This is a genomic window from uncultured Thiohalocapsa sp. (assembly GCF_913063425.1).
Classification (GTDB): Bacteria; Pseudomonadota; Gammaproteobacteria; order Chromatiales; family Chromatiaceae; genus Thiohalocapsa.
The window spans coordinates 57,672-103,835 of the sequence record NZ_CAJXYK010000016.1; the positions used below are offsets into that span (position 1 = coordinate 57,672).

The window sequence follows — 46,164 nt, forward strand, 5'->3', positions numbered from 1 at the left end:
GGGCGATGGTCAGGGTGTCGGACATTGGGAAGTACGGAGCACGGAGCACGGAGTACGGGGCAAGACCGCCCGCCTCCGAGAATCCGGGACGGTCTTCAGGAATGGACGCGACGGATCACGGCACCGAGCGCTGAGAATTTCTCTTCGATGTGATCGTAGCCGCGGTCGATGTGGTAGATGCGGTCCACCAGGGTGTCGCCCTCCGCCACGAGGCCAGACAGTACCAGGCTCGCGGATGCACGCAAGTCGGTGGCCATCACCGGCGCCGCCGTCAGCCGGTCCACGCCGCGGCAGATGGCGGTGTTGCCCTCGATGCGGATGTCGGCGCCCATGCGCTGCATCTCCAGCACATGCATGAAGCGGTTCTCGAACACGGTCTCGGTGATGATGCCGGCGCCCTCGGCGATGCTGTTCAGGGCGCAGAACTGCGCCTGCATGTCCGTCGGGAAAGCCGGATGCGGGGCGGTGTGGATGTCCACGGCGCGCGGGCGGCGGCCGGCCATGTCCACCTCGATCCAGTTCTCGCCCGTGGTCACCGTCGCACCGCATTCGCGCAGCTTGCCGAGCACGGCCTCCAGCAGGTCGGCGCGGGTCTCGCGCACGCGCACCCGCCCGCCGGTCATGGCCGCCGCCACCAGATAGGTGCCTGTTTCGATACGGTCCGGCAGGACGCTGTACTCACAGCCGGTGAGGCGCTCGACGCCGTCGATGACGATGGTGTCGGTACCCGCGCCCTGGATGCGCGCGCCCATCTTGTTCAGGAAGCGCGCCAGATCCTCCACCTCGGGCTCGCGGGCGGCGTTCTCCAGAATGGTGCGCCCGTCCGCCAGGGCGGCCGCCATCATCAGGTTTTCGGTGCCGGTGACGGTGACGATGTCCATGCAGTAGCGCGCCCCACGCAGCCGCTCGGCCCGGGCGCGCACATAGCCGTTCTCGACCACGATGTCTGCGCCCATGGCGCGCATGCCGTCGATGTGCAGATTCACAGGGCGCGCACCGATGGCACAGCCGCCGGGCAGAGACACCTGTGCGTCCCCGAAGCGCGCGAGCAGCGGCCCCAGCACCAGAATGGAGGCGCGCATGGTCTTCACCAGGTCATAGGGCGCCTCATGGTGCGTGACCTCGGTGGTGTCCACATGAATCCGCATGCGCTCGTCCACCGTGAGGTGCGCCCCCATGCGCCCGAGGAGCTCCATGGTGGTGGTGATGTCGCGCAGGTGCGGGACATTGCTCAGCAGGCACTCTCCCGCGCCCGCCAGCAGGGTCGCCGCCATGATCGGCAGCGCGGCGTTCTTGGCACCGGACGCACGGACCTCGCCGTCGAGGCGGTTACCGCCGGTGATCAGGAGCTTATCCATGTCGGCTTTGTCAGGGGGCGCTCTGTCAGCTTCCCGCGCTCGTGACCATCGGCGGCGGCGCCGGCGCGCTGCGCCGCGGCGGGTCGCCCAGGCCGAGCAGCGCCTGCACATTGCCCAGGGCCGCGAGGCTGAGCATGGGCCGCGGGACGTTGTGCAGCACCAGCGTGGCGCCATCGGCTTGCAGCCTGGCCCGCCAATCCAACAGCAGCGCCACACCCGCGCTGCTCGGCTGGCTCACGCCGGCAAGATCCAGCTCGGCGCGACCACCCTCACCTGCCGCCGGCAGCGCCGCCGCCAGCTCGGCGACAGCGGCCAGCGTCAGGGCACCGTCCAGTCGCCAGCGCCCGGCGTCCACCCGGGTCAGCCGGGCGGCTGGGCTCGTGTCGTCCGCGCGCAGCACGCTAGGCACCGGCGGCCTTGGCTTCCAGCTCCCGAATCAGCCCCTCGATCCCGGAACGGCTGATGGTGGCGCGGAACTGCCCACGATAGCTGGAGATCATGCTGACGTTGTCGATGACCAGGTCATAGACCTTCCAGCGACCGCTTTCCTTGTGCATACGGTAGTCGATGGGGATGGGTGGTCCGCCGGTGCCGGTGACCTCGGTGGGCACCACCACGGTGCCGTCCCGGGTGCCGGGCCGGGCGGGCTTGTAGCTCACCTGCTCGCCCGCGTAACTGGCGAGCGACTTGGCGTAGGTGCTGATCAGAAGGGCGCGGAACGCCGCCACCAGCTGGCTGCGCTGGGCGGCGGTGGCGTTGCGCCAGTCCCGGCCCACGGCGGAGCGGGTGATCAGCTCGAAGTCGAAATGCGGCGCCAGCTTGTTGCCCACCAGATCGTAGATGGCGGACGGATTGCCGTCGAGCTCCGAGCGCCGGCTCTTGAGCGTGCGCAGGGTGTCCTCGGCGGTGCGGCGCACCAGGGCTTCTGCATCCGCGTCCGCTGCCGCCAGCGGCGGCAGCGCCGCCAGCAGGATCAGCATCCAGGTGGCCGCCAGTGCCGCAGCACCCCGAGGCCGCCGCGGCTGAAGCGACCACGCACCGGCGGCGCTGCGCCGGCGCGCGGACTGCGCCCGCCCCACCAATTGCACGCCCAGCACGGCCAGGCCGCGCCCTGAGCGACCAGCCCCGATGATCCCGATGCTCATTCCGAGCCCCCCTGTGCCTGATTGAAGAGAAACTGGCCGATCATCCGCTCCAGCACCAGCGCCGACTGCGTGTGCTCGATTTGATCGCCGTCGCCGAGAAAGTCCGGGCTGCCGCCCGGGTCCAGCGCGACGTACTGCTCGCCCAGCAGGCCCGCCGTGTAAATGTTGGCGAAGGTGTCGGTGGGCAGCTGATCGTATGCGGCGTCGATGCGCAGCGTCACCACCGCCTGGTAGGCCACTTCGTCGAAGGCGATGGACTCCACGCGGCCGAGCCGCACGCCGGCCATGCTCACCGGCGCGCGCACCTTGAGGCTGCCGATGTTATCGAAGCGTGCGATGAGCGCGTAGCCCTCACCGTTGCCGGCGGCGCTCAGGTTGCTGACCTGCATGGCGAGGAAAAACAGCGCCACGAACCCCGCCGCCATGAAGGCGCCCACCAGTATTTCCGTCGTGCGCGTCGTGCCCATCCGTCAGTCTCCGAACATCGGTATCCCAGCGTCAATCCCCGAACATCAGGGCCGTCAGGATGAAGTCGAGCCCCAGCACCGCCAGCGCCGAGTGCACCACAGAGCGGGTGGTCGCCCGGCTGACTCCGGCGGAGGTGGGCACGGCATCGTACCCCTGAAAGAGCGCGATCCAGCTCACCACCACGCCGAACACCAGGCTCTTGATGACGCCGTTGACCAGGTCCTCGCGAAAATCGAGCTTGGCCTTCATCTGGCTCCAGAAAGCGCCGTCGTCCACGCCGAGCAGCCCGACACCGACGAACCAACCGCCCAGTACGCCCAGCGCGCTGAACATGGCCGCGAGCAGCGGCATACTGATCCAGCCGCCGAAAAAACGCGGGGTCAGCACCCGGCGCACCGGGTCCACCGCCATCATCTCCAGCGCCGAGAGCTGCTCGGTGGCCTTCATCAGGCCGATCTCGGCGGTGAGCGCGGAGCCGGCGCGGCCGGCCACCAGCAGTGCTGTCACCACCGGCCCGAGCTCGCGCACCAGCGATGCCGCGACCATGACGCCGAGGCTCTCCTCGGCGCCGAACTGGTTCAGGACGTAGTAGCCCTGAAGGCCCAGCACCATGCCGACGAAGAGCCCCGACACCGCAATGATCAGCACCGACAGCACGCCGATGTTGTACAGCTGCGCCAGCAGGAGCCGCGGGCGCGGCAGCAGCGCCGGCACGCCGGCCACGATGCCCGCGAGCAGGAGGTGGGCGCGACCGATCCCCGCGAGCGCCGCGAGGCCGGAGCGCCCGAGCCGCGCCAGCGCCTCGGTGATCACCGGCGACGGTCCCCGGCGCCGAGCAGGTCCTCGGCGAGCGGCGCAGCCGGATAATGAAAGTGCACCGGGCCGTCCGGGTCGCCGTCCAGGAACTGGCGCACCCGGGGGTCGGGGTCCGCCGACACCTGCTCCGGCGTACCGCTGCACAGGACCCGGCCCTGGGCGATGACGTAGACCTGATCGGCAATGCCCAGGGTCTCCGGCACATCGTGGGAGACGATGATGCTGCTGAGACCGCCGGCGTCGTTGAGCTGATGCACAAGGCTCACCAGCACGCCCATGGAGATCGGATCCTGACCGGTGAAGGGCTCGTCGTACATCACCATCATCGGGTCCAGCGCGATGGCACGGGCCAGCGCCACACGCCTCGCCATACCCCCCGAGAGCTGCGCCGGCAGCAGGTCCGCCGCACCGCGCAGGCCCACCGCTTCGAGCTTCATCAGCACCAGGCGCCGCAGCAGCGAGGGCGGCAGGCGGGCGTGCTCACGCAGCGGGAATGCGACGTTCTCGAACACCGTCAGGTCGCCCAGCAGCGCGCCGCTTTGGAACAGCATGCCCATGCGCGTGCGCAGCGCATAGAGCTCGCCGCGGCCGAGGCGATGCACGTTCTGACCATCCACCTCGATGCTGCCCGCCTGCGGTCGGAGCTGGCCGCTGATGAGCTTCAGCAGCGTCGTTTTGCCGGTGCCGGAGGGGCCCATGATGGCGGTGACCGCACCCCGGGCGATGTCCAGGTCCACGCCGTCGAACACCATCTTGTCGCCACGGGCGAAGCACAGCCCGCGAATGCGCACCAGCGGAGCGGCACCGCCCTTGTCAATGGGCGGCCGTGCGTCGGGGTTGCGGGTGGCGGACGGCGGGGTGGGTGTGGCGGGGACGCCGTTCCCCATGTGCTGGCTCCCGGGCCAATGGCTGGAACAGCCCGGCATTGTCTGGACGGGCCGCATGGGCGTCAAGCGCCGCGCCCGCGCTCACGCCGGCGGCGAGGCGATGTCCACATACCCGAGCAGCTGCTGAAGCTGCCGCCATTGCGCGAGCTGGGTGCTGGTGGGCGCGGACAGGATCACCAGCGTCGCCGATGCTGCGGTGGCCCGCTCCCGCAGCCAGCGGGCCGCGGCGCGCAGGTCCCGCGCCAGCTCCGCCGGGCAGCGCAACGCCTGGCCGAAGACCACTGTCTGGTCAACCGCGGGCGCGATGAGCGCGCCGGATGACGCCGAGTGCCACTCCACCCAGCCGGCGAGCCGGTCACCCAGGGCGGCGACGGCGTCGCTGGAGCCCGCAGCCGGCCCCGGCCACTCCAGAAAGAAGCGGAACGCGGCGTTGACGTCGCCATGCCAGCTGCGCAGCACCGCCACCGGGACCGGCTGCCAGAGGTCGGCAGGCAGGTAAACAGCGGGATGCTCGTTGGCGAAATAGCCGAGTCGCCAGTCATCCGGCAGGTCGTCCGGATAGTACGCGGCGGCGTCCGCGAGGTCCTGCCAGCCGGCGGCTGCGATGGTGACGGCGGGTGCGGACACGGTAGGGATCGGCGTTGGTCGGACCTGGTGGCGGGCGGGCTGGCACCGGCGGCTGTGCGGCCCCGGTAACGCGTCGGTGGGCAAGGTGTATGGTACGCTTTTGCGCCGATATCAGGCGAGCTTACCCAATCCGGCCGGCACCGATGCAGGACGTACTAGAACGCGCGCAGCTGATCCGGGTCGTCATCTTCGATGTGGACGGCGTCCTCACCGACGGCAGCCTCTACCTCGGCGACGACGGTCAGGAGTACAAAGCCTTCAACTCCCGCGACGGGCACGGCATGGCCATGCTCCGCGACAGTGGCGTCACGCTGGGCGTCATCACCGGGCGGCGCTCCGAAGTGGTGCGCATTCGCATGCAGAGCCTCGGCATCGAGCACGTCCACCAGGGCTGCCGCGATAAGCTGCCGACCTTCCTGGCGCTGGCGGGGGAGCTGGGCGTGACCCACCGTGAAGTCGCCTACATGGGCGACGATCTGATGGACCTGCCCGTGCTGCGCCAGGTGGGGCTCGCGGTGGCAGTGGCAGATGCGCACCCAGTGGTGCGCGAGCACGCGCACTGGTGCACGCCGAGCCCCGGCGGGCGCGGCGCCGCCCGGGATCTCTGCGAGCTGATCCTGCGCGCCCAGGGCAAGCTCGAGCCCCTGGTGGCGGCTTACCTCGCCGCCGGCGCCGATAAGGAGAGCGAGTCCCCATGACGCTTTCCGCGAGGGAGGTGATGATCGCGCTCCTGCTTGCCGCGGCAGGGCTCGCCGCCTGGTGGTACCGCGGCGCACAGGCGCCGCCGGCGGCGCCGATGGTGCCGCAGCACGGCCGCCCGGACTATGTGGTGGAGCAGGTGGCGGCCGTGACCATGTCCGAGGACGGCATCCCCGCCCGCCGGCTGCGCGCCCCGCAGCTGCGGCGCTACCCGGGCACGACCGGCAGCGAGCTGGACGCCCCGGTGCTGCGGCTGCTGAAGCCCGGAGAGCCGGACTGGGTGATCCGCGCCGAGCAGGCCTGGGTCTCCGCCGCCGGGGACGAGGTCCTGCTGGAGGGCCGCGTCGCTGCGGACCGCGCGGCCGCGGCGGATGCGCCGGCCATGCGCATCCTGACCAGCGAGCTGCTGGTGATCGATGCGGCGGACTATGCGGAAACGGACCGCTTCGTCGAGCTTGAGCGGGGCGAGGACTGGCTCACGGCGGTGGACGGCATGCAGCTGTGGTATGCCGCGCCGATGCGCAGCCGGTTCTTCGGCCGCGTGCGTCAGCGCCTGGCCGTTGCCGCTGCCGACCAGGCCAGCGGAGCGGGCGCGCCGTGATGGGGCTCAGCCGGCACCAAGCAGGGCAGCCGCGACGGCGCTGCGCGATCACGGGCGCCTGCGCCCCGGCGCTCGTGGCGCTGCTCCTGCTGTCGGCGGCGCCGGCCTGGGCGCTCGACGCCGACAGCGAGCAGCCCATGTTCGTCGAAGCCGACGCCGCGGAGCTCGACGAGAAGCAGTCCATCAGCCTCTACATCGGCAACGTGGAAGTGCAGCAGGGCAGCATGCGCATCCGCGCCGACGAGGTCCTGGTGCACCACAAGCCCAACCGGCAGCCGCGCAAGATCATCGCCGTCGGCAATCCGGTGCGCTATCGCCAGCTCCTGGACAACGACCCCGAAGAGGTGCGCGCGCGGGCGCAGCGCATGGAGTACGAAGCCGACCGCGAGGAGATCACGCTCATCGACGACGCCGAGCTGATTCAGGGCGAGGATCGGTTCGTCAGTGATCGCATCGTCTACAACCGCATCACGGACCGGCTCACGGCGGGCAGCAGCGCACGTGGGCGCGAGCGGGTAAAGATCCGCATCGAGCCCGAGTCCGGAGGCAGCGACAGCGGTCAATGACGACTCTGCGTGCCGAGGGCCTGGCCAAGCGCTATCACCGCCGCCGGGTGGTCGACAACGTGAGCCTCGGCGTGGACGCCGGCGGTGTGGTCGGGCTGCTCGGCCCGAACGGCGCCGGCAAGACCACCAGCTTCTACATGATCGTCGGCCTGGTGCCGGCGGACGCCGGGCGCATCGTGCTGGACGGCGAGGACATCACCCTGCGGCCCATGCATGCCCGCGCGCGTCGCGGCCTCACCTACCTGGCGCAGGAGCCCTCGGTGTTCCGCAAGCTCACGGCCCGGGACAACCTGCTGGCGGTGCTGGAAGCCCGCGGCGATCTCAAGCGCGACGCCCGGCGCGTCCGTTGCGAGCAATTGCTGGATGAGCTCGGCATCGCCCATGTGGCGGACTCCTTGGCCATGAGCCTCTCCGGCGGCGAGCGTCGGCGCCTGGAAATCGCCCGGGCGCTGGCGGTGGAGCCGAAGGTGATGCTGCTCGACGAGCCCTTCGCCGGCGTCGATCCCATCGCCGTCGGCGACATCAAGGCCATCATCAGCCACCTGCGCCGGCGCAACATCGGCGTGCTCATCACCGATCACAATGTCCGCGAAACCCTGGACATCTGTGACCGGGCGTACATCATCAGTGAAGGGACCGTCATCGCCGACGGCACCCCGGACGCCCTCTTGCAGAACGACCGCGTGCGCGCTGTCTACCTCGGCGACGATTTCCGCCTTTGAGCGCGATCGGAGCTTGTTCGAAGCAATTGCCGACGGCTGGCTGCGGCTTGTGCCCAATCCCTGACGGACATCATTGCCTGTCCAGGTTGGCGCTGGACGCCCCGACAGGCCTGAGCCAATATCGGGCGCAGGATTTGGGCTAGAATCGAAACAGCATACAATTCCCGTACCACCCCATCACAGGGTGCGATGAAACAGACTATTCAACTCCGTCTCGGCCAGCAGCTGACGATGACGCCGCAGCTGCAGCAGGCGATCAAGCTGCTGCAGCTTTCCACCCTGGACCTTCAGCGCGAGATCCAGGAGGCGCTCGAATCCAACTTGATGCTGGAATCCGCCGACGAGGCCGAAGCCGAGATCGACACCACCGAGCTTGAGGCGAGTCGCCGGCAGCAGGAAGCGCAGGCAGACGGCGAAGTGCGCCCGGAGCAGGCGTCCATGCCGGAGGACCTCCCGGTGGACAGCTCCTGGAGCGACACCTTCGACAGCTACATCGGCAGCAGCTCGGGCGGCACCGGGGCCGGCACCGAGGGCGGCGCGGACCTTGACCCCTTCGCGCAGCACTCGCGCCCGCAGACGCTGCATGACCACCTGGAGTGGCAGCTGAACCTCTCCCGGCTGCAGCCGCGGGACCGGGTCATCGCCGAGGCGCTGCTCGACGCCATCGACGCCAACGGCTACCTGCGCACGGACATCGACGAGCTGGTGGCAGCCATCACTGATCCGGACGCCATCGGCGACGAGGCCGTGGAGCCGGACGAGGTCGAGGCGGTGCTGCACCGCATCCAGGCCTTCGACCCACCCGGCGTAGGTGCCCGCTCGCTGCGTGAGTGCCTGCTGCTGCAGTTGCGCCATCTGCCCGCGGAGACGCCCTACCGGGACGCGGCCATCGGCATCTGCGACAACCACTTCAGCGCCCTCTCGCGCAACGACCTGGACGATCTGCGCCGCCACACCAAGCTGCCGCCGGACGCCTTGCGCGAGGCATTGGCCCTGATCCGCTCCATGCATCCGCGTCCAGGCTCCCTGGTGGCGGACATCCGCCCGGAGTACGTCATCCCGGACGTGGTGGTGCAGAAGCGCAACGGTAGCTGGACGGTCGAGCTGAATCCGGAAACAACGCCTAGACTGAGAGTGAACCCGGGCTACCTGAAGCTGATCCGCCGGGCCGACGATGGCCCGGACAACACCTGCCTGAAGACGCACCTGCAGGAGGCCCGCTGGTTCATCAAGAGCTTGGCAAGCCGAAACGACACGGTGCTGCGGGTGGCTGCGAAGATCGTGGAACTGCAGGAAAATTTCTTCGAGTACGGCGAGGAGGCCATGAAGCCCCTGGTGCTGCGCGACGTCGCAGACTCCCTGGAGCTGCACGAGTCGACGGTGTCGCGGGTGACGACGCAGAAATACATGCACACACCGCGCGGGACCTTCGAGTTCAAGTACTTCTTCTCCAGTCACGTCAACACGGCGTCCGGCGGCGAATGCTCATCCACGGCCATCCGCGCGTTCATCCGCAAGCTCGTCGCCGCCGAGACGCCGAGCAAGCCGCTCAGCGACAACAAGATCGCCGGTATCCTGACGGAGCAGGGCATCAACGTTGCGCGGCGCACCGTAGCCAAGTACCGAGAGGCGATGGGCATCCCACCGTCCAACGAGCGCAAGCGCCTGGCATGAGTGCCTCGGGAGCAAGCAGCCGTCAGCATCCACCCGGCAGCGCCGCAGCTGCGCGGGGCGCACTGACTGCTCGGGCGCCCGCCGACGTGGGGCTTGAGTCAAGCCCGTCAGCGCGGCGGCGGGGCCGGGGCCGGCAGCCCCGGCGGCGCCACAGCGACCAGGGATGGTCGGCCCTCATCCGTTCATGCAACGGCGCCTGTAACACTGGAGTGACGCTATGCAAATCAACCTGACCGGCCATCATGTCGATATCACCGAGCCGCTGAAGGACTATGTCGACACCAAGTTCGACCGTCTGGCGCGGCATTTCGACGATGTGATCAACGTGCATGTCATCCTCAGCGTCGAGAAGCTGCGACAGAAGGCGGAAGCCACCATCCATGTCAACGGTGCCAACGTCTTCGCCGACGCGGTGCACGAGGACATGTACGCAGCCATCGACGGGTTGATCGACAAGCTCGACCGGCAGGTGATCAAGTACAAGGAGAAACGCCAGAGTCACCGCGGCAACAACAACGCCAAGGCTGCCCAGGAGCCGGAGCCCGCCGCAGACCAGGAGCACCCGGCAGACGAGGAGCACCTGGGCTGACGCCATCGCCGGCAACCGCAAGGCCGCGCCGGCCAACCGCTGCCCCGGCGCCGGCCGCACCGTCGCCGGCGGTGGCGGTGCCGACGCATCGCACCGCAGCGGCGCCGGCGGCCGACTGCGGCTTCCTGCCGCCGCACGGGGCGCGCCGGTCAGCACCGGGACGACGGACGCACGTCAGAACGTCTATGCTGGATCGCACCAGCATCATCGCGAACAACCAAACAACGAGCACGCGCGGGGTTCCTGGGCCATGGTGCCTGCCGATCTGATCACGGAGTCGAGACTGCTGAGCCGCTGCGAGGCGGCAAGCAAGAAGCGCCTGCTTGAGACCCTGGCGGGCCTGCTCGCGGAGGGCGATAACCTGCTCTCGAGCACACACGTCTTCGATCGGCTGTTGGAGCGCGAGCGGCTCGGCAGCACGGGGCTGGGCCAAGGCGTCGCCCTGCCGCACGCACGTATGCACGGCATCCAGGCGCCCATCGGCGCCTTCGTGCAGCTGCGCGATGGGGTGGCCTTCGACGCCATCGACGACAAGCCGGTGGACCTCGCCTTCGGGCTGCTGGTGCCGGAGGCCACCGACGAGCAGCACCTGCAATTGCTCGCCACCCTCGCCGCCGCCTTCGACGATGCCGCCGTGCGCACCGCGCTGCGGGAAGCGGCCGGCAACGCGGCGCTGCTCGGGGTGTTTCGCCAGCGGATCTTCGTCGGCTGATCGGCATGCGGGGAGCGCAACTGCAACCGCCGGCATGAATCCCGTCCACTCGCTCCAGGGGCTCGTCGAGCACATCGGGCCGCGCCTGAAGCTGCGCTGGCTGACAGCGCCGCCGGCGCAGAGCTGCCCGCTGCTGCGCGAGCACGGCAAGCAGACGTCGCAGAGCCTGGTGGGCTCGCTCAACTGCATCCACCCGAACCGCCTCCAGGTGCTCGGCGAGGCCGAGATGCTGCATCTGGCGGACCTGAGCAGGCCCGCCTACGAGGAGACCATCGAACGACTGTTCTCGGCGCGCCCGGCGGCGGTGATCTTCGGCTCGGACATCACGCCGGACCCGGTGTTCTTCGAGTACGCGGAGCGCACCGGCACACCGCTGCTCGGCTCCTCGGCCCGGGATACGGAGATCGTCGACCGCCTGCAGTACTTCCTGACTCATGCCCTCGCCGAGCGCACCACGGTGCACGGCGTCCTGCTGGAAGTGCTCGGCCTGGGCGTGCTGCTCACCGGCGACGCCGGGGTCGGCAAGAGCGAGCTGGCGTTGGAAATGATCGCCCGGGGACACCGGCTCATCGCCGATGACGCCCCGGAGCTCGCGCGCATCGCGCCCGAGGTGCTGGAAGGCAGCTGCCCGGCCCTGCTGCGGGACTTCCTGGAAGTGCGCGGTCTCGGTGTGCTGAACGTGCGGGCCATGTTCGGTGAGGGCGCGGTGCGCCAGCACGAGACACTGAACCTCATCGTGCATATGCGGTCTTTCGACAGCGAGGGGCTCGCGAGTATCGACCGGCTGCGCGGTAGTCTCTCCACCCGCACCATCCTCGGCGTCGCCGTGCCGGAGATCACGTTGCCGGTGGCGCCCGGACGCAATCTCGCCGTGCTGCTGGAGACCGCCGTGCGCAACCAGATTCTGCGTATCCGCGGCTATGATGCCGGCGTCGACCTGGAAGACCGCCAGGCACGGGCTATTGCAGGCAGTCGGTGAGCATCGCCTCTGCGCAGCAGCGCCCACTACCCGGTACGCCCGACTCACCCCAAACAGCCTGCGCCCAGCCTGCCAGCAAGCCCATGGACCTCTTCATCGTCAGTGGCCTGTCGGGTGCCGGCAAGACGGTCGCGCTGCGCACGCTCGAGGACCTCGGCTATTACTGCATCGACAACCTGCCCCTGTTCCTGCTGCGGGAGCTGGCCCTGGGTCTGCTGCGCACGCATCTGGGGCCGCCGGGGGAGACGCGTGATGGCGCTGCGGTGGGCATCGATGCACGCAATCAGCCGGAGTTTCTCGCCGACCTGCCGCGGCTCAGCGATGAGCTCCGCGCACAGGGCATCGACTGCCGCCTGATCTTTCTGCATGCCGACACGCACACCCTCATCAAGCGCTTCAGTGAAACCCGCCGCAAGCATCCCCTCACCAGCGGCGGCCTGTCGCTGGCAGAGGCCATCGAGCGCGAGTGCGAGCTGCTGGAGCCGCTCGGGCGCATGGCCGAGATCCGCATCGATACCACCCACACCAATGTGCACGAGCTGCGCGACCTGATCCGCGAACGGCTGGGCGGCGCCGTGCAGGCGTCGGTGCTGCTGCAGTCCTTCGGCTTCAAGAACGGCGTGCCCGAAGGAGTGGACTTCGTCTTCGACGTACGCTGCCTGCCGAATCCGCACTGGCAGGAGGCCCTGCGCCCGCTCACGGGGCGGGACGCCCCGGTGATCGCGTTCCTGGAGCGCGCGCCGGAGGCGGCGGAGATGCGCGCGGATATCGAGCAGTTTCTGGACCGCTGGATTCCGCGCTTCGAGACCGACGGGCGCAGCTATCTCACCATCGCCGTCGGCTGCACCGGCGGGCAGCATCGCTCGGTCTACATCGTCGAGGCCCTGGGACGGCACTTGGCCGCCGCCGGCCACCGCGTGCTGGTGCGCCACCGGGAGCTGCCGTGAGCGTCGGCCTGCTGCTCATCACCCACGCCGGCATCGGCGGCGAGCTGCTCGCCGCCGCCACCCGCATGCTCGGCGCCTGTCCGCTGCGGGCCAAGACACTCGCCGTCAGCAACAGCGACGACCCGGCGCAGGTCGGCGCCCAGGCCCGTGCCCTGGCGCAGGGACTCGACGCGGGCGACGGGGTGCTGGTGCTGACGGACCTGTTCGGCTCGACGCCCGCGAACATCGCCACGGGTTTGTGCGATGCGGGCCGCACGCGCATCCTGACCGGCGTCAACCTACCCATGCTGGTACGGGTGCTTAACTACCCCCAGCTGCCCCTGGAGGCCATGGCCGACAAGGCCTTGAGCGGCGCCCGGGACGGCGTGCTGGAATGCCCGGCCGTCGGCTGCGCGGCACCCGGCCAGTCGACACCCCGCCAGTCGGCCCGCGGACAGTCGAAGGCCGAGCAGCCGGCGCCGGGGAGCCTCGATCCAACCGGGCGCACCTGACGCGGCCATGATCAGCAAAGAGCTCGACATCGTAAACCGGCTGGGGCTGCATGCGCGCGCGGCGGCCAAGTTCGTCAAATGCGCCGGCGGCTTCGAGAGCGCCATCGCCGTCGAGCGCAACGGCCGCCGCGTCAACGGCAAGAGCATCATGGGCATCATGACGCTGGCGGCGGCGTGCGGCACCAGCATCCGCCTGGAAGTGAGCGGCGCCGACGAAGAGGCGGCCGCGGCGGCTCTCACGCAGCTCGTGGCCGAGCGCTTCGGGGAGGCGGAATGACGCTGTCACTGCATGGCGTCGGCATCGACGGCTCCCGCCCGGTGGCCATCGGCGACGCCTTCATGCTCAATCGCGAGCCGACCCTGGCGCCGGCGGAAATCCCACGGCATCAGGTAGCGGACGAGCTGAAGCGCCTGGATGCAGCGCTCGCCTGCGCCCGGCGGCACCTGGAGGATATCCGCGGCCAGATCCCCGCCGGCACACCCAAGCACATCGCCGAGTTCATCGACGCGCACCTGCTGATGATGACCGACTCGGCGCTGGTGGATGCCACCCGCGACCTGATCAAGGCGCGCTCGGTCAATGCCAGCTGGGCGCTGCAGTCGCAGCGCGACACCCTGGTGGAGATCTTCGACCGCATGGAAGATGCCTATCTGCGCACCCGGCGCGACGACATCGATCACGTGGTGCGGCAGATCCAGCTCTTCCTCGGCGCCGATGCGCAGACCGATCTGCTCGGCGATGCCGAGGTCAGCGGCCGTGTCATCGTCGCCGAGGATCTGACCCCCGCCGACACCATCCTGCTGCGCCAGCGTGGCGTGGCGGCCTTCGTCGTCGAGCACGGCGGGCCCATGTCGCACACCGCCATCCTCGCCCGCAGCCTGGACATTCCGGCGGTCATGGGCGTGCACCATGCCGTGCGGCGACTGCGCCCGGGGGAGCTCCTGGTGGTGGACGCCGAGACCGGCACGGTGCTGACGGAGCTGGAGCCGGCCATCCTGGAGCACTATCGCGGCCGGCTCGCGAGCTTCGATGCCCACCGCCGCGAGCTGCGAAGGCTGGTGCGCAAGCCCTCGGCGACCCGCGACGGTGTGCCCATCGTGCTGCTCGCCAACCTGGAGCTGCCGGAGGATGTAGCGGCCGCCCGGGACAACGGTGCCGCCGGGGTGGGGCTCTACCGCACCGAATTCCTGTACATGAACCGTCAGACGCTGCCGGATGAAGAGGAGCACCTCGAGACCTATCTCGCCATTGTCCGCGGCCTCGACGGCATCCCCCTCACCATCCGCACGCTGGATCTGGGTGCGGACAAACAGATCCCCGACACAAGCTTCCACCCGGCGCGCAGCAATCCCGCTCTGGGCCTGCGCGCCATTCGTCTGTGCCTGCAGGAGCCGGCGCTGTTCCTGCCGCAGCTGCGGGCCATCCTGCGGGCGTCCGCGCATGGCCCCGTGCGCCTGATGATCCCGATGATCTCGGGCATGGCCGAGGTCAACGCCGTGCTCGGTCTTATGAACGAGGCGCGGCGGCAGATGCGGCGCGACGGGCTGGCATTCGATCCGCTCATGCCCGTCGGCGGCATGATCGAGGTGCCGGCAGCAGCACTGATGGCGGGCGCCCTGGCGCGCCGGCTCGACTTCCTGTCCATCGGCACCAACGACCTGATCCAATACACCCTGGCCATCGATCGGGTCGATGACACCGTGAGCTATCTCTACGACCCCCTGCACCCGGCGGTCATTCGGCTCATCAAGCACGTCATCGATGCCGCGGCCGAGACCCGCACGCGCGTCAGCATGTGCGGCGAGATGGCCGGTGAGCCGCGCTATACGCCGCTCCTGCTGGGGCTCGGGCTGCGCGAGCTCAGCATGCAGCCGGGCTCTTTGCTGGAGGTCAAGGACCGGCTGCGCCGCTGCGACGTGAGCGCGCTGACTGCGACCCTCAGCGCGCACATGAACCAGCTCGACGACATGCCCGGCGCGGCGCTGCTGGAGCAGCTGGAAGCCTGCATACAGGCCTGAGCACCCGGCACCGGCCCGCAGGGAGCGGGCGCGCCCGGCGACGGGTCACCTGCCACCGCACCGCCGGCCATCCAGGCATCGGCCGCCGCACGCATCCCCATCCGCTGACTGCCGCATTGACGGTCCGGCTGCTACACTGGCGGGTCGCCTGTTGGGCCGCCCGCACGCAGCTGCGGCCCTCTCCTGCGGACGTCGGAGCCACCATGAACACTGACAGCATGGCCACCCAGGAGGCGGACCGCCTGGACGCGCTGCACGCGGTGCTGGAGTCCGGCTCCGTGCTCAAGGCCACGCGCATGCTGAACGCGCTGCACCCCGCCGAGATGGCGCATGTGCTGCAGTCGCTGCCACCGCAGCAGCGCAAGGTCGTCTGGGGCATGGTGGACGACGAGGTGGAGGGCGAAGTCCTGCTCTACCTCAACGACGACCTGCGCGACGAGCTGCTGCGCGACATGGCGCCGAGCCGCATCCTCGCGGCACTGGAGGGCCTGGAGACGGACGACCTCGCGGACCTGGTGCAGGACCTGCCCGCCACCATCACCCGCGAGGTGCTGAACTCCCTGGACGAGCAGCGCCGCGAGCGCCTGGAAACCGCCCTGGCCTTCCCCGAGGACACCGCGGGCGGCCTCATGAACACGGACATGGTCACCGTCCGCCCGGAGGTGACGCTGGACGTGGTGATGCGGTTCCTGCGCCGGCTCAGGGACGGCCTGCCGGATCTCACGGACAACCTCATCGTCGTCAATCGCGACGGTCGCTACCTCGGCGTGCTGTATCTCACCGACCTCCTCACCAACGACCCGGACGATTCCGTGGCCGAGGTCATGACCCTGCAGGTGCAGCCCATGCCGGCCTTGCTGGACGCCCGCGACGTCGCGAGCCGATTCGAGCAGCTGGATCTGGTCTCGGCACCGGTGGTGGACGAGGACGGTCATCTGCTGGGCCGTGTCACGGTGGACGACGTCATGGACCTGATCCGCGAAGAGGCGGAGCACCAGTTCATGGGTCAGGCGGGCCTCAGCGAGACCGAGGACATGTTCGCGCCCGTGCTGCTCAGTGCCCGTCGCCGCGCCCTGTGGCTCGGCGTGAACCTGCTCACGGCCTTTCTCGCCGCCTGGGTCATCGGCCGCTTCGAGGCCACCATCCAGCAGGTGGTGGCGCTGGCGGTACTGATGCCCGTGGTGGCGAGCATGGGCGGCATCGCCGGCACACAGACCCTGACACTCGCCATTCGCGGCATCGCACTGGGACACCTCAGTGCGAAGAACATGCGGTGGCTGTTGACCAAAGAGCTCGCGGTCTCCGTGATCAACAGCGCGGTCTGGGCCTTGGTGGTGGCAGCCATCGCCTGGCTTTGGTTCGGCAGCACCGACATCGCTCTCATCATCGCCGTCGCCATCACCATCAACCTCCTCGCCGCCACTTTCTCCGGCGCCCTGCTGCCGCTGCTCCTGGATCGCCTCGGCATCGACCCGGCACTCGCGGGCGGCGTCATCCTGACGACGGTGACCGACGTCGTAGGCTTTGTGGCCTTTCTGGGCTTGGCAACGCTGTTTCTGGTCTGATCACCGCGTTGCGGCCGGCACCCGCCTGACAGCGTGCGGCCCCGTGCCGACCGCACGCCAAGGCCAGCGCTCGCCATCCGCGCGCCGCCGCAGGCGCCGGACTCAGCGCCGATCGGTGGGCGTATGTCCGGCTCCGCACCACGCGAGCGGTGGCCGGCCGGCATCACTCATCGGCGCAATAAGGACCCGCCCACAACGCCTTTCGCCCGCCCCCACACGCACCCTCAGAGCCTTGGCGCCAGACTCGCCAGTGAGCCCTATAGCCGCCAGCGTCGCGCCCGCGGCAGGCGCCGACTACCTGCTCTCAATGCATCAGCGGCCGCCCGCCCTCTGAGCAAGAAAACAAGGCGCCGGTGCGAACCTCCGGCTTATCGAAACAACCGGGCGCTGCTGTTCACCGCATTGGCTGCTCCGCTGGCAGTGAGCAACATGAGCACCCAGACTGAGACGCGCATGCCATAGCGGCGACTTGCAGTTGTGATCAACGCTATTGACTTTTGCACTGCGTGCTATAAAGTTTAGCGCCAGCAAGCGCAGACGAGATCGCGGCAACGGCTTAGATTTCCCAGTTGACTTGATACGAGACGTTTCGGGCGCAGACACAAAGGTTAGTTGCGGCTGTCCCCAGCGGTCATATCCAGCCGGCCCTACCCGGTTGCGGAGCGCAGGCAAACATCTCAAGTCACAAACCCAGCCGCGCTGACGCGCTTCACGGGAAAGCGGGGCTAAGGCTGCATCCCAGCGCCATCACTGCGATCGAGTGCACCGCAGACGTCAGTGGATGACAGCAGACACAGCAAACGCAATGGGCATGTACGCAGGTCCAATCCGAATGCAGCAACACGCCTTCTGTTTGCCGGAGCCATGGCGGCAGATCCCGCGCGGCAGATCCCGCTGCCGAGCGCCGGAAGCCCCCTATTCGCATCAGTTTCCGGAGCGTCTCGGGCTGCCGAAGCCGTCAGCAGCCGACGCCGCGCCGGGGCTCAGCAAGTGCCTCAAACGCAGTTCTGAACATCTGTTCCGAACCCTCAACCCATACTGAAGACTCAAACCGGAGGTTGACCTTGGATTTCAAGAACCTGAGCGTCGATGAACTGCAGGAGCAGCTGCAGCAGATCGAGCAGAGCAAAGTGGACCTGGAGAAGGCCCTGTATCAGCGCTGGAACGAGGCCAAGACCGAGCTCGCACAAGAGATCCGGGAAATGATCGAAAGCCGGGGCTACGAGCTGGACGAGATCCTGGACTTGGTCGGGCCGAAGCGCCGGCGCGGCGCCGCCACCACCGCGAAGAAGGGCAACCGGAGCTACACCCGCTACGTGGACCCGGAGAACCCGGCCAATGTCTATATCCGCGGCGTCCTGCCCAAGTGGATGAAGGAGAAAATGACGGCACAGGGTTACGACCCCTCCGTCAAGGACGACCGCGAGGCATTCAAGGCCAACTACCTTCAGGCAGTCAAGGACTGATCCCAACTCGGCACTGGAGCCCTGCAACACACGGGCTCCCGTCGCTTGCTCCCACGGCCGTCTCCGGACGCCGCGGTACCCGGATGTGCCGGCGTCGGCACCGGGCCGTTTCTGTGCTCTGCCTACTCCATCCAATCCGGTCGCCCGGCCGGTCAGGAGTGCGTGCGCGAGGCAACGCAACGTCATGCCTGCCCGTCTACCAGGTTCCGGATCGGCGCACTGATCATCAGTGCTTGCCATTGGATTCAGTACACCCCGATGTCACCAAGGCTCCCGGTTCGGTGAGGGACCAAGGGCGCGTCTGCCCGGCCGGCTGCCATGTACGATGGCGCCAACCAAGCTGATGCAGTGTGTCTGAGCCGCCCGCCTGAGCTGCCGGGAGCCGCGAGCGCAGCGCAATGCTGCGCCACCCCGGATGTGACAGGCTTCACACTTTGCGCCCGCAATGGGTCGTGTCCAATGGCGCGGCTGTGATTGCGTGCGAGAATCTGCGGAGAGACTGCGCTAGGGTCCGGCTGCCGTCTCGTGCTGCGCGCGGCGCACGCAGCACTCTGGCACTCGAAGACCTGACATCGTGAGGGAACCATGTCATTGAACCGCACTCGCCCGGTCGGCACGGTAGTGCCGTGTCTCGCCCTCGCCGTCACGCTGCTTTGGCCCTTCGCTGCCACAGCGGCCAAGCACCCGAACACCTGCCCACCGGCGCCGGATCAGGTGATCGTCCGCTTCACCTATGGCTCGGAGAAGGCCGCCTGGATCTACGACGTCACCAAGGACTTCAACGCAAAGGGGATCCAGACCACCTCCGGCAAGCGCATTTGTATCCACGCCATCCCCAAGGGCTCGGGCGACAGTGTCAATGAGATCAAGAGCGCTCAGGCGGGGCCTGACGAGGTCCATGCCACCAGCCCGGCGTCCGATCTGTACGTCAATCTGATCAACCACGAGAACGCCGCGGAGCGCGGCGAGGACCTGCTCGCCGTCGAGGGCTTCCTGGTCAGCTCGCCGGTGGTGATCGCTGCCTGGGAGCCCGTGGTGCAACGCCTGGGCGGTGTCGATGACATGGGCTGGAAGGCGTTGTTCGAGCGCGCCGGCGCCGGCGGCCTGCGCTACGGCCAAACCAATCCGGAGCGCTCCAACAGCGGTCTCTCCGCCTTGGTGGCGCAATTCTTCGCGGGCGCCGAGGCCACCGCCGGCAAACCGGTGACGCGGCTCTCCCTGTCCCGGGTCGAGGACCCGCAGGTGCAGGCGTTCGTGGCGCAGGTCCACGAGAACGTCATTCACTACGGCAAGTCCACCGGCTTCTATGCCGACAAGATGAGCCGCGGCGGCCCCGAGTACGCCGATGCCGTGGTGCTCTACGAGAGTGACGTGATCCAGGCCAACAACCGCATCCGCACCGACGAGCTCGGCTTTCCGCGCCTGGTGGCCGTTTATCCAAAGGAAGGCACCTTCGTCAGCAACCACCCCTTCGCCGTGGTCAAGCGCGATTGGGTGGACGCGGACGAAGAAGAGGGCGCCAAGCAATACTTCGAATACCTGATGTCGGCGCCGGTGCAGGCACAGGCACTGCAGTACGGCTTCCGGCCGGGGGTTGCACTGGATCTGGACCAGGACCTCTATGCCAAGGTCTGGAATGCCGACAACGGCACCAAGCCCTTCGACACCGTGCACCACTTCCTCGCGGCCCCCAGTGGCAAGGTGGTCAAGGCGGCGCGTGATGCCTTTCGCAGCATCAAGAACAACGCCGTCGTCTACCTGGTGATCGACCGCTCCGGCAGCATGAACAAGCGCATCCAGGACCCGGAGCTGGGCGAGCCCCGCCCGCGGATCGACATGGCCGTCGACAGCGCTGACCTGCTGGCGCGCCGCCTACAGGACCGTGACCGCCTGGCGCTGCTGCTCTACGACTATGCCGTGGACTATTCGGACCTGACCCCGGAGGGCGAGCCGCTGGCCATGACCGCGGACGGCAAGCAGCAGCTGCGTACCGCACTGGAGCGCATCGAGCCCAAGGGCGGCACGGCCATGCGCAACGCCATCGGCCGCGCCTGGACGTCCGTGTGCAAGGACGTCAAGCGCAATCCGCAGGACCGTGCCATCCGCATCATCGTCGTGCTGACGGACGGCAAGGACAACGCCTCAGCCATTTCCACAGAGCGCATCATCGAGCTCATCGGCTACGCCGCGGCAGACGGCCAGGGCGGCTACCACGGCGACCCGGCCTGCAAGATTCCGGTGTTCGGGGTCGCCTTCGGCGGCGATGCGGACGCCGACTCGCTGAGCCGCATCACCGAAGCCGCCGGCGGCGAGACCCGCAAGGGCGACTCCGCGGAGATCCGCCACATCTTCGAGCGCTTCAGCGACCTGCTCTGACGGAGGCCATCATGCGCAAGCATCGCATGACGCAGCGGCGCGGCGCTCCGGCGCTGCTTGCCGCCCTGGTGCTGGCGATGACCATGGGCCAGCCCGGGGCCGCCGAAAAGCTGTTCGACTTCGGCGAGCTCAACGTCGACCTCTCCAAGATCCAGGCGAAGCCGGATGCCGCCGCCGTCAAGCAGACGCCGGCGCAGCAGCTCGACAGCACCCCCGAGAGCCCGGCACCACAGGTGCTGCCCAAGGATGCCGAGGTGGCCATCGACGAGACCGTGCAGCGCGAGCAGCTCAGGGTCACGCCGGTGAAGGTCCCGGCCGCCAACGCGGGCACGCAGGACGTGATCTACCCGGTCCCCGAAGACCGGGACGTCATCGAGGTGAAGATCGCCGCCGGCTCCGAGAAGCGCGGCTGGTTCGAGGCGGCCGCCGAGCAGTTCATGGCGGATACGTCGCTGAGCAACATCGACGGCAAGCCGATTCGGCTGATCATCGACAAGATCGGCTCCATCAAGTCCGGCATGCTCATCCGCGACGGCAGGTCCATGCACGACGGTCGCAACGAGTATCAGGTCTGGGCGCCGGCATCTTCCATCTTCCGCGGTGTCGTCGAGGACGCCTTCAGCGGCGGCAAGCTGTTCGAGACCGATGAGTCCGTCGCCCGCAGCCCCATGGTCTTCGTCACCTGGGCGCCGGTGCAGAAGCGCATCGACGCGGTGATCGAGAAGTCCATGAGCTTCGACACCATCACCGACATCTATGCCCGTGAGCTGAACGGCGAAGTTCTTGGCCCCGAGGGGCGCATCTTCCAGTTCGGCTTCACGCAGCCCGACAGCTCCAATTCGGGGGCGGTGGCGCTGATCACCATGGCCTACGAGTTCTTCGCGAAGGACAAACCGCGCTACAAGATCCGCATGCAGGACCTTCAGGACCCGGCCTTCCAGGCGTACCTCGCCTTCATGAAGTACATGTCTGATCAAAGCAAGACCAGCACCGGCAAGCTCGCCGAGCCGCTGATGCAGGCCGGCTACGGCGGCCAGCCGCTCAGCACCGTGTATGTCTACGAGAATCTGGCGGTCAAGCTCGCCTACATCCGCACCGCCAACGACCCGGACGGCGCCAAGCCCATCATCCGCTATCCGCGCTTCAATCTGGTATCGGACCACCCCTTCTACGTGCTGCGCCACGGCAACTCCCGCGAGCAGGTGGAGGCCGCCAAACGCTTCAAAGACTTCCTGCTGACCCGCGACATGCAGCTCATGGCACTGCAGCGCGAGGGCTTCCGGCCCGTGAGCACAGAAATCACCAACCAGGAGATGAGCCAGGTCTTCGGCGATTTCGTCGCCGACAACGGCCTCATTCCGGACCTGATCAAGGCGAGCCAGGTCCTGGTGCCGCGGCAGGACGGTGCCGTCATCCAGGCACTCATCGAAACCTACGCCCAGCTCGGTGATCCGCAGGGCGCAAACCTGTAAGGAGCCATGGCGCGCGCGCCCGGCGCCCATCAACTGAACCCCCGGGAGGTGATATGACGCACGTGCTTCGTAACAAGCCGGCCCTCGTACTCGCAACGCTGCTCGTCCTGCCGCCGTCGGGCGCCATGGCCGGCGGCTTCGGCGAGCTGCTGAAGCAATTCGGCGCCTTCGACTTCGGCGGCAGCGAGTTCGACACCAGCGAGATGCAGGGCAACCAGCGCAACTGGGAGGACCGGGAGCGCTGGGTGCAGGAGGCCCTGGACAACGCCTATCAGTCCCTGGCGCGGGCGGACAGCGAGGTCAGCCTGTTCGATTTCCAGAACTACATCAGCGTCCTCAACATCGAGTGGACGCCCGAGTACCTGGCCGACGCGGACAACATCGGCAACCTGAACGCCTATGCCACCTTCACCGAATACCTGTCCAGATACCTCAAGGTGAAGCAGGAGCTGATCGAGTCCATCGCGGCACTGAACCGCAACTACGCCATCCTGAACCGGGTGGACCCCAAGCAGCTCACCGGCCCCTTCCAGCTGGAGAGCACGGGCCAGACCAAGACGCTCACCGAGCGGGCCGCAGGCGGGGTGGACGCCACGGCCGCGGATATGGCGCTCGCCACCTCTGCCGGTGCGGTCGAGAAGTACACCGCCGAGTTGAATCGGGCCGTGGATTACGGCAACGAGCTGGAGACCTTCTTCAAGCGCGCCGCGAACATCGAGTAGTCCACCAAGGGACTCGGGGCGACGCGCCCGAAGGCACGCATGCGCCCCCGAGCAGCCCCCACAGATCGCCGGCGTGGTCAGAGCGAGCGGATCATCGACCGCCGTTCGAGTGAAGCGGCGTTCGCCTAAAACAAGGCTGCGCTCAGCACCGACCCGGGCCGGCGCCCGGCGCACCGTACAGCACGTGCCACCGGTGTCCGCCGACCCGCCACGGGCGGGCGCAGCGGCCCCCGACCCATTGGAGCCGCGCCTCCCCCGCCCCATGTTGCGGTCTCAACGGCGGCAGAGCGCCGCTGCGTATCACGACAACCAGAGACCTGATCCCATGGAGCCAGAAGCAGTTGCAGCCCTCATCCGCGCCGGCCTGCCCGGTGCGGAGGTCACGGTCACCGGTGACGGCGCCCATTTCGAGGCCGTCGTCGTCACCGATGCGTTCGACGGCCTCACCCCCATCAAAAAACAGCGCATGGTCATGGACACCGTGAAGCCACAGATCGCCAGCGGCGAGCTCCACGCGCTCTCCATCAAGGCGCTGACGCCTGCCCAGGCCGCCGGCTGACCCCGCAGGCTGCGTCACTACCGGACCCGGCTGACGGCCGCCGGTGCAGCGGCTCAGCCCGAGCGAAGCACCTGCAGCTGCGGGACCTGATCCGTCCGCCTGAGGCGGCTCTCCGCCGGGAACCGGCAGGTGAAGGTGGCGCCCCGACCGGGCTCGCTCGCGATGCTGAGCACGGCGTCGTGATGGCTCAGCACGTGCTTGACGATGGCCAGGCCGAGGCCCGTGCCGCCCGAGGCGCGTGAGCGCGCCTTGTCGACACGGTAGAACCTCTCGGTGATGCGCGGGATGTGCTCCGGGGCAATACCCGGCCCATCGTCTGCCACCCGCAGCACAGGCCCCACAGGCTCGTCCTGCCACCAGACTCGCACATGGCTGCCCGCTGGCGTGTGCTTCACGGCATTGAAGACCAGGTTCGAGACGGCGCTGCGCAGCTCCGACTGGTTGCCGATCAGCATCAGATCGTGGTCCAGGTCGAGGGTGATGTCGTGCTTGCCGGCGCTCAGGGTGCGGGCGTCCGCCACCACCTGCTCGATCTCCTGCGGCAGGTTCACGGGCGTGAGATTGCTCGCCGCGTCTTCCAGCTCCAGCCGGGAGAGGGTCAGCAGATCCTCGATGATGCTGCGCATCCGGTTGGTCTGATTCTCCATTAGCGACAGCGGGCGCCTGTGCGGCTCCGGCGTCAGTGCGGAGCTGGCGAGGTTCTCGACGAAGCCCGCGATGACCGTCAGCGGCGTGCGCAGCTCGTGCGAGGCATTGGCCACGAAGTCGCGCCGGATCATATTGAGGTGGAAGATCTTGGTGATATCCCGCCCCACCACCAAACGCTGGCGCTTGCGCTCACCGAAGGGGGCAACGCGGATGGAGAGCATGATGGATTGGTCGTGCTCCGCCGGGACCTCCAGCGGGCGGGCGTACTCATCCGCCTCCAGATAGGTGCCGAGGCCCGTCTGTGCGCAGACCTCCGTGAGGAGCCGGCCCTCGTGGTCGGGCCAGCGCACGCCCAGCATCTCGGCGGCGGCGGGGTTCGCCCATTCGATGCGCTGACTCTTGCCCAGCACCACCAGTGCGTCGGGCACGGAGTTCGCGGCCTCGCGGAAACGGCGCTGGAAGCGCAGCTGGCGCTTGCGGCCCTTGCGTGAGCGCTGCTGGTAGCGGCCGACGGCCCGATACAGCTCCCCCCAGAGACCGAGCGGAAAGGGCGGCGCGAGCCGGTGCTGGCGCTGGATGAAGCGCGCGAGGCGCCAGAGCAGATAAAGGTGGCGCAGCAGATAGGCTGCGAGCACGAGCAGCAGCGCCTCGGCCGTGGGCAGCCCGCCCAGGTGCAGCACACCCGCCAACGCCGCACCGGCGAGGAGCAGTGCAAGCTCGAAGCCCACGGCCTCCGCGCGCATGTCAGCCCGGCACCCGCGGCTGCCGTCGGCTGCCGGGCGCGACGGCTGGGCGGGCGGCGAGCGCCGGGTGCGCCGTCACTTGCCCGAGAACCGGTAGCCCACGCCGCGCACTGTCTGCAGCAGGTTCTCGTGCCCGGTCTGCTGTAGCGCCTTGCGCAGGCGCCGCACATGCACATCCACGGTGCGCTCCTCCACGTAGACGCGGTCGCCCCAGACTTGGTCCAGTAGCTGCGAGCGGCTGAACGCGCGGTCGGCATGGGTCATGAAAAAGTGCAGCAAGCGATACTCTGTGGGTGCGATGTCGATGGGCTTGCCGTTGGCGGTGACACGATGGCTCACGTTGTCGATGGCGAGCCCCGCGATCTCGATCTGATCGGCGATTTCGCCCGGCTTGGCGCGCCGCAGCACTGCATTGACGCGGGCGACCATCTCGCGCGGTGAGAAGGGCTTGGTGATGTAGTCATCGGCGCCGGTGTCGAGCCCTTTGACCCGGTCCTCTTCCTCGCCGCGGGCGCTGATCATGATGATCGGCATGCTGCGGGTCTTCGGATTCTGCTTCAGCTGCTCCGCCAGCTCCAGGCCCGAGCGGCCCGGCAGCATCCAGTCCAGCAGCACCAGATCGGGCTGCTCGGCAAGGAGCTTACGCGCGTCGTCCGCATGCCCGGCCTCGAGCACGCGAAAGCTGCTTTCCTCCAGCGCGAATCGGATCACCTCCCGGATGTCGGGCTCGTCATCGACGATGAGTACCGTGGCCATGTCGCTCCCGTACAAGCTGATGCCATGTCGGCAGCGGATTTTATTGCCGGCGGGTTACGGATAGGTTACCTACCGGACGCCGCGCCGAGGCGGCGTCAGCCTGCGTCGTGATAGGCGACGCCGCGCTCGGCGAGCCAGCCGCGGAAGCGCTCGATCTTGGTCTGCAGCGAGCAGGTGGGCGGCAGGCCGTCCAGATACTGCCCGAAGGCGACGCGCAGCGCCGTCTGCTCGTCATCGCTCAGGCTGTTCCAGTCGCGCAGCGCGGTGGGCTCGCTGGTGTCGTGCTGATTGGGCATTGGATCATTTTCGCAGTCGATCATCGCCGCGCGCTGTGGCACGGTGCAGAACAGGGTCGCGCATGCAGCCCGAGCGGCCGGTCCGTCGCGCCTGCCCCAGTGCGCTCAGGCACCGCAACCTGACCGTCATCCGCAACCGGTATGCTTGGCCGAGTGGACGGGGGCGGCCTGATCGGACTGCGGCCGTTGTCGCGGTCCGGGCACTCCGCGGGGCTCGCATGGTCTCACGAAACCGCTGCCACCGGATGTGCCGCCGGCATCCCCATCCAAGCCGGCGTCCCCATCTACCAACGTCCAGGGTGCCGTTGTCTGCGCCCGCCTGACTCCACCCGCCCGCCCGCGCGTGTCGCCGGCGCGGGGCAACTCCGGCCAGCGCCGCCAGCTGTATCGACCCATGACGCACCTCGCTTTGCATTTTCTCGGCGTGGGCAACGCCCGCGCCCTGTCTCTCGGCTCCTCCGCCGCCGTCTTCGAGATGGACGGTACACCGGCGCTGCTCATCGACTGCGGCCCGGCGACGCTGGACGCCTTTGTGGCTGCGTATCGCCGGCTGCCGCCGGCGCTGTTCATCACCCACGCGCATCTGGACCACATCGGCGGCCTGGAGGGGCTCTACTACAAGCTCGCCACGGGCGCGGCCGCTGCCCCGGTGAAGCTCTATGTGCCGGTACCGCTCATCCCGACGCTGCAGCGCCGCCTGGCGGACTATCCGAACCTCCTGGCCGAGGGCGGCAGCAATTTCTGGGACGTGTTCCAGCTGCTGCCGGTGTCCGAAACCTTCTGGCATCGGCAACTGGCGTTCGCCGTGTTCCCGGTGCGCCACCACGAGCACCTGTCCGCCTTCGGCCTGGCGCTGGAGGGGGTATTCCTCTACAGCGGCGACACCCGCCCGATTCCGGAAATCCTGAATCGTCACGCAGCCCGCGGCGAATGGATCTTTCACGACTGCGCCCTGCGCGGCAATCCGTCGCACACCGGCCTTGCCGACCTGCGCCGGGAGTACAAGCCGGAGCAGCTCTCACGCATGGTGCTCTACCACTACGAGTCGCCGGAGGCCGGCCGCGAGCTCGCCGCCAACGGGCTGCGCATCGCGGGGCCCGGCGAGCGCTTCGCGCTGGAGCGCCGCCCGGCACGCATTGCGCCCGTGCCGCAGGAATCCCCTGCGCTGAATGCAGCCGCCCCCCTGCCGGACGCCGTAGGCTGGTAGCATGGCATTCCGGCTCGCAGTCCTCTCCCAAGGGACGCAGGAGGTCCCCATGGCGCCCACCCACATCCCAGCCACCGACGTCGCCGTTGAAGACGTGCGTCGCACCGTGTTCCAGGGCAAGGTGGTGGACGTGGGCGTGGAGCGGGTGCGCCTGCCCACCGGCCGCGACGTGGAGCTGGAGGTGATCCGCCATCCCGGCGGCGCCGCCGCTGTCGCCATCGACGACCGCGGCCGCGTCTGTCTGCTGCGCCAGTACCGGCACGTGGCCGGGGGCTGGCTGTGGGAGCTGCCGGCAGGCAAGATCGACCTGGGCGAGCCGCCGGCGGCCACCGCCGAGCGCGAGCTGGCGGAGGAGGCCGGTCTGGTGGCCGCCAGCTGGACCTCCCTCGGGCGCATGCATTCGTCGCCCGGCGTCTTTGCCGAGGTCATCCACCTGTATCTCGCCCGGGGCCTGAGCGAGGTGGACCTGGGCCACGAGGCCGATGAAGTCATCGAGGTGCATTGGCTGCCGCTGGCGGACGCCCTGGCCCGCTGCACCGACGGCACCATCACCGATGCCAAGACCCTGATCGGGCTCTACCGCGCCGATGCGCTGCTGCGGGCGGGTGCGGCAGAGGCAGCGGGCCAGGGCTGAGGCCGCGCCCGCAGCGTCAGCCCTGCATGGCCGCCCCCCTGCGGCCGATACCGGCCAACCCGGAAGCGCTCCAAGAGCTGGCTGCTCGCCGCCACCGACTCACCGAAACGGGTTCCAGACGTGCATGCGACCGATCTGCCATCCATCGTGCAGATCCTCGGAGACGAGCCGCTGCGCGCCCTCGGCGAGGGCCGTTTCCACCACCAGGCCGTCCCAGAACGAGATCTGAGCATCGATGCTGCGTGAGATGCCTCTTGCCACCAGCTCCGGCGTGACGGCTGCGACCTGGAAGCGTCGCCAGTGCTCAACGACCTGCAAGGCACGGGCCGGCACCAAGGGGCAGGCAAGCTTGCGTGTGACCGCCACATAGAATTCCGAGAGCACCTGCGTGCTCAAGCGAATGTCGGCGCTGTCCCGCAAGAGCTGCCGCGCAATGGCCTGTTTGTCCGGCGCGTCGGCGTCGAAGACGTAAACCAGGACGTTGGTGTCGAAGAACAGGACGTCATCGCTCATGGAGCTCGTCACGCGTCCAGCGTTCGCCACCGCTGCCGGTGTCGGCATCGTCAGCAATCGCAATGATGCGCTCAAGTGCCTCCAGCCGGTCACGCCGCACTTCGTCCGCGCGTGCGTAGTCTTTCAGATACCCGGCCAAAACCGCATTCACCGATGTATCTTCCTGCAAGGCCCGCATCCGGGCACGCTTCAGGACATCGCCCGCCACGCTGATCGTCAAGTTGGCCATCGCCGCTCCCCGTGTGATACACGACATCAGTGTAGCACGAGTCCGCATCGCCGCTTGGCGGGTTGCTGCGAGGGCATCGCCCTGTCCGGCTCAGCCGTCCATGGCCGCCGCCAGCGGCCGGTACTGGAGCCCGTAGAGCATTTCCAGGTAGCGGCGGGTCTCGGCACGCTCCAGGTCGGTGACGTATTTCCAGAAGCCGTAGACGCGCGCCAGCGTCATCATGCGCTCGGCGTAGCGCCGCCAGGTGTAGTGCGCCTCCACGCGCGCGAGCGCCGCATCGGAGAGCGCCTGCCAGTGCTCCGGGGCTTCAGCGCACCGGCGGAAGAAGTCGGCGACGGTCTCGGCGGAGGCCGGGCCGTGGTTCGGGTCGATGTGAAAGCCCGAGACGCCGTGCTCGATGATCTCCAGCGGCCCGCCGAAGCAGGTGGCGAAGGTGGGCACGCCGCAGCTCATGGCCTCGATGACGGTGAGGCCGAAGGCCTCGAACAGGGCCGGCTGCACAAAGGCGCCACGGCGGTCGGCGATGTACCGATACAGCTCGCCGGCGAGCTGCTTCTCCAGGTGGACGCCGAGCCAGCGCACCTGCCCGTTCAGCCCGTGCTCGCCCATCAGGTGATGCATGATGCCGATCTGCTCGCGCTCCTCGTCGTCGCCGGAGCGCCCGGCGTCCACGTGGCCGCCCACCACCACCAGGTCCACCAGCTCCCGCAGCGCCGGCGAGCGCCCGTACCAGTCCACCAGACCGGTGATGTTCTTGATGCGGTCGAGCCGCGCCATGGTGAACAGCAGCGGCTTGTCGCGGGTGGCGAGCACGCCGCGGGTCTCGCCCAGGCGCTCGCCGCCGTAGATCAGATCCTCGATCTCGGGCTGCAGGTGCGTGAGGCGACGCTCCGTGTCGGAGTACGGGAAGTAGATGTCCTCGTTGGCCCCCGGCGAGACGATGTTGAACTTGGGGTCGTAGACATCGACGCCGGCGACCACCCGGAACAGCCCGGGCATGGTGAACCTGGCGTAGCTTTCGTATTGGCCCACGCTGTCGTCGGTGCCGGCGATCTCCTGGTAGGTGCTGGTGATGATGAAGTCCGCGGTGTTCATCGCGATCAGGTCCGCGGTGAATTGGGCGGAGAAGTGGTAGCGGTCCTCGTTGTCACGCCAGTACAGGTCCGAGAACAGGTACTTGGTCTTCTCCAGCGCATGGGCGATGTTGCATTGGCTCACGTTGAGCCGCTGCGACATCAAGGACGCCACCAGGTTGCCGTCTGAATAATTGCCGATGATCAGGTCCGGCCGGCCGCCGAGCTCCGCCAGCAGCTCACGCTCCGCATCCAGCGCGTAGCGCTCCAGATAGGGCCAGATGTGAAAGCGGGAGATCCAGTGTGGTATCTCCTCACCGGCGGCATTGCGGAAGGGCACCCGCAGGATGGCCGCGTTGCGGGTACCGGCGATAGGCTCCAGGCGCTGGTTGCAGAGCGTCCCCTCGGCCTCCGGAATCAGGCGCGTCAGCACGATCACCCGCGGCTCGATGTCGATGCCCTGCTCCGCCAGGCGCCGGTGCATCTCCCGCTCCAGCGCCCGCACCTGGTCCAGGATGTAGACCACCTGCCCGCCGGTGTCGGGGCGGCCCAGCACATTGGACTGCCCGAACCAGCCATGTGGCGAGAGGATGGCGATGGAGAAGATCATCGGCACCCGACCCAGAAACTCCTCCAGCGCCCGCGGCGACGGCGCCTCCAGAATATCCAGCAGCAGCCCCATGTTGTCGCGGATACGCTCCACGTCGGCGCCCCAGCCGGCCTCGAAGCCGTGGCCGCGCAGCTCGGCGGCAATATCCTCGTACGGGGTGTGCGTGGGCCGGCGGCGCAGCGGAATCAGCATCTGGCGCAGCGCATTGCGCAGCTCCGCGACACTCGTGATGCCGTCGTTCAGCATCAGCTGCTGGCCGCGGTAGCTGTGCATGCGCAGGAAGCTCAGCAGGCGCTGGTCACCCTTGCCGATCTCCTCGAACAGGCGGCTGGACAGGCGGCGGTTCAGGAATTCCACGCCGCGGCCGATGGAGCCCGACTCCTTGAGCTTGTACTGGTCCCGGTAGAAGGGCGCCAGATCGATCTCCAGGCCGAAGGGGTCCTCGTGCCCGCCGGTGGCCAGGTGCTCCTTGAAGGACAGGTACTCGCCGACGCTCACCTGTTGCAGGTCCATGGCCTCCAGATGAATGCGCAGGTAATCCCAGCGCGCCACCCGCCGGCGCAGGGCGAGGTAGATCCAGGAGGCATCGATGGCGGCCTCCTCGCACTGGTGCAGCGCCCGCGCGAGCGCCGTGTCGGCCAGCGCCGGCTCGTCGGCGCACAGGAAGTCGACGGCGTCGGTGAGATCGCTGCGCAACAGAAACGGCCGGCTCAGGCCGATGATGTGGTGCAGCACCCGGTGCGCCTGGCTGCGGTGCTCTTGCAGGAAGGCGGCCAGGGCAGGGATGCGGGCGTTCGGGACGTCGGTCTCCATCGGTCTGACTCCGGTGGATGTTACGGCCGTGCACATGCCCGGCCGCGCGACCCTGGACCGTTCCGGGCAGAGCCCGGAGCAGCCGTCAGGATCGCAATGGATATCGACAGGAGGGTCGGTACGAGCAGAAAGGCCGACGCGCCGGGCCCGGCATCTCGACCGGGCTCAACGCCGCCACCGCACGGACCTGACGCCGCCGCCGACGCCGGCCTGCCGAACAGCGCCGGAAGCACACCGGCGGCGGCCGATCCGGCTAGTCGGCCCCCCAGAGCGCGCTCAGCTCGGCGTAGAAGGCAGGGTCGTCGATGGTGGCACCGCGCCGCCCCACAATGGCCGACGCGAAGCCTTGTGCGCGCTCCAGCGTATCGCCCACCGACCAGCCCCGCAGCAGCCCCAGGATGAGCACGGCGGCGAACCCGTCGCCGGCGCCGACGGCGTCCACCACCTCGACACCTGAGCCTGGGCTCACCCGGTCCAGCGTGCCGTCGGCGTCGAGGGCGAACGCGCCGGCGGCACCCAGCGTGCCGTAGACCCGCTCCAGCCCGTGGCGCTGCATGAGCGCGGCGGCCCGGGACTCCGGGCTGTCGCCGGCCGGGGCGAGCCGGGCCAGCTCGTCCTCATTCAGCTTCACCCAGCGGGCGCCGTCCAGCACGGCCTTGGCCTGCGCCTCGGACCACCAGGGCGGGCGCAGGTTCACGTCAAGAAACACCGCATCGGTGTCCGCGCGCAGGCGCTTGAGCGCTGCCGCGGAGTCCGCGTTGCGCAGTGCCAGCGTCCCGTGGTAAAGCAAGCCGCCGGCGGCGCGCGTCGGCAGGGCCTCGGCATCGATGAAATCGTACGCGCTGCCGGCGACGATGTTGTAGCTCGGCTCGCCGCCGGCCAGCGTGACCTGCACCTGGCCCGTGGGATGCTGCGGGTCGCGCTGTAAGCCCAGCCTCGTCATGCCCTGCTGCTGCATGGCGGCCTCGATGCGCGCGCCCAGGGCATCCTCGCCGACGCGGCTCACGAACACGGGGCCCGCGCCGAAGGCGGCCAGGTGCCAGGCGACGTTGAAGGGTGCACCGCCCAGCACCTCGGCACCATCCGGGAAGCAGTCGAACAGCGCCTCGCCGAAGACGACGGGCGCACGGGTCGGGTCGAAGGGCATGGAGACACCTCGGGTGGCGGGCCAGCAGACGATGCTAGGGACGCGACCCGGGTGCTGCAAGGGGGCGCCAAGGGGGAAAACCGGACCGCCGGGGCCCGAATGAGCCCGCGGCGCTGCCGGCGAGCGTCAGCGTGACAAGCAGCAGCACAGACAGGATGCGCTGGTGCACGTGGGTGTGGATCATGGGGATGGCTCTCCGTTGTCTTGGTTGGGTTTCGGCGTCTGCGCCGGGTGCTGGGCGCTCGGCGTCGGGGAAGTTGCGGCACCGCGTACCCGCAGCGCCCTATCAGCGGCGCCGCCCGCCGCGGCGGCCAACAATACCGCCACCAGCACAGGTGCGAAGGGCTGATCCAGCGCGAGCGCAGCCGCGAAAGCGACGACATAAGCGAGCGCACCCACCGCCGTGCACCAAACCAGGGTCCAGCCCCAGCCCGGCGCCATGCGGAACGCGATCCAGGCGGGCGCCAGCACCAGCGCGAAGGCGGCCATGAGGCCCAGACTCGCGGTGCCCACGGCCATGCCGGCGGCGGCGAGCAGATCGAAGCCCAGGTGCCAGCGCCGCGCCGGCAAGGCGTTGGCGACTTCGTGCTGCGGCAGCAGACGGGCGCGCAGCAGCCGCGGCATGAGCCAGGGCAGGCCCGCGCCCGCCACCAGGGCCAGCAGTATTGCACCCATGAGGTCCGTCGGACCGGCAAAGTAGAGCTGCCCCTCGATGAGCGCATGACCCAGCTGCTCGCCGAGCCCGGTGTTGGCGGCCAGCAGCAGCAGGGCTGCCCAGCCGCCGAGGATCATGAAGCCGTAGAACGCATTGCCGCGGGCGCCGCCGGCACCCTTGGCGGCGGCGCCGGCCCCAGCCGCCGCGACACCGCCCAGCAGCGCCGGCAGCCCGAACGCCAATCCGAGCAGCGCGCCAGCCGCGGCCAGGTGGGCATAGCCCAGCGCCGCGAGCCATTCGTCCCGCAGCATCAGCAGCGCACCCAGGAGCGGCAGAACGATGGCGAGCAGCAGGCCGACGACGAAGGGCAGCCGGAAGATCGGATCGCTGAGCAAACTCAGGTCCATGGGGTATCGCCTGAGATCAAACCCGTTACGGGCCGGCGCTCCGCGGCCAGCGCCCCGGCCGAGTCCAGTGCCAGGATGCGGCTGCAATGGGCTTCCAGGAAGGCGCGCTCGTGGCTCACCAGCAGCACCGCGCGGTGCGCACGCCGCGCGGCCAGCATCTGGGCCAGCACTGTGGTGTGGGTCGGGTCCAGGTTGTTGGTGGGCTCGTCCAGCAGCACCAGGCCCGCGCCGCCGGCAAGCACCGCCCAGACGCAAAGGAGCTGGTGCTGGCCGCCGCTGATGCGGTCGAGGCGTTGCGGCAGCAGCGCCGCGAGGGTCGGCGGCAGGCCGGGTGCTTGTGGGTCGGCGCCGGCGACGGCGAGGAGCTCCCGGCCCGTCACCGGCAGCGGGTCGAGCCGCACCGGTGCCTGGGGCTGCACCGCGATGCCCACACCGGGCGCCCGCCGCAGGCGCCCGTCGAAGCAGCGCGCCTGCCCGGCGACGGCGGCCAGCAGCGTGGACTTGCCGCTGCCGTTGGCGCCCCAGAGACCCACCACCTCGCCGCGGGCGAGCGTGAGCGACACCGGCCCCACCACCGGCCGGCGCCAGCCGGCGACCAAAGCCTCCAGCTGGAGCACGGCACCCGGCGGCTCGCCGTCGGCGGGCGATGGCTCCCGTGACAGCCGGTCAGGCGCCGGCAATGGCGCTCACCCAGCGGTCGATGTGGCGCAGGTAGCCGTCGCCGTCGGCGCTCACCGGGGGCGACAGCGGCAGCGTCTCCACGGGCCATCCCAGATCCCCGCCGAGCTTGCGCGGGCCTTTCGGCGAATGGTAAGGCGCATGGATGATCACCCCGTCACGCCCGCGGAGCTTGCCGGCGAGCTCGCGCAGGTCGCGCCCACTCGGCGGCACCCCGGGCACGGGCTCGATGGTGCCGAGCAGGGGCACGTCGAAGCGCTCCAGCAGATAGACGGCATCGCGGTGATAGAGCACGGCGCCGGGCGCGCCGGCCAGCTGGGCCTGCCATTGCGGCAGTCGCTGCTCGACCGTCTCCGCGAAGCGCCGGGCATTGGCGCGATAGCTTGCGGCATTGCCCGGGTCCAGCCGGGCCATGCGCGCTCCCAGCGCCCCGGCCACCTGGGCCATGCGCACCGGGTCCAGGTCCACGTGCGGGTTGCCGGCCGGGTGCACGTCGCCCATGGCCCGGTCTGCCGGACCGCCGACGTCCAGCAGCGGCACCTGGGCGGCGGCCTCGAAGTAGCCCTCGCGCCCCGGCAGGATGTCCGGGTTGGCGGCGCTCGCCGATGCCGCCGGCAGCCAGCCCATTTCCAGCTCGGCGCCCACGGCCACCAGCAGGTCTGCGCTGCGCAGGGCCCGGATCATGGTCGGCTTGGCCTGCAGCATGTGCAGGTCCCGATCCGGCCCCGCCAGCACCGTCAGCTGCGCACTGGGCGCCACCGCCCGCACCAGCGCGCCCATGCTCGGACTCGTCGCCACCACGTCTAAGGCCAGCACCGGCGCCGCGAACAACGCCAGGCCGGCCAACAAACCTGTCAACAATCGTCTCATCATTCACCTCCGTCACGCAGAAGCCACATCAGGCCAAGCAAAGGCGCTCGACCCCAACCAATCCGAGGGGCGCCTCGCAACTCGCAACTCACGCTTAGAATTCATGCGCCCCATGACTCCCCAGGCTCATCAGGAATTGCAGGTAGAAGGCGCTGAACTGCTCCCGCTCCTCCCCGTGATCGTCTTCGCCCACGAGAATGTCGTTGTAGGCGTACTGCGCCCGCAGCTGTGAAAACTCCGAGAGGTTCCAGGTGATATTGGCCGTCCAGCGGTCTGAGCTGCCGAAGCTTTCGCTGCGCCCGCCGCTGACCTTGTTGGTGAGGCCGAGCACGTCGTAGCGCAGCCCCGCCTGCCACTTCGGCAGAAAGCCGTAGGTGGCTTGGGCATAGAGACCGTCGGTGGTGTAGGTGCGGTTGCTGCCGATGCGCTCGGGATGGGCGCTGGAGCGGATGGTCAGATCCTTACTGGAGCGCAGATACTCGGTCTGGAAGGTGAAGTCGCCCTGGCCGTAGGCGCCGGGGGCGTCGTATTTGTACACCAGGTCGATGCCCCAGAGGTCGGCGTCGCCGGCGAGACCCGTCTCATGCAGCTCCTCGGTGATGCCGTCGGTGTGGACGTGCATGTGCTCGTCTGCGTGCCCGTCTTCATGCGCGTGCTCCTCCTCATGCGCGTGCTCGTCTTCGTGGGCATGATCCTCCTCGTGCACATGCTCATCCGCATGGGTCTCCACCATGTGAGTGTGCGTCTCCATGGCCTGGTGCTGGGTGGCGTGTGCATAGGACACGCCGATCTGCAGCGCATGGTTGCGGCCGATCTCCGGTGCCACCTTGGCAAAGGCGGTGAAAAGCCGGGGGCCCGAGTCCGTGTCGCCCAGGTTCAGCTCAGTCTGCTCGGTCTCCCCGAGCGTGGCGCCGAAGACCTCCTGGTCGCCCTGCAGCGCCTCCGCGCCGAGCAGCGTGTAGACGGGCAGCTCCGGCAGCCAGGTGAGCTGCACGCCGGTGTCCTGAATGCCGTGGAAGCCGAGCAGATTCAGGTAGGGCAGGTTCTGGTCCACGAAGTCCCACTGGTGTGGGTGCTGGTTGTTGATGTAGCCGAAATCGCTCAGGAACTTGCCGCCTTTGACCCGCAGACCGTAGGGCAGGGAACGGGTCTGGAAATAGGCCTCTTCGAGGGTGACGTCGCCGTCGCCGCTGATGGTGATATAGCTCGCCGCATCGAAATACGGGTCAACCGTGGCGCTGAAATAGAGCTCCGCCGAGCGCAGGTTGAACCCGGGCTCCGCGACCGCGTGGGCATGGCCGCCGTCGGCATGTGCATGGCCGTCCGCGCCGTGGTCGTGGTCGTGCCCATAGCCACCACCGGCCTGGAAGGCCTCGCCCACCAGCGCGGCGCCGTTACCGTCCTCGGTATCGTCCTGGTAGTAGTTGCCGTCCAGGATCACCGAAATCTGCGGGTTGAAGGCGGTGCCCGAGGTCACCGCGTCGAACAGCCCGGCGCTGCGGCTGCCCGCGGGCACCTGGCCGGATGCCTGGCCCTGGCTGCGCAGCACGCGCGGCGCCGTCATGGGCAGCGACAAGGCATCGGCACCGGCCGCCCGGCGGGCCACCTCGGCGGCCTGCTCGGCATCGGACAGGCGGGACTCCAAGGCCCGGATACGGCCTTCGTATTGGCTGCGCATGGCGTCGAGCTCTGCGCGCAGTGCGTCGATGTCGGCATCGCCGGCGGTCACCGCGGCGGCGGGTGTGAGCAGGGCGCCGAGCAGGGCGCCCCGCACGAGGGACTGGTTCATGTGTGCACTCCGATGGGACAGGGGCCGTCCACCGCGCCGCCACGGCGCCTGCGGGCGCCGTGAGCGCGGCACGATCTCGTTCGACTGGGCGGGCTCTGCGGGCGGCTCGCCGCCGCCACTGGCCAGGCTCAGGTCGCGTGGGCGGCCGGCGGCGCCCGGGGGAGGTGCGGATTGAAGGGGACCGGGAGTGCGGGGCGGGTGAGCGTGTCCGCCCGGGGCAGGGGCGCAACGGCGCTGCGTGCAATCTCCGGCGGGGCCTCTGCGAGCGCGGCGCCCAGGGGTGCGCCGGCCAGACAGACCTCGCACAGGTCCTCGTCCGCGTGCGCCAGGTGCTCGATGCCATGGGCCGCCAGCAGCGTCTGCGCCAGCAGCAGGGCACAGGCCAGCAGCAGGCGCCCGAGCGGGTGCTTGCGGTGCCGGGAGCAGGGCAGAACGGCGAAGGTGGCGCCTGGGGACACGAGTCGAGGGGTCGCTTGGGCTGAATGATTGCTAAGATGTTATACCATAGCAATTTCAAAAGTGACATGTCGCAAATGCGAGACATCCGGCGCGGCGCGATGGTCGCTGTCTTCGGGCTCTTCTTCCTGTCGGGCTTCAGCGCGCTGGTGCTGCAAGTGGTCTGGATGCGCGAGCTGTCGCTGCTCTTCGGGGCCACCGCGCAGGCGGCGGCCGCCACCCTGGCGGCTTTCTTTCTGGGCCTGGCCGCCGGCAGCGCCTACTGGGGCCGGCACAGCCGCCGCATCGCCCGGCCGCTGCGCGCCTACGCGCTGTTGGAGGTGGGCGTTGTGGCGGCTGGACTCGGCTATTTTCTGCTGGCACCGGCCTTCACCGCCCAATACGGCACCCTCTACAGCCACGTGGCCGAGCCGGCGCCGGGCCTGTTGCAGGCGATCAAGCTGCTGCTCGCGCTGGTGCTGCTGTCGCCGGCGGCCTTCTTCATGGGCGGCACCCTGCCGGTGCTGAGCGCCTGGCTGGTGCGCCACCCCGCGGCGCTCGGGCGTCTGGTGCCGCTGCTCTACGGCGTGAACACGGCGGGCGCGGCCATCGGCGCCCTGAGTGCCGCCTTTCTGCTCCCGCCGCTCCTGGGCTACGACGGAAGCTATCTGCTCGCGCTGACGCTCGCCGGCGGCATCGCGCTGACCGCTTGGTGGCTGAGCGGCCGGCGGTCGGCGCAGGTTCTCGACCCGGTTCAGGAATCTGCGCCGCGGGTCACGCCGGGCGCGGTCACTGAGGCGGTGCTGTCGCAGGCCTGGCTGCGGGGGCTCGCCTTTCTGTCCGGATTCGTCGCGCTGGCGCTGGAGGTGCTCTGGACGCGGATGTTCGCCCAGGTGCTGCAGAATTCCGTCTACAGCTATGCCGTGATCCTGGTGGTCTTTCTGCTGGCGCTTGCCGCCGGCTCGTTCGTGGCCGGCTGGCTGGCGCGGCACCGGCTGCCGGCGCCGCCGACCCTGGTGGTGCTGTTGTGTACTGCGGCGCTGTTCGTGGCGCTCACGCCACAGCTGTTCTTCCGGCTGACGGACGGGCTGGGCTACCTCGGTGCCGGCCAGGACTGGGGCGGCTATCTGCGCTCCCTGGGCTGGGCCGCCGTGGTCGTCCTCGCCGGGCCAACGCTGGTGCTCGGTGTGGTCTTCCCGTACCTGTGGCGGGCGGCGGAGGTCGGTGCGCGCAGCCCCGGCGAGCAGGTTGGCGGCCTGCTGGCGCTGAATACCCTGGGCGCAATTGCAGGCTCACTGGCCGCGGGCTTCCTGCTGCTGGAATGGCTTGGCCTGTGGCGGTCCATCCAATGGCTGGCCGGGCTCTACCTGGCCGCGCCGGCCCTGCTGGCGACCCGGGCGGCTGCGCCGCCCGCCAGGGTCCGCGGGCGTCGGGTGCAGGCGCCGGCACCCACGATGGTGCTGGCGCCGGTGCTGGGCTTCCTGCTGCTGCTCTCGGCGCTGGACGCGGGCCGGCTGCCCGTGGTGCGGACCGATCCGTTACGCCGCGCGGAGTCTCTGCTGGAGGTCCGCGAGGGCGGCGCCGGCACCGTAGCCGTCGTGCGCCGCGGCGAGCACCTCGGCATCAAGGTGGACAATCATTACACCCTGGGCAGCACCCGCGGGCATGGGCTGCAGCAGCGCCAGGCGCACTTTCCACTGCTGCTGCATCCGGCGCCGAAGCGGGTGTTCTTCCTCGGCATGGGCACCGGCATCACCGCCGGCGCCGCCCTGGCGCATCCCGTGGAGGAGGTGGTGGTGGCAGAGCTGCTCGGCGACGTCATAGAGCTGGCCGCCCGGTACTTCCGTCCCTATGCCAATGGCCTGTTCGAAGACCCGCGGGTCAGGCTGCTGGCGGAAGACGGCCGCCACCACCTGAGCGCCGCGGGTGCGACCTACGATGTCATCGTCGGTGACCTGTTCGTGCCCTGGAAGCGCGGCAACGCGGCACTCTACTCCCTGGAGCACTTCCAGCACGTGGCCGAGCGCCTGGCGCCGGGAGGGCTGTTCGCCCAATGGGTGCCCTTGTACCAGGTGACCGAGCAGGAGCTCGGCACCATCGCGCGCACCTTCACGGAGGTGTTTCCGGACGTGACCCTCTGGCGCGGCGACTTCCTGCCGGAGGGTCCCATTGTCGCCCTCGTGGGCCGCCTACATGCCCAGCCGCTCGACGCCGCGGCGTTGCTGAGCCGGGCCCAGGCGCTGCGGGCCGGCACGGGCAGCGACGATCCGGGCGGACCGCAGCACTCGGTCCTGCCCGATCCCGACACGCCGCCGCTCCTGCTCTACTACGCCGGCAACCTCGGCCGGGCCACCGGCCTGCTCGCGGACTATCCGCTCAACACCGACGACCGCCCGCGTCTGCAGTTCAGCGCCGCCCGCGCCCAGCGCGACGAGGCGGCCGGCCGCCGCGGCTGGCTTGTGGGCGAGCCGCTGATCGACTTGTTCCGACGCCTGCTGGCGGCGGCGCCCATTGCCGATGACCCCTACCTCGCGCACCTCGGGCCGAAGCAGCGTGAGGCGGTCAGCGCCGGGCTCGACATCTTCGCAGCCCGCCTCGCCGACAAACGGGGCGACGCCGCGGGCGCGCAGGCCCTGCTCGCGCGGGCGACTCGCGCCCTCGCGGCGGACGCGCCCGCAGAGCCCGACCCCGCCCGGCTGCGCCGGGACCTGGAGGCGCTGCGCGCGGAGCGGGACGCGGCCATCGAGGCGCTGGAGCAGCGCATCGAGCGGCTTCAGGACGGCTGATGCTGAGCCGAGGGCGGCCGAATTGACCGCAGACAGGGCAGCCGTCGGCGCCGTGGTCTAGGCTTGCGCCCCGTGTATGCCGGGTGAGCGCCGGCGACTGCTGTGACCTGCGCTGGTCGCAACAGACCCGCGCAGGCCGATGGATCAGGGCCAGCGCTGCGCCCAACACCCGCACTCAATCCCGGCGTGGCACCCGTTCAAGCACACTGACCCTGGAACACCGACCGATGACCGAGCCCTGCAAGACCCATCCGCATCACGACCACGAGCACGGCCCCAACTGCGGCCACCAGGCCGTGCGCCACGGCGACCACGTGGACTACCTGCACGACGGCCACCTGCACCATCCGCACAAGGTGGACGGCAAGACGCACTACGACGAGCACGTCATCGAAGTGAGCGAGACCAACCCCGACGGCTGCGAGCAGCGCGTCACCGCCTGCTGCGAGAGCGGCCATGTGCACGGCCCCGGCTGCGGCCACGAGGCCGTCCCGCACGGCGATCACGTGGACTACATCGTCGACGGGCGCCTGCATCACCCGCACGGCGACCATTGCGACGATCACGGGCCTGTGACTCTGGTGTGAGGATCGATTCCCGCACGACCCGGCGCAGCGTGACGCATCCGTCGGCGCTCCCGCGCCGCGTCGATGAGCGGCCAAGCCGCCCGGTCGCTGTTCCAATAGCGGTCACCCATGACTCGTGGGGAGCGACCTGTGCAGGCTGACGCGCGCCGGTATCCGCGCACCGCTGCCAGGAATCGGTGCACTGCCGCAGCGACCGCGGAGCGCTAAGAGATGCGTGCCATCGCGAAGCGGTGGCACGAGCGCTCAGGCATCCACAATCGCAACGGCAACCTCGGCTTCGCCGCTGTGCGCCACCCAAATCCACTGATCTGCGTGCTGCACTGCGGCAACGAGCGAGGCAAGGCGATCACCGCGCGACTGCCCGACCGTTGAGCCCGCAACGCGGCCCAGGATCCCAGGTTGCTATACTGCCGCTGAAGAATCGGCCGTCCGGCAACAGACATGGCGCTCGCAGAGGAAGACATTCAGTTCATCAAAGACCACCTCGGCGAGTGGCTCGCGGAGCAGAGTCTCGGCAAGCCGCCGGCGGTCTACGAGATCGAGCTGCGCGAGCGCATGGTGCGCGTCGAGGAGGAGCTGCGCCACCAGCGCGAGCTGATGCGCGAAGGTTTTGCGCAGATGGAGAAGCGCTTCGAGCAGATCGACAAGCGCTTCGAGCAGGTGGATAAGCGCTTCGAGCAGGTCGATAAGCGCTTCGAGCAGATCGACAAACGCCTCGAGCAGGTCGATAAGCGCTTCGAGCAAATCGACAAACGCCTCGAGCAGGTCGACAAACGCTTTGAGCAGGTAGACAAGCGCTTCGAAGCATTTCAGGCGGACATGGACAAGCGCTTCGAAGCATTTCAGGCGGACATGGACAAGCGCTTCGAGGCAGGGCGCCAGGACATGCGCGAGCTGCAACGGCGCATGGACCGCTTCATGATCTGGTCCTTCGGCACCACGCTGGCGGTCGGCGCGCTGGTGGTCAGCCTGGTGAAGTTCTGGCATCCCTGAGGTATCCCCCGTCCGCCTGCGCTCTGCCGGGCGCAGCACCGTCGAGGGCGTTTGCTTAACCCGGCTCCGCCGGCCCCTGCCATACCTCGATGAACGCGTTGAGCGACGCCTCGATGGTTTCCCGCGGGATGTCCCGGGTGATGAAGACGATCCTGGAGCGCCGGTCGTCGCTGGGCCAGGCCGGCAGCTCCACCGGTGGGTGGAAGATGTGCTGCACGCCGTGGATGGCCACGGGTGCCGGCCGTCCGCGCAGGTTCAGTATGCCCTTCACGCGGAGCATGTCGGGGCCGGCGAGGGACAGCAGCAGATCGAGCCAGGCGTCGAGCATGCTGTCGGCCAGCGGTGGGTCGATGACGATGCAGAAGGCGCGGATGTGGTCGTCGTGGCGGTTGCGGTCGTGGTGGTGGTGATCGGCGGCGTGGTGGTCACCGCTGTGGTCGTGGTGCCCGTCGTGTCCGCTGTGGTCCCGGTGCCCAGGGTCCGCCCGATGCCCATCGTCCTCGTGCTGGCCGGGTGCGCTGTGGTCGTGATCGGCATGCGTGTCCGCTGCATCCCGGTACGCCTCTTCATTCAGCCAACGGGCAACATCGGGCGTTTTCTGCGTCGGATCGAACAGGCCGAGCCCCAGAAGTGAGCTTGGTGCGACGACGCCGTTGTGGACGCGCAGCCGGCGTGCCGCCGGGTTGATGCGGTCCAGGCGCTGCTCCAGTGCGGTCACTGCGGCGGGCTCGGCCAGGTCCGCCTTGGTGAGCAGCAGGCAGTCCGCCACCGCGGCCTGCTTCAGGGCCTCGGGCTGGGCATCGAGCGTGTCGCCGGCGTTGGTCAGGTCCAGGGTGGTGACGATGCCGTCCAGGCGATAGCGCCGCGCAATGACGTCGACGGTCATCAACGTGTGAATGATCGGCGCGGGGTCGGCGAGCCCGGTGGTTTCGATGACCACGCGGTCGAATTGTCGCTCGCCGCCGCGCGAGAAGCGCCAGTGGGCGTCCTTGAGCGTGCTGACGAGGTCCCCGCGGATGGTGCAGCAGAGGCAGCCGCTGGACATCTCCACCACGGTGTCGTCGGCCACCCGGCTCATCAGCAGGTGATCGAGCCCCACCTCGCCGAATTCGTTGATGATGACCAGCGTACGCGCCAGCTCCGGCTGGCGCACCAGGTGATTGAGCACCGTGGTTTTGCCGCTGCCGAGAAAGCCGGTCAGCAGCGTGACAGGGATCAGGGATCTGGGCATGGGGCCTCCTCACGGCGGCGGATCTGCTGAATACAGGGCGGTTGATCGGCAGTGCGGACCAGGCGCGTGCACCTGGCCGCCGCATGCTCAGCGTCCGGACCCTGCCTGGCGCTCACGCAGCTCGCGCCGCTCCTGCGCCTCCACACTGAGCGTCGCCACCGGCCGGGCTTCGAGCCTTGCCAGGCCGATGGGCTCGCCGGTTTCCTCGCACCAGCCATAGCTGCCGTCGTCGATGCGGGCCAGGGCGGCGTCGATCTTGCCGAGCAGCTTGCGGCAGCGGTCGCGGCTGCGAAGCTCCAGTGTCTGGGCGGCCTCGCGGCTGGCACGGTCCACCTCGTCACCGACGTCATGATGGCTGTCGTCGCGCAGCTCCGCCAGTGTCGCGCGCGTCTCCGCCACCAATGCGGACCGCCAGTCGAGAAGCTTCCGCCGGAAATAGGCCAGCTGCCGCGGCCCCATGTACAGCTCATCCTCCGGCGGGCCACCCTGGGGTGCGTCCTGGGACGCGACAGGAATCGTCGCGTTCTGCGCGGGCACGGTGTCTTGCATCGCAGCGACCCTCCGGCGGGATGGTTGGTGTCGGGCGAGTATAACGTTATATTGTTACTCCGCCTTGCTTCAACCAAGGTCCCGCTGCTCAACGCAGGGCCCCCTCGGGAGAGACTCATGACCGAGATGACCACCATCGCCGCGCCACCATCGGCCGCGTTGCGTCCTCCGGTGCCGGCCGCCGACGCTGCGACCGCACCCCTGCCCGGTGTCGTGCAGACACCCGACCGCGACGGGCTGTCGCTGATCACCGCCCCTGACGTCACCCTCGCCGTCTGGGCCAGGCCGGCAGCGCCGGAGATCCCCGCGGAGATCGCCGCTTGCGTACCGTTGCCGGCCACCGCACTGCGCGCAGAGCTGGCAGCCACGGAGCTGATGCGGGACGCGAAGGCCGTGCTGTCGGGGCGACTCGCGGCGCATGGCCTCCCGGTGCAGAGCTGCCCGCGCTGGCTCTCGGACATGGCCGAACTGACGCGGCGCTTTGCAGCGCTTGTGTCCCAGACCCTCGATGCAACCGCCATCACACTGCGCCTTGAGGTGCTGGCGGATGTCGCATGTCCGCGCTTTCATGTGGACCAGACGCGGCTGCGGCTGCTCTGCACCTACCGCGGTCCGGGCACCGAATGGCTGCCACCGGGCGCGGTGGATCGCCGGGCGCTCGGCAACGGGGCGCCGAATGCGCAGATCGCGGACCCTGCTGCCGTGCGCACCCTGGCACCGTTCTGGGTCGGCATCCTGAAGGGGGAGCGTTACCCCGGTAACGCCGGACGGGGGCAGGTGCATCGCTCGCCGGCCCTGCCGGACGGCTCGGCCCCGCGCGTGCTCTTCTGCCTGGATGCCTGATCCATGGACCGGACCGCCACAGCATTTGCGCCAGCGCCCAGCTCATCGAGCAGCTCATCGAGCAGCTCATCGAGCAGCTCAGCGCCCGGCTCATCACCCAGCGCAACGCCCGGCGCTGCGCTGCCGACAGCCAGCCCAGACCATCATCCCGGCGCTGGTCCAGCCGATGGGTCTGCCGCCGCTGCCGTGCGGGCCGTGCAGGAGCTGGCGGATGTGGTCGCGATCTTACGGTATCCGCCTGCTCTGCACCTGGCTCGGCCCTGGCACGCAGTGGCTGGACGATGCCGCCTCACCCGTCAGCGATCCGGCGCAACTGCCGGCTGACGCGCCCCCGAGCGGCCAGGCCGCACCCTTTGATCTGGTGCTGCTCAAGGGCGGGTTGTGGCAGGGCAACACCGGGCGCGGCGCCATCCACCGCTCGCCGGACCCCGCCGGTGCCGCCCGCTGCCTGGTGGCGCTGGACGCGCTCTGGGACTGACCAACCGCCGGCGCAGGCCGCGCGCCGGCCCTGCCCTCTCGACCCCAATCCCGTCCGATCAACCCGGAGGCCAAACCCATGACCGACCAGATCCACACCCCCGACCACAACGACGGCAGGCTCCCCGTCACCGTCCTCTCCGGCTTCCTCGGCGCCGGCAAGACCACGCTGCTCAATCACATCCTGCACAACCGCGAAGGCCGCCGCGTGGCGGTCATCGTCAATGACATGTCGGAGGTCAACATCGACGCCGAGCTCGTCGCCCAAGGGGTCAGCCTCAGCCACGCTGACGAGAAGCTGGTGGAGATGAGCAACGGCTGCATCTGCTGCACGCTGCGGGAAGACCTGTTGGTGGAAGTCGGCAAGCTGGCGCGGGAGGGGCGCTTCGATTATCTGGTCATCGAATCCACCGGCATCTCCGAGCCGCTGCCGGTGGCCGAGACCTTCACCTTCCGCGATGAGCAGGGTGAGAGCTTGTCCGACGTTGCGCGGCTCGACACACTGGTCACCGTGGTCGACGCGGTGAGCTTTCCGAGCGACCTGCACAGCGCCGATGCGCTGGCCGAGCGCGGCGAGTCCCTGGGCGCAGAGGATCAGCGCAACCTCGCGGAGCTGCTGGTGGACCAGGTCGAATTCGCTGATGTCGTCATCGTGAACAAGGCCGACCTCGTGAGCAGCGATGAGCGCCGGCGCCTCAAGCACGCGCTGCGCCAGCTCAACCGGACCGCAGAGATTCTGGAGGCGAGCTACTGCCAGGTGCCATTGAGCAAGGTGCTCGACACAGGCCGATTCGACTTCGCACGCGCCGCGCAGGCGCCCGGCTGGCTCAAGACGCTGCGGGGCGAGGAATCCTCTGAGAGCGATGAGTACGGTGTCACCAGTTTCGTCTACCGCGCCCGGCGGCCCTTCCACCCGGAGCGCTTCTACGCGGCGATGCAGTGGGACTGGCCGGGGAATCTCCTGCGCTCCAAGGGCTGGTTTTGGTTGGCGACCCGCCACGATCTGGCGGGCAGCTGGTCGCAGGCGGGGGGATTGGTGCGCCACGGCGCCGCCGGCTGGTGGTGGGACGCCGCGGCTGCAGAAGATTGGCCCGAAGACCCGGTGCAACGCGCGCGCATCGAGGCGGCCTTCGACGGCCCCTATGGCGACCGCCGGCAGGAGCTGGTCTTCATCGGTCAGCACCTGGACGAGAGCGCCATGCGTGCACGCCTGGATGCCTGCCTGCTGAACGACGCCGAGCTGGCGCTGGGTCCGGCCGGCTGGCGGGCGCTGCATGACCCCTTTCCGGAGTGGCTCCAAGACGCGGATGCCGCCTGAGGTCTGCGCAAGCCACCCGTCCAGCGCGCCTGAGCACGCGCGCGCTCCATCAAGAGTCGTCAGGAGCCACCATGTCACGCCAAGACCACGCGCCGGCAGGCGCTGACCCATCCGGCTATGCCGCGGAGCTGTTTCCGTCAGACTACGCCAGCTGGCGGCATTGCATCGAGGTCAAGTGCGGGCTGCGCCTGACCCGCGACTATGTGCAGGCGCGCCTGGCCGTGCTGAGCGACCCCGGCCGGGAAGAGACCGAGCGCTTCATCCGCACCTACGGGCGGGCGTACTGGCAACAGGTGGTCGTTCGTCATCGAATTCGTTGACGTTGATCACCTCGACCCCAAAGGACTCCTCCAGGATGCCCTTCAGCGCGGCGCGGAAGCTGGCCTCGGAGGCCAGGCCCCAGCGCGCCCCCAGCGC

At 69.0% G+C, this 46,164-nt stretch carries 49 protein-coding genes and 2 pseudogenes (1 of these 51 cut by a window edge); 28 read left to right on the forward strand and 23 right to left on the reverse strand.

The window, feature by feature from the left end:
* The 8 genes from hisG to QZ607_RS10900 form a co-directional block, all read right to left on the reverse strand.
* Positions 1 to 25 carry the 5' end (the start) of an ATP phosphoribosyltransferase gene (hisG, locus tag QZ607_RS10865; RefSeq protein WP_295882622.1) on the reverse strand. Its footprint begins 632 nt before the window's first position, so the window shows 25 of its 657 coding nt (coding positions 1-25); the start codon lies at positions 23 to 25; its stop codon lies beyond the left edge, outside the window.
* A gap of 70 nt (positions 26 to 95) precedes the next feature.
* Entirely contained in the window at positions 96 to 1,358 is a 1,263-nt protein-coding gene (murA, locus tag QZ607_RS10870) for a UDP-N-acetylglucosamine 1-carboxyvinyltransferase (protein ID WP_295882623.1), read from the reverse strand.
* A gap of 25 nt (positions 1,359 to 1,383) precedes the next feature.
* Positions 1,384 to 1,758, reverse strand: coding sequence for an STAS domain-containing protein (locus tag QZ607_RS10875; RefSeq protein WP_295882624.1), 375 nt, complete (start codon positions 1,756 to 1,758; stop codon positions 1,384 to 1,386).
* Between the two features lies 1 nt (position 1,759).
* Positions 1,760 to 2,503 carry a phospholipid-binding protein MlaC gene (locus QZ607_RS10880; RefSeq protein ID WP_295882625.1) on the reverse strand — a complete coding sequence of 248 codons (744 nt, stop codon included), beginning with the start codon at positions 2,501 to 2,503 and terminating at the stop codon, positions 1,760 to 1,762.
* Positions 2,500 to 2,970 (reverse strand): outer membrane lipid asymmetry maintenance protein MlaD, encoded by a 471-nt coding sequence (gene mlaD, locus QZ607_RS10885; RefSeq protein ID WP_295882626.1) that lies wholly within the window; start codon positions 2,968 to 2,970, stop codon positions 2,500 to 2,502. Before mlaD ends, QZ607_RS10880 begins: the two co-directional genes overlap by 4 nt.
* Positions 2,971 to 3,001: 31 nt before the next feature.
* The gene (gene mlaE, locus QZ607_RS10890; RefSeq protein ID WP_295882675.1) at positions 3,002 to 3,781 is read right to left on the reverse strand and encodes a lipid asymmetry maintenance ABC transporter permease subunit MlaE; all 780 of its coding nucleotides are present in this window, start codon (positions 3,779 to 3,781) and stop codon (positions 3,002 to 3,004) included.
* The gene (locus QZ607_RS10895) at positions 3,781 to 4,674 is read right to left on the reverse strand and encodes an ABC transporter ATP-binding protein (RefSeq protein WP_295882627.1); all 894 of its coding nucleotides are present in this window, start codon (positions 4,672 to 4,674) and stop codon (positions 3,781 to 3,783) included. Before QZ607_RS10895 ends, mlaE begins: the two co-directional genes overlap by 1 nt.
* Positions 4,675 to 4,755: 81 nt before the next feature.
* Entirely contained in the window at positions 4,756 to 5,301 is a 546-nt protein-coding gene (locus tag QZ607_RS10900; protein WP_295882628.1) for a hypothetical protein, read from the reverse strand.
* A 143-nt stretch (positions 5,302 to 5,444) separates the two neighbouring features.
* Here QZ607_RS10900 and kdsC point away from each other — a divergent pair, with 143 nt between their 5' ends.
* The 18 genes and pseudogenes from kdsC to QZ607_RS10990 all read left to right on the forward strand — a co-directional run bounded on the left by kdsC (position 5,445) and on the right by QZ607_RS10990 (position 23,460).
* On the forward strand, positions 5,445 to 5,999 hold the full coding sequence (gene kdsC, locus QZ607_RS10905) for a 3-deoxy-manno-octulosonate-8-phosphatase KdsC (RefSeq protein ID WP_295882629.1): 555 nt from the start codon (positions 5,445 to 5,447) through the stop codon (positions 5,997 to 5,999).
* Positions 5,996 to 6,601 carry an LPS export ABC transporter periplasmic protein LptC gene (gene lptC / locus QZ607_RS10910; protein ID WP_295882630.1) on the forward strand — a complete coding sequence of 202 codons (606 nt, stop codon included), beginning with the start codon at positions 5,996 to 5,998 and terminating at the stop codon, positions 6,599 to 6,601. Before kdsC ends, lptC begins: the two co-directional genes overlap by 4 nt.
* A 74-nt stretch (positions 6,602 to 6,675) precedes the next feature.
* Complete coding sequence (gene lptA / locus QZ607_RS10915) at positions 6,676 to 7,167, forward strand: lipopolysaccharide transport periplasmic protein LptA (protein WP_295882631.1); 492 nt, start codon at positions 6,676 to 6,678, stop codon at positions 7,165 to 7,167.
* On the forward strand, positions 7,164 to 7,889 hold the full coding sequence (lptB, locus tag QZ607_RS10920; RefSeq protein ID WP_295882632.1) for an LPS export ABC transporter ATP-binding protein: 726 nt from the start codon (positions 7,164 to 7,166) through the stop codon (positions 7,887 to 7,889). Before lptA ends, lptB begins: the two co-directional genes overlap by 4 nt.
* 189 nt (positions 7,890 to 8,078) lie before the next feature.
* Entirely contained in the window at positions 8,079 to 9,563 is a 1,485-nt protein-coding gene (locus QZ607_RS10925) for an RNA polymerase factor sigma-54 (RefSeq protein ID WP_295882633.1), read from the forward strand.
* 217 nt (positions 9,564 to 9,780) lie between these two features.
* The gene (gene raiA, locus QZ607_RS10930) at positions 9,781 to 10,152 is read left to right on the forward strand and encodes a ribosome-associated translation inhibitor RaiA (RefSeq protein WP_295882634.1); all 372 of its coding nucleotides are present in this window, start codon (positions 9,781 to 9,783) and stop codon (positions 10,150 to 10,152) included.
* A gap of 250 nt (positions 10,153 to 10,402) precedes the next feature.
* Positions 10,403 to 10,864, forward strand: coding sequence for a PTS sugar transporter subunit IIA (locus tag QZ607_RS10935; protein WP_295882635.1), 462 nt, complete (start codon positions 10,403 to 10,405; stop codon positions 10,862 to 10,864).
* Between the two features lie 34 nt (positions 10,865 to 10,898).
* On the forward strand, positions 10,899 to 11,843 hold the full coding sequence (gene hprK / locus QZ607_RS10940) for an HPr(Ser) kinase/phosphatase (protein ID WP_295882636.1): 945 nt from the start codon (positions 10,899 to 10,901) through the stop codon (positions 11,841 to 11,843).
* 83 nt (positions 11,844 to 11,926) lie between these two features.
* Positions 11,927 to 12,790, forward strand: coding sequence for an RNase adapter RapZ (rapZ, locus tag QZ607_RS10945; protein ID WP_295882637.1), 864 nt, complete (start codon positions 11,927 to 11,929; stop codon positions 12,788 to 12,790).
* Positions 12,787 to 13,167 (forward strand): annotated as a pseudogene (locus QZ607_RS10950) (PTS sugar transporter subunit IIA); the annotation flags it as partial. The gene rapZ and the pseudogene QZ607_RS10950, both read left to right, overlap by 4 nt.
* Positions 13,168 to 13,288: 121 nt before the next feature.
* Entirely contained in the window at positions 13,289 to 13,558 is a 270-nt protein-coding gene (locus QZ607_RS10955; protein WP_295882638.1) for an HPr family phosphocarrier protein, read from the forward strand.
* On the forward strand, positions 13,555 to 15,300 hold the full coding sequence (gene ptsP, locus QZ607_RS10960; protein ID WP_295882639.1) for a phosphoenolpyruvate--protein phosphotransferase: 1,746 nt from the start codon (positions 13,555 to 13,557) through the stop codon (positions 15,298 to 15,300). Before QZ607_RS10955 ends, ptsP begins: the two co-directional genes overlap by 4 nt.
* Positions 15,301 to 15,503: 203 nt before the next feature.
* The gene (gene mgtE, locus QZ607_RS10965) at positions 15,504 to 16,865 is read left to right on the forward strand and encodes a magnesium transporter (protein ID WP_295882640.1); all 1,362 of its coding nucleotides are present in this window, start codon (positions 15,504 to 15,506) and stop codon (positions 16,863 to 16,865) included.
* 1,064 nt (positions 16,866 to 17,929) lie between these two features.
* Positions 17,930 to 18,331 carry an H-NS histone family protein gene (locus QZ607_RS10970; RefSeq protein WP_295882641.1) on the forward strand — a complete coding sequence of 134 codons (402 nt, stop codon included), beginning with the start codon at positions 17,930 to 17,932 and terminating at the stop codon, positions 18,329 to 18,331.
* 585 nt (positions 18,332 to 18,916) lie between these two features.
* Positions 18,917 to 20,707, forward strand: a complete 1,791-nt coding sequence (locus QZ607_RS10975; RefSeq protein ID WP_295882642.1) for an extracellular solute-binding protein — start codon at positions 18,917 to 18,919, stop codon at positions 20,705 to 20,707.
* Between the two features lie 11 nt (positions 20,708 to 20,718).
* Positions 20,719 to 22,179 (forward strand): substrate-binding domain-containing protein, encoded by a 1,461-nt coding sequence (locus tag QZ607_RS10980; protein WP_295882643.1) that lies wholly within the window; start codon positions 20,719 to 20,721, stop codon positions 22,177 to 22,179.
* A gap of 53 nt (positions 22,180 to 22,232) precedes the next feature.
* The gene (locus QZ607_RS10985) at positions 22,233 to 22,901 is read left to right on the forward strand and encodes a hypothetical protein (protein ID WP_295882644.1); all 669 of its coding nucleotides are present in this window, start codon (positions 22,233 to 22,235) and stop codon (positions 22,899 to 22,901) included.
* A 325-nt stretch (positions 22,902 to 23,226) separates the two neighbouring features.
* Positions 23,227 to 23,460: a BolA/IbaG family iron-sulfur metabolism protein gene (locus QZ607_RS10990; RefSeq protein WP_295882645.1), complete on the forward strand. Its 234-nt coding sequence runs from the start codon at positions 23,227 to 23,229 to the stop codon at positions 23,458 to 23,460.
* A gap of 53 nt (positions 23,461 to 23,513) precedes the next feature.
* Here the strand turns inward: QZ607_RS10990 and phoR are convergent, their stop codons facing one another.
* The 3 genes from phoR to QZ607_RS11005 all read right to left on the reverse strand — a co-directional run bounded on the left by phoR (position 23,514) and on the right by QZ607_RS11005 (position 25,903).
* Positions 23,514 to 24,851, reverse strand: a complete 1,338-nt coding sequence (gene phoR / locus QZ607_RS10995; RefSeq protein WP_295882646.1) for a phosphate regulon sensor histidine kinase PhoR — start codon at positions 24,849 to 24,851, stop codon at positions 23,514 to 23,516.
* Positions 24,852 to 24,926: 75 nt separating this feature from the next.
* Complete coding sequence (gene phoB / locus QZ607_RS11000; protein ID WP_295882647.1) at positions 24,927 to 25,607, reverse strand: phosphate regulon transcriptional regulator PhoB; 681 nt, start codon at positions 25,605 to 25,607, stop codon at positions 24,927 to 24,929.
* Between the two features lie 95 nt (positions 25,608 to 25,702).
* Positions 25,703 to 25,903: a hypothetical protein gene (locus tag QZ607_RS11005; protein WP_295882648.1), complete on the reverse strand. Its 201-nt coding sequence runs from the start codon at positions 25,901 to 25,903 to the stop codon at positions 25,703 to 25,705.
* A gap of 394 nt (positions 25,904 to 26,297) precedes the next feature.
* On the opposite strand from QZ607_RS11005, the gene QZ607_RS11010 reads away from it, so the two are divergent.
* On the forward strand, positions 26,298 to 27,110 hold the full coding sequence (locus tag QZ607_RS11010; RefSeq protein ID WP_295882649.1) for an MBL fold metallo-hydrolase: 813 nt from the start codon (positions 26,298 to 26,300) through the stop codon (positions 27,108 to 27,110).
* 49 nt (positions 27,111 to 27,159) lie between these two features.
* Positions 27,160 to 27,744 (forward strand): NUDIX hydrolase, encoded by a 585-nt coding sequence (locus QZ607_RS11015; protein ID WP_295882650.1) that lies wholly within the window; start codon positions 27,160 to 27,162, stop codon positions 27,742 to 27,744.
* Between the two features lie 99 nt (positions 27,745 to 27,843).
* Here the strand turns inward: QZ607_RS11015 and QZ607_RS11020 are convergent, their stop codons facing one another.
* The 9 genes from QZ607_RS11020 to QZ607_RS11060 all read right to left on the reverse strand — a co-directional run bounded on the left by QZ607_RS11020 (position 27,844) and on the right by QZ607_RS11060 (position 36,986).
* A complete protein-coding gene (locus QZ607_RS11020; protein ID WP_295882651.1) occupies positions 27,844 to 28,257 on the reverse strand; it encodes a PIN domain-containing protein in 414 nt (137 codons plus the stop codon).
* Positions 28,247 to 28,486: a hypothetical protein gene (locus tag QZ607_RS11025; protein WP_295882652.1), complete on the reverse strand. Its 240-nt coding sequence runs from the start codon at positions 28,484 to 28,486 to the stop codon at positions 28,247 to 28,249. The genes QZ607_RS11020 and QZ607_RS11025 overlap by 11 nt, the downstream gene beginning before the upstream one ends.
* 90 nt (positions 28,487 to 28,576) lie before the next feature.
* Positions 28,577 to 30,982 carry a sucrose synthase gene (locus tag QZ607_RS11030; RefSeq protein ID WP_295882653.1) on the reverse strand — a complete coding sequence of 802 codons (2,406 nt, stop codon included), beginning with the start codon at positions 30,980 to 30,982 and terminating at the stop codon, positions 28,577 to 28,579.
* A 253-nt stretch (positions 30,983 to 31,235) separates the two neighbouring features.
* Positions 31,236 to 32,129, reverse strand: a complete 894-nt coding sequence (locus QZ607_RS11035) for a PfkB family carbohydrate kinase (protein ID WP_295882654.1) — start codon at positions 32,127 to 32,129, stop codon at positions 31,236 to 31,238.
* A gap of 180 nt (positions 32,130 to 32,309) precedes the next feature.
* Positions 32,310 to 33,191: a metal ABC transporter permease gene (locus tag QZ607_RS11040; RefSeq protein WP_295882655.1), complete on the reverse strand. Its 882-nt coding sequence runs from the start codon at positions 33,189 to 33,191 to the stop codon at positions 32,310 to 32,312.
* Positions 33,182 to 33,871 carry an ATP-binding cassette domain-containing protein gene (locus QZ607_RS11045; protein WP_295882656.1) on the reverse strand — a complete coding sequence of 230 codons (690 nt, stop codon included), beginning with the start codon at positions 33,869 to 33,871 and terminating at the stop codon, positions 33,182 to 33,184. The genes QZ607_RS11040 and QZ607_RS11045 overlap by 10 nt, the downstream gene beginning before the upstream one ends.
* Positions 33,858 to 34,742, reverse strand: coding sequence for a metal ABC transporter substrate-binding protein (locus tag QZ607_RS11050; RefSeq protein ID WP_295882657.1), 885 nt, complete (start codon positions 34,740 to 34,742; stop codon positions 33,858 to 33,860). Before QZ607_RS11050 ends, QZ607_RS11045 begins: the two co-directional genes overlap by 14 nt.
* 91 nt (positions 34,743 to 34,833) lie before the next feature.
* On the reverse strand, positions 34,834 to 36,528 hold the full coding sequence (locus QZ607_RS11055; RefSeq protein WP_295882658.1) for a TonB-dependent receptor: 1,695 nt from the start codon (positions 36,526 to 36,528) through the stop codon (positions 34,834 to 34,836).
* 128 nt (positions 36,529 to 36,656) lie between these two features.
* A complete protein-coding gene (locus tag QZ607_RS11060; RefSeq protein ID WP_295882659.1) occupies positions 36,657 to 36,986 on the reverse strand; it encodes a hypothetical protein in 330 nt (109 codons plus the stop codon).
* 66 nt (positions 36,987 to 37,052) lie between these two features.
* Between QZ607_RS11060 and QZ607_RS11065 the strand changes: the two genes are divergently transcribed.
* The 4 genes from QZ607_RS11065 (at position 37,053) to QZ607_RS11080 (ending at position 41,329) form a co-directional block, all read left to right on the forward strand.
* Positions 37,053 to 39,749 carry a fused MFS/spermidine synthase gene (locus QZ607_RS11065; protein WP_295882660.1) on the forward strand — a complete coding sequence of 899 codons (2,697 nt, stop codon included), beginning with the start codon at positions 37,053 to 37,055 and terminating at the stop codon, positions 39,747 to 39,749.
* Positions 39,750 to 39,976: 227 nt separating this feature from the next.
* Positions 39,977 to 40,336, forward strand: a complete 360-nt coding sequence (locus QZ607_RS11070) for a hypothetical protein (protein WP_295882661.1) — start codon at positions 39,977 to 39,979, stop codon at positions 40,334 to 40,336.
* Between the two features lie 210 nt (positions 40,337 to 40,546).
* The gene (locus QZ607_RS11075) at positions 40,547 to 40,708 is read left to right on the forward strand and encodes a hypothetical protein (protein WP_295882663.1); all 162 of its coding nucleotides are present in this window, start codon (positions 40,547 to 40,549) and stop codon (positions 40,706 to 40,708) included.
* 69 nt (positions 40,709 to 40,777) lie between these two features.
* Positions 40,778 to 41,329, forward strand: coding sequence for a hypothetical protein (locus QZ607_RS11080; protein ID WP_295882666.1), 552 nt, complete (start codon positions 40,778 to 40,780; stop codon positions 41,327 to 41,329).
* A gap of 55 nt (positions 41,330 to 41,384) precedes the next feature.
* Here the strand turns inward: QZ607_RS11080 and QZ607_RS11085 are convergent, their stop codons facing one another.
* Both QZ607_RS11085 and dksA read right to left on the reverse strand, forming a co-directional pair.
* A complete protein-coding gene (locus QZ607_RS11085; RefSeq protein ID WP_295882668.1) occupies positions 41,385 to 42,560 on the reverse strand; it encodes a GTP-binding protein in 1,176 nt (391 codons plus the stop codon).
* A gap of 87 nt (positions 42,561 to 42,647) precedes the next feature.
* A complete protein-coding gene (dksA, locus tag QZ607_RS11090) occupies positions 42,648 to 43,019 on the reverse strand; it encodes an RNA polymerase-binding protein DksA (RefSeq protein WP_295882676.1) in 372 nt (123 codons plus the stop codon).
* A 207-nt stretch (positions 43,020 to 43,226) separates the two neighbouring features.
* Here dksA and QZ607_RS11095 point away from each other — a divergent pair, with 207 nt between their 5' ends.
* The 4 genes from QZ607_RS11095 to QZ607_RS11110 all read left to right on the forward strand — a co-directional run bounded on the left by QZ607_RS11095 (position 43,227) and on the right by QZ607_RS11110 (position 46,067).
* The gene (locus QZ607_RS11095; protein WP_295882669.1) at positions 43,227 to 43,952 is read left to right on the forward strand and encodes a DUF1826 domain-containing protein; all 726 of its coding nucleotides are present in this window, start codon (positions 43,227 to 43,229) and stop codon (positions 43,950 to 43,952) included.
* A gap of 211 nt (positions 43,953 to 44,163) precedes the next feature.
* Positions 44,164 to 44,430 (forward strand): DUF1826 domain-containing protein, encoded by a 267-nt coding sequence (locus QZ607_RS11100; RefSeq protein ID WP_295882671.1) that lies wholly within the window; start codon positions 44,164 to 44,166, stop codon positions 44,428 to 44,430.
* A 78-nt stretch (positions 44,431 to 44,508) separates the two neighbouring features.
* On the forward strand, positions 44,509 to 45,747 hold the full coding sequence (gene zigA, locus QZ607_RS11105; protein WP_295882672.1) for a zinc metallochaperone GTPase ZigA: 1,239 nt from the start codon (positions 44,509 to 44,511) through the stop codon (positions 45,745 to 45,747).
* Between the two features lie 71 nt (positions 45,748 to 45,818).
* Positions 45,819 to 46,067 carry a hypothetical protein gene (locus QZ607_RS11110; protein WP_295882673.1) on the forward strand — a complete coding sequence of 83 codons (249 nt, stop codon included), beginning with the start codon at positions 45,819 to 45,821 and terminating at the stop codon, positions 46,065 to 46,067.
* Here the strand turns inward: QZ607_RS11110 and QZ607_RS11115 are convergent.
* Positions 46,051 to 46,164 (reverse strand): annotated as a pseudogene (locus QZ607_RS11115) (DUF3782 domain-containing protein); the annotation flags it as partial. The gene QZ607_RS11110 and the pseudogene QZ607_RS11115 overlap by 17 nt on opposite strands.

Bases quoted from the DNA above. Each gene is read 5' to 3' on its own strand.
- QZ607_RS11075 (WP_295882663.1), top strand. From the start codon at position 40,547: ATGCGTGCCATCGCGAAGCGGTGGCACGAGCGCTCAGGCATCCACAAT.
- phoB (WP_295882647.1), bottom strand. From the start codon at position 25,607: ATGGCCACGGTACTCATCGTCGATGACGAGCCCGACATCCGGGAGGTG.
- QZ607_RS10980 (WP_295882643.1), top strand. From the start codon at position 20,719: ATGCGCAAGCATCGCATGACGCAGCGGCGCGGCGCTCCGGCGCTGCTT.
- dksA (WP_295882676.1), bottom strand. From the start codon at position 43,019: ATGGGGCCGCGGCAGCTGGCCTATTTCCGGCGGAAGCTTCTCGACTGG.
- QZ607_RS10990 (WP_295882645.1), top strand. From the start codon at position 23,227: ATGGAGCCAGAAGCAGTTGCAGCCCTCATCCGCGCCGGCCTGCCCGGT.
- QZ607_RS11055 (WP_295882658.1), bottom strand. From the start codon at position 36,528: ATGAACCAGTCCCTCGTGCGGGGCGCCCTGCTCGGCGCCCTGCTCACA.
- murA (WP_295882623.1), bottom strand. From the start codon at position 1,358: ATGGATAAGCTCCTGATCACCGGCGGTAACCGCCTCGACGGCGAGGTC.
- QZ607_RS10895 (WP_295882627.1), bottom strand. From the start codon at position 4,674: ATGGGGAACGGCGTCCCCGCCACACCCACCCCGCCGTCCGCCACCCGC.
- QZ607_RS11020 (WP_295882651.1), bottom strand. From the start codon at position 28,257: ATGAGCGATGACGTCCTGTTCTTCGACACCAACGTCCTGGTTTACGTC.
- QZ607_RS11030 (WP_295882653.1), bottom strand. From the start codon at position 30,982: ATGGAGACCGACGTCCCGAACGCCCGCATCCCTGCCCTGGCCGCCTTC.
- rapZ (WP_295882637.1), top strand. From the start codon at position 11,927: ATGGACCTCTTCATCGTCAGTGGCCTGTCGGGTGCCGGCAAGACGGTC.
- ptsP (WP_295882639.1), top strand. From the start codon at position 13,555: ATGACGCTGTCACTGCATGGCGTCGGCATCGACGGCTCCCGCCCGGTG.
- QZ607_RS11095 (WP_295882669.1), top strand. From the start codon at position 43,227: ATGACCGAGATGACCACCATCGCCGCGCCACCATCGGCCGCGTTGCGT.
- QZ607_RS10975 (WP_295882642.1), top strand. From the start codon at position 18,917: ATGTCATTGAACCGCACTCGCCCGGTCGGCACGGTAGTGCCGTGTCTC.
- QZ607_RS10880 (WP_295882625.1), bottom strand. From the start codon at position 2,503: ATGAGCATCGGGATCATCGGGGCTGGTCGCTCAGGGCGCGGCCTGGCC.
- QZ607_RS11065 (WP_295882660.1), top strand. From the start codon at position 37,053: ATGTCGCAAATGCGAGACATCCGGCGCGGCGCGATGGTCGCTGTCTTC.
- QZ607_RS11050 (WP_295882657.1), bottom strand. From the start codon at position 34,742: ATGATGAGACGATTGTTGACAGGTTTGTTGGCCGGCCTGGCGTTGTTC.
- QZ607_RS11100 (WP_295882671.1), top strand. From the start codon at position 44,164: ATGTGGTCGCGATCTTACGGTATCCGCCTGCTCTGCACCTGGCTCGGC.
- kdsC (WP_295882629.1), top strand. From the start codon at position 5,445: ATGCAGGACGTACTAGAACGCGCGCAGCTGATCCGGGTCGTCATCTTC.
- QZ607_RS11025 (WP_295882652.1), bottom strand. From the start codon at position 28,486: ATGGCCAACTTGACGATCAGCGTGGCGGGCGATGTCCTGAAGCGTGCC.
- QZ607_RS11085 (WP_295882668.1), bottom strand. From the start codon at position 42,560: ATGCCCAGATCCCTGATCCCTGTCACGCTGCTGACCGGCTTTCTCGGC.
- mgtE (WP_295882640.1), top strand. From the start codon at position 15,504: ATGAACACTGACAGCATGGCCACCCAGGAGGCGGACCGCCTGGACGCG.
- QZ607_RS11110 (WP_295882673.1), top strand. From the start codon at position 45,819: ATGTCACGCCAAGACCACGCGCCGGCAGGCGCTGACCCATCCGGCTAT.
- QZ607_RS11080 (WP_295882666.1), top strand. From the start codon at position 40,778: ATGGCGCTCGCAGAGGAAGACATTCAGTTCATCAAAGACCACCTCGGC.
- QZ607_RS10925 (WP_295882633.1), top strand. From the start codon at position 8,079: ATGAAACAGACTATTCAACTCCGTCTCGGCCAGCAGCTGACGATGACG.
- QZ607_RS11070 (WP_295882661.1), top strand. From the start codon at position 39,977: ATGACCGAGCCCTGCAAGACCCATCCGCATCACGACCACGAGCACGGC.
- QZ607_RS11005 (WP_295882648.1), bottom strand. From the start codon at position 25,903: ATGCCCAATCAGCACGACACCAGCGAGCCCACCGCGCTGCGCGACTGG.
- QZ607_RS10985 (WP_295882644.1), top strand. From the start codon at position 22,233: ATGACGCACGTGCTTCGTAACAAGCCGGCCCTCGTACTCGCAACGCTG.
- zigA (WP_295882672.1), top strand. From the start codon at position 44,509: ATGACCGACCAGATCCACACCCCCGACCACAACGACGGCAGGCTCCCC.
- QZ607_RS10955 (WP_295882638.1), top strand. From the start codon at position 13,289: ATGATCAGCAAAGAGCTCGACATCGTAAACCGGCTGGGGCTGCATGCG.
- QZ607_RS11035 (WP_295882654.1), bottom strand. From the start codon at position 32,129: ATGCCCTTCGACCCGACCCGTGCGCCCGTCGTCTTCGGCGAGGCGCTG.
- lptC (WP_295882630.1), top strand. From the start codon at position 5,996: ATGACGCTTTCCGCGAGGGAGGTGATGATCGCGCTCCTGCTTGCCGCG.
- QZ607_RS11040 (WP_295882655.1), bottom strand. From the start codon at position 33,191: ATGGACCTGAGTTTGCTCAGCGATCCGATCTTCCGGCTGCCCTTCGTC.
- phoR (WP_295882646.1), bottom strand. From the start codon at position 24,851: ATGCGCGCGGAGGCCGTGGGCTTCGAGCTTGCACTGCTCCTCGCCGGT.
- hprK (WP_295882636.1), top strand. From the start codon at position 10,899: ATGAATCCCGTCCACTCGCTCCAGGGGCTCGTCGAGCACATCGGGCCG.
- QZ607_RS11015 (WP_295882650.1), top strand. From the start codon at position 27,160: ATGGCGCCCACCCACATCCCAGCCACCGACGTCGCCGTTGAAGACGTG.
- mlaD (WP_295882626.1), bottom strand. From the start codon at position 2,970: ATGGGCACGACGCGCACGACGGAAATACTGGTGGGCGCCTTCATGGCG.
- QZ607_RS11010 (WP_295882649.1), top strand. From the start codon at position 26,298: ATGACGCACCTCGCTTTGCATTTTCTCGGCGTGGGCAACGCCCGCGCC.
- lptB (WP_295882632.1), top strand. From the start codon at position 7,164: ATGACGACTCTGCGTGCCGAGGGCCTGGCCAAGCGCTATCACCGCCGC.
- raiA (WP_295882634.1), top strand. From the start codon at position 9,781: ATGCAAATCAACCTGACCGGCCATCATGTCGATATCACCGAGCCGCTG.
- QZ607_RS10935 (WP_295882635.1), top strand. From the start codon at position 10,403: ATGGTGCCTGCCGATCTGATCACGGAGTCGAGACTGCTGAGCCGCTGC.